The organism is Streptomyces spongiae, from assembly GCF_009377185.1.
Taxonomy (GTDB): domain Bacteria; phylum Actinomycetota; class Actinomycetes; order Streptomycetales; family Streptomycetaceae; genus Streptomyces; species Streptomyces spongiae.
The window spans coordinates 1-44,279 of record NZ_VJZC01000025.1 but is presented as its reverse complement, the minus strand read 5'-3'; the positions used below and the strand labels follow the sequence as shown (position 1 = coordinate 44,279).

Below are 44,279 nucleotides of genomic sequence, written 5' to 3'. Positions count from 1 at the left end.
GCCTCATGCCGGTCCGCGAACCGGTACGCGACGTACAACCCCCGCACCCCGAGCCACCGCAGCGGCTCCGGCTCCCAGGTGCCGGGACGATGCCCGGTCCACGGCAGCCGGGTCAGCCGCGACTCACGGCCCAGCACCAGATCGGTCAAAGTGCGCGCGGCGAGATTCGTCGAGGTCACACCGTGCCCGACGTAACCACCGGCCCAGCCGAGCCCCGTCGCACGGTCCAGCCCCACCGTCGCCGACCAGTCGCGGGGCACCGCGAGCACCCCGCACCAGGCGTGGTCGACACGGGCGCCGGTGGTCTGGGGCAGCACCGTGAACAGGGTCTCGGTGAGCTCGCTGATCGTGCGGTCGGCCACCCGTCCCGCGTCGTCGGTGCGCGAGCCGAAGCGGTACGGGACACCGCGACCGCCGATCGCGATCCGGTCGTCGGAAGTGCGCTGCGCGTACAGGTGCCCGTGGGCGGTGTCGCCGAGGGTCTCCCGGCCCGCCCAGCCGATGTCCTCCCACACCTCCTTCGACAGCGGCTCGGTGACGATCATCGAGCTGTTCATGGGGAGCCAGGTGCGGCGCAACCCCTTGAGCGAGGCCGTGAAGCCCTCCGTGGCGCGCAGGACGACGGGTGCGGTCACGGTGCCGTGAGCGGTGACCGCCCGGCCCGGCTCGATGGCCGTGACCGGGGACTTCTCGTAGAGGGTCACGCCGAGCCGCTCGACCGTGTCGGCGAGTCCACGGACGAGGGCCGCGGGCTGGAGCCGGGCGCAGTGCGGGGTCCAGGACGCCGCCGTCATCCCGTCGACGCGAATGCGGTCCGCGGCCTCCTCGGGCGTGAGCATCACGGCCTCCGTGACGCCCCACTCGTGGTCGGCCTCGGTCTTGTGGCGCAGCCGGGCGGCCTGTGCCGGTGTGCGGGCCACCCGCAGGGTGCCGCCCTTGACGATGCCGGCGTCGATGCCCTCGCGCTCCGCGACGGTGATGATCTCGTCGACGGCCTCGTTCATCGCGCGCTGGTGGTCGAGGACGGCCTCCCGGCCGTACTGCCGGGCGAGCCGGTCGCGGGCGCCGGGGACCAGCCCCGATGCCCAGCCGCCGTTGCGGCCGGAGGCACCGAAACCGGCGAACTCGGCCTCCAGGACGGTGATCCGCAGCGAGGGATCGGCCCGTTTCAGGTAGTACGCGGTCCACAGACCGGTCAGCCCGGCACCCACGACGCACACGTCGGCGTCACGGTCGCCGGGCAACGCCCGGCGGGGGGTGGGCAGTTCGGTGAACCAGTGGGAGATCCGGCCGTTGACCGGGCTGGGCCGGCCGAGCGTGGAGGCGCTCACGGAGAGTGTCCTTTCGCGGCGGTGGGGCGGGGTGCCGACTGCGAAGTGCGACAGAATCCCGGATTCCGTCGCACTGTCCGCGGAGGTGGTCAGACGCCGAGCAGGCCGGGCAGTTCGGAGAGGTCCTTGATCTCGTCGTACGGCTGGAAGGCGGCCGATCCCGGGAAGCCGTACCGGTTCACCCAGATCCGCCGCATGCCCGCGTACCGCTTGGTCGGCATGATGTCGTACTCCCAGCCCTGGGCGGTGTGGATGATGTCCTCCGGGCCGCGGCCGGTCGCCTTCATCAGGTACTCGAAGGCCTGCGGCAGCGGCTTGTACGCTCCGGCCTGCTCGGCGGTCAGCACGTAGTCCCACTCGACGCCGAGTTCGTCGACCGCGTACTGGATGAGGTCGTCCTCGCTGTTGGAGAGGATGGCGATGTCGTACGCGCTCTTCAGACGGCGCAGCGCGTCCGGGACCTCGTGGAACGGCTTGAACTTCTTGATGGCCTCGATCAGCGCCTCGCCGTCCTCGTCCCGGTACTCCAGGCCGTGCAGCAGCATCACGTTGCGCAGGGTGCGGCGGACGATCTCGCGGTAGGGGCGGTACTCGTCGACGACGCCCTGGAAGCGCATGACGTACGCGTCGTGGTGGAACCGGTCGGGGTCGACGCCGACCTCTGCGAGGCGGTCCTTGACGATCTCGTGGGTGGCGGCGCGGGTGTCGAAGTTGATGAGGGTGCGGTAGCAGTCGAAGCTGACGACCTTGCGCATGAAGGGAACTCCTTGAGGGTCCTTGAGGGTCCTTGCGGGGGAAGGGGGTTCAGGAACGGTTGCTGGCCTCGGCCAGGCCCAGGTCCTTGGTCTCGGGGGCGAGGAAGTACGACACGACGAGTCCCACCAGGGTGATCGCGACCGCGACGCCGAGCGTGCCGCGCACACCCAGGTCCTCGGCTGCGATCGGGAGCAGGAACGTGGAGGTGGCGGAGCCGACGCGGCTCATGGCGGTGGCGATGCCGACACCCGTGGCCCGCAGGTCGGTCGGGAACAGCTCGCTCGGGTAGACGAACTGGAGCCCGCTGCCGGCCGCCTCGAAGAACTGGAAGGCGGCGAACAGGGCCACCACCGCGAACGCCCAGTGCAGCGGCAGCACGGCCAGCGCGATCAGCGACACGTTGATGCACACGAAGGTGCTGATGAGCAGCGAGCGGCGGCCGATCCGGTTGACGACCACCAGCCCCAGGGCGATGCCCGCCACCGCGATGGTGGTGATCAGCGCGCTGGCGCCGTACGTGGCCCCCACACCGAAAGCGGACAGCATCTGCGGCTGGAAGGAGCGGACCGCGAAGGCGGGCGCGACCTGACAGATCCAGAAGACGGAACAGAACACGACCGGGACGGTGTAGCCGCGCCGGAAGACCTCGACGAGGTTGCCGAGTCCCGAGCCGCCGCGCTGTTCCTGCCGGGTCTCCGTGAGCAGATCGCCCGTGTCGATGTCCTGGCCGAGGTGCTTGCGTACGACGGCCTTCGCCTCGCCGATCCGACCGCGCGAGGCCAGCCAGCGCGGCGACTCGGGGATGCCCGCCCGGAAGACGAGGAAGACCAGTGCCGGCACTACACCGGAGGCCAGCATCCAGCGCCAGGAGTCCGGGCCGAGACCGGTCAGCGCCCAGCCCACCCAGTAGCTCACGCCGTACCCGACCCACCAGGCCAGCACCAGGGCGGACAGGGCCGGACCGCGCATCCGCCGGGGCACCAGCTCGGTGGTGAGGGCTGAGGCGATGGGGTAGTCGGCGCCGATCGCTATGCCGATCAGCAGCCGCAGCACCATGAGCTGCCAGGCCTCGGTGACGAAGAACTGCAGCGCGGAGAAGACCACGAAGGCGGCCAGGTTGAGGACGTACATCAGATGGCGGCCGACCCGGTCGGTGATCGGGCCGAAGACGGCGCCGCCGACGAAGACGCCGACCAGGACGGAGGCGGCGATGAGGCCGGTCCACAGTGTGTCGAGCGCGAGCGCCGGGGTGATGAGGCTGAGGGCGACACCCATCACGCCGAGCAGATAGCCGTCACAGAACGGGCCGCCCATGGCCACCGCCATGATCCGGCGGTGGAAGGGACTGACGGGCGCGTCGTCGAGGGACGAGGTCCCACCGGTGGTGGACGAGGTCACGGACATGCTTGAGGCTCCTGGGGGACGCGGGGCTGCGGGGGGACGCGCGCCGGCAGGGGGACCGGAGCGGAGGAGGCCGTGCGTCAAGCATTGGCAGGCGTACGGCTCTGTACGCGGACGGACCGACAGTCACCGGGGTGTCCGGAGCGACCGGGTGAGGCGGTCCGGGGTTGGCCATCACCCTGGTTCAGCCCACGGCCACCGTCAATGAACACCGTGTTCGCTTCGAAGGCGGCGGATGGACAGTCTGTTCCGCGGCCGCCGTCCGGTGGACAGACCGTCCACACCGCCCGCTCGGGGCGAACATCCTGGCCGTTGACCCTCCCGCCGTGCCCGCCACAGGGTGGGAGACGTCCCCCGCCCCTCGCACGCCGTGGGAGAGCTGCCGTATGAGCCATCCGTCCGGGGCCGACCGGCTCGTCGTCCTGCACCGCGGCATCCTGCCGCCGAACGCCGAGAGCATCGAACGCCTCGCGGACACCGTGTACGCCACCGAGGAGGAACTGCCGCTCCTCCTGCCCGGCGCGGACGCCGTCTTCTGCTGGCACTCCATCACGTCCGCGGTCGCCCCGGCCTGGCCCGAGGACCCGGCCCTGGCGCCCGGCTGGGTCCACGTGGCCGCCGCCGGAGTGGACCCGTTCCTCTTCCCCGCCCTGGTCGACAGCCCGGACGTGGTGCTGACCAACTCGCGCGGCGTCTACGACCAGGCCATCGCCGAGTACGTCCTCGGCCTGGTCCTCGCCCTCGCCAAGGACTTCCCCGGCAGCTGGGAGCACCAACGGCGTCGCGAGTGGCGGCCGCGCGACAGCGAGCGCATCGGCGGCCGTACGGCGCTGGTGTGGGGAACCGGCCCGATCGGTCGTGCCATCGCGCGCATGCTGCGCGCCGTCGGCATGCGGGTGGCCGGCGCGGGGCGCACCGCGCGCGACGGCGATCCCGACTTCGGCACCGTGCACGAGGGCGCGAGCCTGCGCACGGCCCTGGCCGAGGCGGACTACGTGGTCCTCGCGGCCCCGCTCACCCCGGCCACCCTCCGCATGGTCGACGCCTCCGTCCTCGCCGCCATGAAGCCCGGTGCCCGGCTGGTCAACGTGGGGCGGGGCGGCCTCGTCGACGAGGAGGCGCTGGCGCTGCACCTCGCCGACGGCCGCCTGGCCGGAGCGGCCCTGGACGTCTTCGACCGGGAACCCCTGCCGTCCGCCTCACCGTTGTGGGACATGCCCGGCGTGATCGTCTCCCCGCACACGGCGGGCGAGGTGACCGGCTGGCGCGGCGACCTGGCGGACCTGTTCCTCGACAACCTCAGGCGCTGGAGGGAGGGGCGCCCGCTGCGGAACGTGGTCGACAAGGAGAAGGGGTACGTCAGGGAGAGCGCCGCACTGACCTGACGTACCCCTTGGGGCCACTACGCCTAGCGGCCCAGGGCCTTGAGTACCGTCCCCAGTTGCCGGACCGGCTCGGGGCCGGCCATGCGCAGCACGACCGTGTTCGCCCCTGCCTCCGCCAACTCGTGGACCCGTCCGGCGGCCTCCGCCGCTGAGCCGGAGACGGTGAACACCTGCTCGGCAGGGCGGCCGAGCCAGGCGCTCTGCCCCTCGACCTGAGGCCGCAAAGCACGCGCCACCTGGTCTGCGTCGTCCCCCACGCAACAGAAGGCGAACGCGGTCAGAGCGTGGTCAGCGGCGGCTCCTCCCTTGTCGATCAGTGCCCGAGCGCTCTCCAGGTCGCGCGGCCCGTGCCCCTCGGCGATCAGCGTGCCGTCCGCGACCCGCCCGGACAGCTCCAGCGAGCGGGGCCGCACCACACCCGCGATCACGGGCGGCGGTTCCGCGGGAGGATGCACCAACGTGATGCCGTCCAGGCGCACTTCCCGCCCGTCCAGTTCGACGCGCTCACCGCGCAGCAGCGCGCGCACGGAGCTGATCGTCTCCTCCAGCAGAGCGAGAGGCGACCGCGCCGCGACGCCGACCGACGCCATCCACTCCGGCACCCCGTGCCCGATCCCGGCCACGAGCCGACCCGGGAACACCCGAGCCAGCGTCGCCACCTCCATCGCCAGCAACGCCGGACTCCGCAGTGGCGCGGGCATGATCCCGATGCCCACCCGCAGCCGCTCCGTCGCCCCGAGCGCGACGGACGCGGCCGACAGGCCTCCGGGCCACCCGAGGTCCTCGACCACCCAGAGGTCGTCCGCTCCGAGCGCCTCGACCTCCCGCGCGAACCCGGGCAGGTCCTCCGGAGCCCAGTCGCGGTCGTACATCACACCGATCCGAAACGTCGTCATGCACGGAAACGTATGCCCGCGCCGGTGAGTGATCAATGGGGCGCTCGGGCGGTGGGGGCCGGGGTCAGGTCAGCGCGCAGGCCGAGCCGTTGAGGGTGAAGGCGCCGGGGTTGGGGTTGGCGGTCGAGCGGGTGGCCGTGAAGCCGAGGGTGACCGAGCCCGCCGCGGGGATCGTCGCGGTGTAGGACGCGGAGGCGACGCTGACCTCGGCGCCGCTCTGCGTCGCGGTGCCGCCCCACAGGTTGGTGACGCGCTGGCTGTCGGGGAAGGTCCAGCGGAGCGTCCAGCCGTTGATCGCCGTGCTGCCGGTGTTGCGGATGACGATCTCGCCCTGGAATCCGCCCGGCCACTCGTTCGTCACCCGGTAGCCGACGCCGCAGGCGGCCGACGATCCGCCGGACGAGGTGGTGACCGTCACCGTGCCGGAGCGCGGTGAGCGGTTGCCGGCGGCGTCGCGGGCGTAGACGGCGAAGGTGTACGAGGTGGACGGCGCGAGGCCGGTGACTGTGGCGGAGGGGGTCGCCGTGCTGGTGGCGGCGGTCTCGTTCGCGCCGCTGACGCGGACGACGTCATAGCCCGTGACACCGGTTGTGTCGGTGGCGGCGGCCCACGTCAGCCGGACGGACGAGGAGGTCACCGCGGAGGCGGTCGGCGTTCCGGGGGCGGTCGGGGGAGTGGTGTCGCCTCCTCCGGAGGAGTAGACGGTGGCTTCCTTCGAGGTGGCGGCGATGCCGTTGGCGCCATTGAAGACACGCTGGCCCCATGAGCTGAGCCGTGTGGGGTCGAAGTCGGTCGCCAGGTCGAGGATCGGGTCGGTGTTGCCGCTCCAGGACCAGGCCAGGTAGCCGAGCTTCAGTTGCTGGGCGGCGGCCATCATGGTGTCCTCGTCCGGGTCGCCCCACTGGTCGGGCGGTCCTCCGAACTCACCGATGAGGATGGGCAGTTCGGCGGCGACGAAGGCGTTCAGGTAGTCGGTGATCTCCTGGGCGGTGTCATACACGCTGTACATGTGGATCGAGAAGATCAGGTTGCCGGTGGGGTCGGCGTCGTAGACGGACTGGGCGTTGGCGCGCATGACGCCCTGCCAGTCCTGGCCCCAGTTGGGCGCGTCCACCATGATGGTGTGCGCGAATCCGGCGTCGCGCAGCTTCTTGACGGCCGCGATCGTGGGATCGGTCCAGCCGGCGGGGTTGGTGTTGCCCCAGGGCTCGTTGCCGATGTTGATGATGACGTGGTTCTCCTGGCCGGTCAGGACCTCCTTCAGACCGATCCAGTAGTCGGCCGCGTGGTCGAGGGTCCCGGCCGCGGCCTCCTCGCCGTAACCGGTGGTGTCGTGCACCTCCAGTACGCAGATGAGCCGGTTGGCCTTGCACTGGGTGATGACGCCCGCCACGTCCTGGGCGCTGTTCTTGGTCCAGCGGTGGCCGTCGGAGAGGACGACGCGGACGGTGTTGGCCCCCAACGCCTTGACGTCGGCCAGCGACTGCGTTTCGCCCGGATACCAGGTGTGGGCGTGGTTGACACCACGCATCACGAAGTCGTTCCCGTTCGCCTCCAGCAGCCGGCCGTTCTGGATGCGGAAGCCGGTGGCCGCCGCCTGGGCAGGCGCGGCGAAGGAAAGTAAGGGGACGAGGAGGCCCAGGAGGACGGCCACGACGGCGGCCACTCGTGGGGAGGTGCGGGTGCGGGATCTCATGGCGGCTCCGAAAGATGAGATGGGGTGACGGTGCGTCAGGATGACGCGGCGCGCGCCGTGCAATTGACAGTCGCCGACGGGGTGCCTGCCGTTGCCGGGGTACTGGCGATGAAGCCGAACGTGGTGCTCGCACCGGGGGCGAGGGTGCCGTTCCATGTCGCGTTCGTGACGGTCGCCGTGCCGTCGGCGGCCGTGGTGAGGGTGCCGCCCCAGAGCTGGGTGAGACGGGCGCCGTCGGCCGGTACGACGGTCACGGTCCAGCCCGCGACGGGGGAGGCGGAGGTGTTGGTCACCGTCACCTCGCCCTGGTAGCCGCCCTGCCAGACGGAAGGGGCCCGGAACGACGCGGAGCAGGAGGGCTGACCGCCGCCCGGGTCACCGGGATCGCCGGGATCCCCTGGCGTGCCCCCGTCGAGGAGCGCGGTCAGGGCCGGATACCAGCGAGCAGCGATCTTGTCGTCGCCGGAGGCATTGGGGTGGACGCCGTCGTACGTGTCCGTGGCGGTGCTGAAGCCCGTCCACTGGTCGACCACCGCCACGGGGGAGCGGTCGGTGCTCGTGGCGCCGGCCCAGTCGGGGATCCGCGCGTTGAAGTCGACGACACGCTGGGCGCAGGCCGTGCAGCTGCCCGGGTTCATGGGGATGAGCCGCGCGACCAGGATCTTCATGTCCGGGTTGGAGGCCCGCATCTGCTCCACGAGCCTGGAGTAGGCGGCGAGGATGCGGTCGGGTGCGATGTCGCTCCAGACGTCGTTCGTGCCGAAGTGCATGACAACGATGTCCGGAAGCGTGGCCGCCAGACGTGCCGGCAGCAGGTTCTGGTCCGCCACGTCGGTGACCCGTTCGCCGCCGTGGCCCTCGTTGTCCCCGTCGTGCGCCTGTCCGCAGCCCTGGTGGCTCAGCGTGCCGACAAGGTCGATGTCCGTGTAGCCGGTGCTCTGCAGCCGGTTCCACAGCACGGCCCGCCAGCAGCCCGGCGACCCGGTGATCGAATCGCCCAGCGGCATGATGCGCACGGCCCTCGCGGTGGTGTCCGCGGCGGTGGCGCGGGGGGCGAGCGGCCCTCCGACGGACAGGAGCAGGGCGGCCAGGAGGCCGAGAACCGGAATGGCGCGTAAGGAGGCGTTCCGTGATGGCGCATGGTGGGTGCTGCGCATAGTGGTCCCTTCCCTCGTGAGGTGGGAGCGCTCCCATGACACATCAAGCCAGCATTGACATTTCCACGTCAAGACCTCTGTGGCGGGCCATGAGTCCCCGATCGAGATCGGGTAGGGGTCACGACCGGGGGCGGGGGAAGCTCTCCAGGGCCCGGGCGAGGCCCGTGGCATCGGTGCCGATCTTGCGGTAGACGGAGGACAGCAGCCGTGTCACGCCCTGCTCGGTGAGGCGCAGTTCCTTTGCTACCACCGTGCCCAGGTGCCCCTGGGCCGTCATCTCGGCGGCCTTGCGCTCATGCGCGGTGAGCGTGTCCGTCTGCGCGTACCGCAGGGGCAGAGGCCGCAGCCCGGCCGCCGAAAGCTCCTCCCTGGCCCGGGAGGCCAGGGCCTCGGCACCGCAGTGGACGGCGCCTTCCTGGCCCTGGTAGAGACGGTCCGCGGCCTCCTGCACACGGCCGTTGCGGGCCAGCGCCGCGCCGTAGCCGACCAGTGCACGGGCCAGCTCGTACGAGGCGGGTGACCGCTCGAGATGGTCGACGGCCTCCGCGTACAGGTCGAGCGCCGCCCGGCCGCCGGTCACCTCGGCCTCGGCGTGGAGCGCCTGGCCGATCGCGGAGGCGGCACCGAAGTCCCGGGCGGCCTTGGCGGCGTCCCGGGCGAGACGGACCGCCCGGTCGGGAGCGGTGGGGGCCAGAGCGGAAGCCAGGTCCAGCTGCCAGGAGCACCAGGTCGGGTTGCGCCACGACTTCGTCTCCAGCCAGTCCCCGACCTCGGACAGGAGGTCCTCGGCCTCCTGGTGCTGTCCCTCGGCCAGGAGCAGTTCGGCGTACACCGTGCGGGGATCGGGGTAGATGACGGCGTGCGGGACCACCTCGCCGTAACGGTAGGAGTCGGCGAGCCGGCGTGCCTCGGCGGTCCGCCCACGGGCCAGCAGGGTCTGGACGAGGATGCCGATGGCGAACCACTGGGCGGGCACGGCGCCTTCCACCCGGTCGGCGATGCGCAGGCCCTCGCGTACCAGTTCCTCCGCCTCGGCCAGACAGCCGCGCCGGTAGCGGATGTAGCCGAACAGGGTCTGGCCCAGGGCCAGATGGGAGCCCCGCCAGCCCTTGGCCTGGCACTCGGCCATGCCCTTGGAGAAGAGCTCCTCGGCCCTTCGCGGCTGGTCGCAGTACATGAAGACCAGGGCGACCGAAACGGGCACCTCGAAGCCCCGGTTCTCGTCGGTCCAGCTCAGTCCGCCGTCCAGCGCCTTCTCGGCACAGGCGAGGACGGTCCGCCGCGGCTCTCCGCGCATCATGGCGTCCCAGGCCCGCAGACCCAGGATGTAGCGTTCCTCCAGACCACGGCCGGTCAGACGCTCCGCCAGTCGCGCCAGCCGGCGCGAGCGGCCGGACGGGTCGGGCTCCTCGGTGCGGAACGCGCTCCACACGAAGTGATCGGCCTTCATGCGCAGTCTGATGCGCGGATTGGCCGCCTGCTGTGCCTCGTCGTCGGCGACGGCCGCGGCTTCGTCCACCCGGTCCAGGTGGGCCAGTGCCTGGGTGAGCCGGTAGACGATGGAGGCGCGCAGGTCGGGGTCGACGCCGCGCTCCGCCAGCGCCGCCCGGAGGTGGCTGACGGTGGCCGCGGGTTCGATCAGGAAGGTCGAGCTCGCGAGTTCGTGGAGGAGGGCCGCGCGGTCCCGCGGAAGGGGCGGCTCCTGCAGCGCTCGGATCAGGACGCGCCGAGCGGCCTCCGGAGCCCCGGCACGGAGGTACTCACGGGCGGCCTCCCGCAGGCATGCGACCGCTTCGGGCCTGCCGTCGCAGGGGACCTCCAGCAGATGCCGGGCCGCGGCGGTGGGGCCGAGCCCCGCCGCGCGGACGGCCTCCGCCGCCGTGTTGTGCAGACCGACCCGCAGGGCCGCGGGGATGTCCTGGTAGACCGTGGTGGCGATCGTCGGGTGGACGAACTCCAGGCTGCCGCCCGGCCCGGGGGCGTCCGCCAGGATCCGCGCCGCGCGCAGCTTCTCGGTGGCCCGGGCCGCTTCCTCGCTGCCGACCACCGCGATCGTGGCGGCGAGCTCCGGTGAGATGGACGTGCCCAGGACGGCGGCGGTCCACGCGAAGCGGAGGGTGGCCGTGTCGAGCCGGTGCAGTCGTTCCAACAACCCGGGCCCCTTGATGGCCGAGGCGAGGTCCCGCATCACGGGCAGCTCGTCCGGGGTGCCCGCCAGGCCGCGTTCACCGAGCCGGATGGCCAGTTCCACGGCCTCGAACGGGCTTCCGGCGGTGACCGTCCAGCACTCCTCGCAGAACGCGCCCTCGGCTCCCTCACCCACCTCGCTCCTGACGATCCGGGCGACGCCGTCGGCGGAGAGCGGCGTCAGGACGTGCGGACGGTTCTCGTGGCGTTCCGCGAGTGCGCGGAAGGCGGGCGCCTCGGGCGGGAGTTCGTCGGGCCGGTAGGCGACCACGATCAGCAGCGGAAGGTCCTCGGCCCGTGGTGCGAAGGAGGCGAGCCAGTTGAGGGACTCGACGTCGGCCCAGTGCATGTCGTCCAGCAGCAGGACGACGGGCGCCTTCATCACCGTGAGCCGTGTGACGACCCAGTCGAGGCCGTCGCGCACCCCGGTCGGATCCGGTACCTGGGCGGCACCGGTCGCCTCGAGGCCGAGCGCGGCGGCGACGATGTCGTACCAACTTCCCAGCAGGTCCCGGCGCCCCGTCTCGTCCATCGCCGCCAGGGCGGGCTGCACGAGCTGGCGCACCACGCGGAAGGCCAGCTCCTGCTCCTTCTCGCCGCCCTTACCGGAGAGCACCGTGAATCCGTGTGCCAGGGCCCGGGCACGTGCCTCCGCCATGAGGGTCGTCTTCCCCAGCCCGGCCGCACCGGTGAAGGCGAGCAGTCCGGCGTGCCGCGCTCGCGGCACGCCTCCGACCGCGTCGCTGAGCCCCGCCAACGCGTCGTCGAGCGCGCGGAGTTCCCGCCGGCGCTCGAGCAGCGGACGGTGCTCGGTGATCGGTTGCCGCAGCTCAGGCGCCATTGCCGTACCGCTTCCTGTCGTTGCCCCTCGGAAGACAGCGCAGAGAGTACGCCCCTGTGGAGTGTCGCTGGTCGTATTGAGGAATGAGAGCACAGGGAAGGGCGAATCATTAGCTTGAGCGGTTTGACTGTTGTATGCCCGGGTAAGCTGCGCCAGCTTCACCCTTCGCAGGGCCTCAGGGGGCGGGCACCGCGCCGGCCTCCGCGTAGCGCGGCACCGTGCGGGACCAGTGGTAACACCCGCGGATCCAGCCGGCCATGCCGTCCACGTAGCCGATGCCGGACGGGCTCAACTCCGGCCTGACCCCGTCGTAGAGCTCCTCGAACTCGCGGATCGTGTTGTTGATCCGCCGGATCGCCAGCTTGACGGCCACCGGCAGGGAGCAGCGGTGCGCGCGCTGGTAGGCGAGCGCCAGATTGATCAGTTCGCCCGCCTGCTGCTCCTTCACCGCGGAGTACAGGTCGGGTATCCACACCGCCGCGTCGGCCGACAGCCGCGCCAGCCGCCGTACGACGGGGTGGTGGAGCTCCTCGGGTGCCAGTTCGCACGGCTGCGCGGCCTCGCACAGCGGGTGGAAGGGTTCGACGCCGGCGGTGAGCGAACGTATGGAGCCGCACACCCCGAGCCGTAGCGGGAAGGGCTGTGTCTGGGCGACCGCCTCGTACATCAGGCCGTGCACGTACTCGCGGCTGTTCCAGGCCCACCGCGCGGCCTGTCCGGGGGTGCAGCGTTCCCGGACCTGCCGGTGCAGGTCGGCCAGGGCTGCCCCGAGGGCGCTGTTGGGCGGTTGGTCATCCAGCAGGATGCCGACGCTCTCGCACAGCATGGGCAGGAGCCGGCCCGGCCACCGCCGGCCGACCTCCTCCGCCCGGTCGTCGAAGACGAACTGGTAGGCGATCTGATTGGCCACGATCTGAAGGACGTCACCGTCCATGGCCGGGCTGTTGTAGGACGCGAGTTCGGCGGGGCGGGTGGCGGCGATCATCGCCGCCACCGCCGGATCATCGGTCAGCCCCCACCTGCGCAGCCAGGTGGCGACGCCTGCCGCCGCCTCGGATTCGTGACGGTTGCTCTGGAAGGGGAAGGGCATGTGGAGGTGGGCGTCGATCAGTTCCTTCAAGTCGTCAGCCGTGCATCGGTCCTGCGGGACGACCTCTGTTTCCTCATGTGTCGTCGACACCGTTGTCACCTGCCGATCGGGAGTCCGCTGCTCGGGGTGTCGCAGTTGCCCGTGGGGCGTGGGCACGGGGCGGTGCGCCGGCCGGTTCACTTGCACGCGGTTCGCAGGTCATCACCAGCGACCGCGGTCCCAGCGTCGCCCCGGGGCGCGGTGGTTCGACGGGGCCGGGCGGATGGCGCAGGCGCCAGTGGGCGGCGATGGTGGCGAGGGCCACCGTGGTCTCCGCCATGGCGAACGTGTCGCCGACGCATTTGCGGCTGCCCGCGGCGAACGGGATCATCGCGTCGCGCCGGGCGGGGGAGTCCTGCCTCGGTAGCCAGCGGTCGGGGAGGAACCGGTCGGGGTCGGGGAACGACGTCGGATCGTGGTGCAGGAGATAGGGGCTGTACAGAACGGTGCTTCCGCGAGGAAGGCGGCACCCGGCGAAGTCCGTCTCCCGGGTGGTCACGCGAGTGAAGAGCCAGCCGGGCGGGCGGTGGCGCAGCGTCTCGGTGACGACGCTTCGCGTGTAGACGAGCCGCGGCAGATCGGACGGGACCAGCCGCCGCCGTCCGTCGAGAACGGTGTCGACCTCGGCGTGCAGCCGGCGCTCCGCCTCCGGATGCACGGCCAGGAGACCGAGCGCGGAGGCCAGACACAGGGCGGGGCTCTCGGCTCCGGTCAGCAGGAGCGAGACCAGTTGGTCGTGGACTTCCCGGTCGGTGACCGCCGCTTCACCGTTGTCGCCACGCGCGGCCTCCAGCAGGGTCCCCAGGAGGTCGTCGCGGGGAACTCCCCGGCGCCGCTCGGCGATGGCCGCGTCCACGATCGCGTGCACGCGATCGACCGCGTGCCGGTAACGGCGGTTGGCGGGTGTGGGAACACGGAACAGGGCGTCGACCGGTACGGCCGTGCGGACGAACAGGCCGCGGACCACGGTGGCCAGACAGCTCCTGATCTCCGCGGCCGTCGTCCCGGCGTCGAGCGAGTCGCTGAACAGCACTCGGCTGATCACCCGTGTCGTCAGGCCCAGCATGTCGGCGCTGACGCCGACCCGCTGCCCGGCCCGCCACCCGTGGCACAGCGACTCGGCTTCCTCGGCCATGAGTTCCGTGTGCTCGGCCACGCGGGCGGGGCGGAAAGCCGGCTGGAGCAGCCGGCGCTGCCGCCGGTGCTCCGCGTCGGGACAGGTGACGATGCCGTCGCCCATCAGCGCGCCGAGCCTTTCGTAGAGCGGGCCGCCCTTGTCGAAGGTACGCGTGTCCCTGAGCATCCGCTGGACGAGCTCCGGATGGCAGACCACCCATGCCCGCCGGGGGCCCAGGCGTATCTCCACCAGGTCCCCGTGAGCGGGCAGAGAATTCACAAAATCCAGTGGTTGCCGGAACAACGCGATACCGTGGCCGAGGAATGGGAATATGCCTGGCGCAGTACCCACCGACCAATGACGCTCCGGTGCTTTGGGCACGGTGCCGCTCATCGAATACCACCTGCCTCAGTCGACACACGTAAAACGGTGAACGTTCCACAGGCTTGGTGCTTGAGTCTTGTCCTGCCCAGTCCAACCGCTTTCGGCTCCCGGGATCCGTTATCCGTGGGGGCGCACAGAAGCACAAAGAGGCATTCGACGAATCATCTTCGTTGCGTGTTACATCGATATGTTATTTCCCGTCACCCAGGTGGCCTTTCGGGAATGAGACCTTCAGGTTCCGCAGACGTCCGGTGTTGTCGAACGACCCGAAGCCCACCCTGCCGGAGGCGAGCGTGGTGTCGACGGCGGTCATCAGCGGACGCTTCGAGCCGTCGACGTAGACCGCGATCTCGCCGTTGCTCGCGCAGCGCACCACCCGCACCTTGTGCCAGGCGGTGTCGGTGATGGCCGGCGGCGCGCCCGTCGTGCCGTTCCACTGGTCCTCGATCCGCACCCGGTCGGCGTCGTTGACGACGAAGACGCCGTTGTGCGGGTAGATGGTGTTGTCCGAGGACAGATGGACGTAGGAGAACCTCGTGTCCGACTGGTAGTCGAAGACGATGATCACGTCCCGGTTGGTGATCTCGACCGGGGTGTCGAGCCGGACCTCGGCATCGATCCGCACGTCGCCGTACTCCCGGCCGGCGGTCAGCACCGCGTACTCGAACGGACGGCGCGGGCCCGGGCGCTGGACGCCGGCCTCGGCGAGGACGGCCTCACGGCCCGGGAAGCGCCACTTGGACGGGGTGACGGGGGCCCAGTTCGCACCGTCCATGACGCGGGTGAGCCGGGAGCCGTCGGTGTCGCAGGAGGCGAACTTCCGGGTGCCGGTGACCTTCCAGATCTTCCCGTTGGCCTTGGACAGCAGATACAGCTCGCCGTCGGCGTCCCGCCCGAAGCGCAGGTCCACCCGGGTGTCCCCGGCCAGGTCCGCCATGGTGACGCGCTTGCCGCCCTCGTCGTACAACATGAGGTCGTACAGCTGGGCGAGTTTCCCGCTGCCGCGCCGCATGTCTCTGGTGTCGGAGAAGAGCAGACGGCCGTCGACCAGGTCCCCGAAGACGTACTTGCCGCGCAGCTCGGGCAGGTCACGGCCGCGGTAGACGAAGCCGCCGACGACGGCCCGGCCCACGTCCGAGGTGCAGTTCCAGTCGGCGGGCGGATCGTGGTCGTAGGCGGCGACGGGGTAGGTGTAGCCGTACTTCTCGTCGTCCTCGGGGAGCGGCAGGATCTGGGCGCAGGGGTCCGTGGCCGTCTTGTCGAAGACGAAGGCGGCTTCGCGCTCGCTCCAGCCGAAGTTGTCGCCCGCCCGCACCTCGTACACGGACTCGACGGCGTGCTGGCCGATGTGACCGAGGTACATGCGATGGCTGCCGCCCGGGTCCCAGCTGAAGCGGTGCGGGTCGCGCATGCCGTACGCGTAGATCTCGCCCAGCGCGCCGGGGGTGCCGGTGAACGGGTTGCCGGCCGGGATGCCGTACTTGCCGTTGGCGCTGTCGGTGCCGCGCGGGTCGATGCGCAGGATCTTGCCGTGCGGGAGGGAGAGGCTCTGCGGCTCGCTGTTCCGCACGCCCTGGCCGCCGTCGCCGACGGCCACGTAGAGCAGCCCGCTTTCGCGGCCGTGCGGCTTGGCCGTGGGGTTGAAGTCGATCTGCTGGATGCCGTGGATCACGCCCGAGAAACCGATCCGCAGGATCTCCCGGCGGGTGCCCTGGAAGGTGTCGGCCGAGGGGTCGTCGGCGGTCCACTCGGTGATGACGCCGTGGTAGTTCGTCGTGGCGGCCTGCCGGAAGTCGGGTACGGCGGTGGTGGCGGAGGCCAGTTCGGTGTGGACGGTGTAGAAACGGCCGTTGTGCTTGAAGCCGGGGTCGAAGGTGACGAACCCGAAGCCCTGGCCGAGGCCCCGGCTGGCGAAGAACCGCGGGCCGAAGGTGGCGGCGACGTCGAGGTAGACGTTCGGGGTGCCGTCCTTCACCAGGTACAGCTTGCCGTTGAGGTCGGGGACGGCCATCCGGCCGGACCGGTCGGGCAGTTCGCTGAGGTAGTTGATGCGGGCGTGTCGTCTGAGCCGTGGGTCGGTGACCGGGCCGGGTGGTGCCTCGGTCTTCGGGAAGGCTGCGTACTCCTTGACGGTCAGCCCGATGCCGGAGGCGGCGGGCCGCTCGGGGATGGGGTCGGTGACGGGGTCGGCGGCCGCGTACGCCGCGCCGGGCAGGGCCACGAGGGCCGACAACACCAGGGCGAGGACGACGAGGGGAGTCAGTAGGAGGGCTCTCGGTCTCATACGGGGAGATGCGCGCATGGGTGTCACTCCTTCGTGACGTGGAAGGTCGGTGGGTCGTCAGCGCCTGGTCGCCAGCCGGTACTGGGCCTGTATGCGTTTCCCGTCGAGCACGGTGTTCAGGAACATCAGGCTGTCCATGCGGCAGTCGCAGGGATTGCGCTCCAGGGTGTTCTGCGGGAAGCTGCCGCCGATCTTGATGCCTCGGGGGTCGGTTGGCGAGGACCGGTGCGGGCCCGGTCCCGAGAGGTCCCAGGGATCGCCGGTGACCGTGTAGAAGCCGTCCAGTCGCCGCCCGTCGCGGTACAGGGCCATGGCTCCGGTGTCGAAGTCGAAGGTGGCCGCGAGGAAGACCCACTCGCCGTCCGGCAGCAGGGTCCGCCAGTCCTGGGACGCGGCGAAGGTCTGCGAGGCGGCCCCGTCGACGCGCCGGCCGAGGGCGACCAGCCGCAGCTCGCCGTTCACCTCGATGATCTCCAGCAGGGCCCGTACCGCGTGGCCGTCGGAGTTCCCCGACAGCACCCCGGCCAGGCCGACGGCGCCGAAACGGTCGTCCGGGGCGGCCGTGTTGCTGTTGAGAGCCGGATTCGGGCCGGTCGCCTTGAACCAGCCCATGACGGTGACGCCCTCGACCGCGTTGAAGGCCCTGAGCGTCGGAACGCCGGACGGTCCGAAGACGCCCGCCTTCCAGTCGTCGTTGCCCGCCGTCCCCGGGTTCACCTGGCGCACCTGGAGCGAGGTCCGGCTGCCCTGGTGGGCGCCGTCCCTCGTCCGCATGTCGGCTCCGCCGTTCACGAGGTCGATGTCGGTGCCGGAGAAGCCGCGGTCCTGCTCCTTGGCGGGGTTGGCGTGTGTGGGGTGCTCGAAGTCGTAGTAGGCCGCGAGGTGCTTTCGCAGTGAGGGGTGTACGGGGTCGTGGTGGCTCCGGGCTTCTGCGGGGGCCATCGTCAGGGTGGTCAGGACGGCTGCTGCCAGAGCTGTGGCTGTGTGTCTTCTGGGGCGTGTCAACATGCCACCTCGTCTGCCGGGTTTCTGTTGGTGGTTGGGTGAGGGTTCGTTGTGGCTTGTCGCGCAGTTCCCCGCGCCCCTTTAGGGGCGCGCCCGGCCCCCTAGATACAGCTCGCCCAGCTGGGGGTCCGCCAGCAGTTCTCCTGCCGGGCCGGAGACATGGACGCGGCCGAGGTCCAGGACGCAGCCGGTGTCGGCGGTTTCCAGGGCGCGGCGTGCGTTCTGCTCGACCAGGAGTACGGCGGTTCCCGCGTCCCGCATGCGCACGATCTGTTCGAAGACCACACCGGTCGCCTTGGGGTCGAGGCCCATGGACGGCTCGTCGAGCAGCACCACCCGAGGGCTGACCATCAACGACCGCGCGAACTCCACCTGCTTCTGCTGGCCGCCGGAGAGCAGCCCGGCGAGGTCCGTCCACCGCTCGGCCACGACCGGGAAGAGGTCCCGTACGAACGCGACCCGCTCGGCGACGGTCGCCTTGTCCCGCAGGGAGTAGCCGCCGAGCAGGACGTTCTCGGCGACCGTCATCTCCCGGAAGACGCTGTGGCCCTGGAGGACATGGGCCACTCCGGCGGCCAGCATCCGCTGTGGTCCACGGCCGGTGACGTCCTCGCCGTCGACGAGGATCCGGCCGGAGCGTGGGGTGAGGAGTCCGCTGGCGACTTTCAGGACCGTGGACTTGCCCGCGCCGTTGGGCCCGACCAGGCAGACGATGGCCCCGGCGGGCACCCGGACCGTCAGCCCCCGCAGGACGAGGGCCGCCCGGCCGTATCCGGCGCGGATGTCGTCGAGTTCCAGAAGGACGTCAGCGTAGGAGTGAGAGCGTGTGTCAGAGTCAGACGCCAAGATATGCCCCGAGGACTCGTTCGTCGGACTGGATCACCGAGGGCGGGCCCTGTGCGATCGGCCGGCCGCGGTCGAACACGACGACGTGGTCGCTGAGGCTCATGACCATGTCCATGTTGTGCTCGACGATCAGGAACGTCCGCCCCTCGGCGTTGAGTTCGCGGACAAGGTCGCAGATGCGGTCGATCAGGGCCGGGTTGACGCCGCCCGCCGGTTCGTCCAGCAGGATCAGCTCCGGCTCGCTCATCAGCACACCCGCGAGCTCCAGCAACTTCTGCTGGCCCCATGAGAGTTGGCGGGCCTCGGCCCGCTCCAGGTGCTCGATGCCCATGCGGGTCAGCCAACCGCGGGCCCGCTCGGTCTCCGCCCGCCCGCCCGCGCGGGCGAGCTGTCCGGCGAGAGAACCGGGGCGCACGGCGGCGAGGAGGTTCTCCAGCACGGTCATCCGGGGGAAGACACGGCAGAGCTGGAAGGAGCGGCCGACGCCGGCGCGGGCGATCCGGTGCGGGGGACTGCCGGTGAGGTCGCGCCCGCGGTAGGTGACGCGGCCCGCGTCCGGACGGATCATCCCCGTGACGCAGTTGAAGAAGGTCGTCTTGCCCGAACCGTTGGGGCCGATCAGGGCGTTGACCTTGCCGTGGTGGAAGGCCACGGTGGCGGAGTCGAGCGCGGTGACCCCGCCGAAGGACTTGGTGAGCCCGGCGGTCGCCAGGCTAGGCTCGGGCTCCCGCTCGGGCTCAGGCGCCTCTTGTGGTGCGCTCACTGCCTCTCACCTCCGTTCCGTCGTCCTGCTCGCGCCGCCCCCGCAGTTCGGCGGCGGTCACCTCCCGGATGGACGTCTCGCCGGTCCGCCGGAACCGGGCGAGCAGGGCGCCGGCGGCCGGGATGACCCCGTCCGGCATGAACATCACGACGACGAACAGGAGCAGGCCCGCCACGACCAGGTGCAGCGGAGTGTCCCCGTACTCGACCTTGGCGTACTCCAGCGCGTACCCGACGGCCACGGCCCCGAGCAGCGGCCCGTACAGATGGCGTACGCCTCCGAGCAGGGCCATCAGCACCATGTACGCGCCGCTGAGGATGGAGAACTGGAAGACGGGGTCGAGGTCGCCGAACCAGAGCGCGTACAGCCCGCCGGCCAGCGCGGTGAAGGCGGCGGACACGACGAAGACCACCAGCTTGTACGTGTACGTGGGTGTGCCGAGGGACTGGGCCTTGTCCTCGTCCTCACGGATCGCCTTCAGCCCCATGCCGAACCGCGAACGGTCGATGACCCACCAGGACAGCAGGGCCGTCGCGAGCAGCGCCAGGAAGAGGAAGTAGAAGGTCCGGTGGTGCTCGGCCCGCAGCATGCCCGGGAAGGGCCGTGGGACGACCAGCCCCCGGGAGCCGCCGGTGAGGGAGGCCCAGCTCTGGAACACCAGCAGCATGATGAGGACGAGGGCGATGGACACGATCACGAAGGAGGCTCCGCGCACCCGCAGGGCGGCGTAGCCGACGGGGACGGCGAGCACCGCCACCAGGGCCGCTGCCACGAACAGCGCGACGAACGGCGGGAGTTCGGCCTTGGCGGTCAGCAGCCCCGTCCCGTAGGCGCCGAGACCGGCGAACGCCCCGTGCCCGAGGGAGATGTAGCCGGTGAAGCCGCCGACGAAGTTCCAGGAGGTGGACAGCACCGCGTAGTTGAGGATGGCGATGCCCACGGTGATCTCGTACGGGCTGGGCGCCATGGACGGGAAGGAGAGGGCGACGGCGACGGCGGCCAGCAGGGCGCCGAGGTGCAGTAACCCATGTGTGCGGGACGGGAGTTCAGAACCTCTGCGCAAGCCGCCCCCCGAAGAATCCCTGCGGCCGGACCGCCAGGGTGGCGAAGAGCGCGACGTAGAACACGGTCTGCGCCCATGTGGTGGACAGCTCCAGTTGCAGCAGGCTCTGCAGCATGCCCAGGGTCATGGCGGCGATGGCGGCCCCCGGCACACTGCCTAGGCCCCCGACGACGATGATGGCCATCAGCGGTCCGATCCAGTGCCAGTGCAGTGACGGGTAGATGGTGGTGTCGAGGGACAGTGCCGTGCCGCCGACGGCCGCCGTGGCGAGGCCGAGCCCGAAGCCGTACCCGGCGATCCGGTCGGTGTCGATGCCGAGCAGTTGGGCGGCCTCGCGGTGCTGGATGGTGGCCCGCAGCGCCTGGCCGAACCGGCTGTGCTTCATGAGGACGTAGAGCCCGAGCAGGGCGAGCGCCGCCATGCCGAAGGCGATCAGCTTGACCACCGCGACGCGCGCCCCGAAGAACTCGATGCTCGCCGAGCTGTAGCCGAGGCGGATGCGGCGCTGGGTGCCGCTGAACGCGTACCCGAGCAGCCCCTCGATGACCAGCGCCACCGAGAAGGTGAGCAGCACCGACATCATGGTGAGCGTCGCCGGGCGCAGGCGGGTGAGGAGCAGCCGCTGTATGGCGACCCCGGCGGCGAAGAACAGCGGGACGGTGACGACGAGGGTGAGCAGCGGGTCGATGCCGGTCTCCCGGTGGGCGTACCAGGCGAGGTAGGCGGCGAGGATCAGGAAGGCGGAGTGGGCGATCATCACGACGCGCATGACGCCGAAGTAGAGGGTGAGGCCCGCCGCCAGGAGGGCGTAGAGCCCACCCAACAGCACACCGAGGACGACGCTCTGGAAGACGAGGCTCAAAGAGGGCACGTCAGGCTCACCACTTCGGCTTCGGATAGACCAGATCGGCTTCCTTCTGTGCGTCGGGGAGCACGATCTGTATCTCGCCGTCCACCCACTGCTGGATCATGTGCGCGCTCTGCGGGCGGCCCTTGTCGTCCCACTTCAGGGGGCCGACGACGGTGTCCACCGTGTTGCCGCGCAGCCACTTCACCAACTTGTCCTGGCAGTCCGGGTCCTGGGAGGCGCACTCGGCCGCCTCGACGGCGGCGGCGACGACCTGGCCCGTGGTGTAGGCGTTGGCCTCGTCCTCCTCGGGAGCCTTTCCATACTGCTTGGTGTACTTCTCGACGAACTCCTTGTTGCTCGGGTAGTCCGCCTTCTGCGTGTACCCGGTGGGCGCGAGGATCCCCTCGGTCTTGTTGCCGATGGCCTTGGCGAACTCCGGCTCGGTCGGTGCGGTCGAGAAGGCGGCCATCTTCGGCTGGTAGTCCAGCTGTTGGAGGGCGACGATCAGGTTGACGCCGTCCTGGTACTGGGTGCCGCCCACCACCATGTCGGCCTTGGAGTCGGCGATCTTGGCGGCGATGTTTCCGAAGTCGGTGGTGTTGGGCGGGTAGACCTCGTCGGTGACGGTCCTGATGCCTGCCTTCTGAAGTCTCTCCTTCAGCCCGTACGCGGTTCCCTGGGCGAAGGGGTCGTCCATGGCGGCGTACGCGACGGTCTTGGGGCGCTCGCTCTCCGGCATGGCGAGGATGTACTCGGCCAGGTGGTTGTAGTGGTCGTCGGCGACGGCCGGAGCCGCGTAGAAGAGGTTCTCGAAGCCCTGGGTGAAGACCTCCGGTGCCGCTCCCGCGGGCTCCACGAAGAGCATTCCGTACTCCTCGACGACGCGCGCGGAGGGGACGACCAGCCGGGTGGAGAAGGGGCCGAAGACGAGGTCGACCTCGTCCCTGCCGATCAGTTGCTCGTAGTCGGAGACGACGCGGTCGGCGTTGGACTGGTCGTCGAGGATCTTCAACTCGACCTTGCGGCCGAGGAGTCCGCCCTTGTCGTTGACGATCTTCGCCCAGGCCTTGTAGCCCCGTTCGACGCCCTTGCCGGGTTCGGAGAAGTCACCGGTCAGTGGTAGGGAGACGCCGATCACGATGGGGTCATCGGACGAATCCTGGGAACCGGAGCCCGAGACGCAGGCGCTGGTGGTGAGCATCAGGGATAACGTGCTGAGGGCGATTCTTGCTTGCAGACGGTGCGTTCTGGTCATCGCTGGACACCCCTCGTCGGCTGGACACCCTCATGGGTCGGCCGGCATTACGTGGTGCGGGAAAGCGCATTCCTCGGATGCTTTGCCCAGTATTTAAGCCGCGTCGTGCCGATCCGGACAACCGTTGTGCACGCACCAGTTGTCCTTGATGTGGCGTCTGAGCAGACGGGGGCCGTGTGGGGCACGGCCGGGGCGGGAGGCGTTCAGCGTCCGGGCGCTCCCGCGCGCAGGCCGTCCATGACGAGGTCCAGCAGTCGGGTGGTGCGCGTCTGCCAGTCCAGGTGGGGGTCGATCTGCCAGAGTCCGGCGATGGCGAGGAGGAAGTCGTCCGCCGTCACTCCCGGGCGGATGGTGCCGGCCTCCTCGGCGGCGCGGAGCAGGAGCTCGGCCGCGGAGATCAACTGGGTGTGTCCTGGTTTCCCCGGGCTTCCCGGTGTGCTGGTGGCCTGGCGGATCGCGTCCGCCAGGCCGGCCTTGGTCATGGCGAACCGGGCGAGGTGGTCCATCCACTCGCGCAGCGCCCGGTCGGGCTCCCGGGTCGTCAGCAACTGGGCCGCGCTGTCGGCGACCTGCCGCATCTCGTGACGGTAGATCTCGAGGACGAGCGCCTCGCGATTGGGGAAGTTCCGGTAGAACGTGCCCTGCCCGACGCCCGCCTTCTTGGCGATCGCGCTCAGCGGGGCGTCGGCGCAGAGCGTGAGCTCGCCCAGCGCGACCTCCAGGATGCGCTCGCGATTGCGCTGCGCGTCCGAGCGCAGGGGTGCGTCCTTCTTCTGCCGCACTCGTCCTCCTCACGGGCTCGTGGCCGGATCCCGTCCTTGCTTAACCGGACAGTTGTCCGTTACGTTTCTGTGAGCGGACAGCTGTCCGGTTAGGTCTACCTTACCTGCGAAAGCGGGCGGTGTCGTCAACCGGTGGCCGTTCGCCGCACGCCCTTCCTTATATGCCCTTGCTGATTTGTCTGCCTACCGGATCGTCCCCCGGACGTGCTCCGGATACGCGAAAGAAGGCTGATCATGGCCCCAGCCCCCTCGTCGACGAACAGTGCCGTCACTTTGAACATCAACGGCGAGAAGCACACGCTGACGGTCGACCACCGCACGACCCTGCTCGACGCCCTGCGGGAGCGCCTCGATCTGACCGGCACCAAGAAGGGCTGTGACCAGGGGCAGTGCGGTGCCTGCACGGTCCTGCTGGACGGACGCCGGGCCGTGTCCTGCCTGCAGCTGGCGGTCGCGGCCGAGGGGCGTGAGATCACCACCATCGAGGGCGTGGCCCAGGGTGAGAAGCTGCACCCGGTGCAGCAGGCGTTCCTCGACCTGGACGGTTATCAGTGCGGTTACTGCACGCCCGGCCAGATCTGTTCGGCGATCGCGGTGATCGAGGAGCACGCGGCGGGCTGGCCCAGCGCCGCCACCGACGACGTCCGCCCCGCAGCCGCACCACCGCCCCTGACCCCGGAGGAGATCCGGGAGCGGATGAGCGGCAACCTGTGCCGCTGCGGCGCGTACGTGTCGATCGTCCAGGCCGTCGCCCGGGCGGCCGGCATCGAAACGGAAGCAGCGCAGACCGAGGGCGTCGAGACCGAAGGAGCGGCGGCATGAGGGAGTTCACCTACCAGCGCGCGCTCGATGTCTCCGGAGCCGTCGCTCTGCTCGACGCCGATCCGGACGCCCGCTTCCTCGGCGGCGGCACCAACCTCGTCGACCTGATGAAGACCGGCGTCGAGCGGCCCGCACAGCTCGTCGACGTCCGGGAACTGCCCCTGGACCACATCGAGGTGACCGGCGACGGGGGCCTGCGGATCGGCGCGACGGTCACCAACAGCGACCTCGCCGCGCACCCCGAGGTCCGCGGCCGCTACCCGGCGCTCGCGCAGGCGGTGCTGGCGGGCGCCTCGGGGCAGCTGCGCAACATGGCCACCATCGGCGGGAACCTGCTCCAGCGCACCCGCTGCGGCTACTTCGCCGACGTCACCAAGCCGTGCAACAAGCGTGTCCCGGGCAGCGGTTGCCCCGCCGCCACCGGCGAACACCACAACCACGCGATCCTCGGCGCCTCCGAGCACTGCGTGGCCACCCACCCCTCCGACATGGGTGTGGCACTGGCCGCCTTCGACGCCGTCATCACGTACGAAACCATCGACGGGCCCGGTGAGTTGCCGCTCGCCGAGTTCTACCTGCCCGTGGGCGACACCCCGCACCTGGAGACCGCCCTCCCGCCGGGCGCCCTGATCACCGGCGTGACTCTGCCGCCCGCCCCGGTCGCCGCGCACTCCCGTTACCGGAAGGTGCGTGAGCGTGCCTCGTACGCGTTCGCGATCGGCTCGATAGCAGCCGCGCTCGACGCCCGGGACGGCGTCGTCCGCGATGTGCGCCTGGCCTTCGGGGCCGTCGCCTCCCACCCGTGGCGGGCCCGCACGGCCGAACGCGCACTCGTCGGGGCACCGGCCGACGCCGCTGCCTTCGCCGCCGCCGCGGACGCCGAACTGGCCGCCGCGAAGCCGCTGCCGCACAACGGATACAAGGTCACCCTGATGCGCAACCTCGTGGTGGCCGTGCTGACCGAACTCGCCGAGGAGGCCGCCCGATGACCACCGCAACGACCGGGACCAGGGCGGTCAAGGCTTCCGTCGGCACCGCGCACACCCGTGTGGAAGGCCGCGACAAGGTGACGGGTACGGCCCGGTACGCGGGCGAGATACCCTTCGCCGAACTCGCCCACGGCTGGCTGGTGTTGTCGACCGCCGCCCGTGGTCGTATCCGCTCGATCGAGACCGCACCCGTCCTCGCCATGCCGGGCGTGCTCACCGTGCTCCACAACGAGAACGCCCCGCCCCTCGACACCGACTACATGGGCATGCTCGGCAAACCCGATCCCACCGCGGCCGTCTTCCAGCACGACCGGGTGCCGCACGTGGGCTGGCCGGTGGCGCTGGTCGTCGCCGAGACGTCCGAACAGGCCAGGGAAGCCGCCGAAGTGCTCGCCGTGCACTACGAACAGGAGCCGCACGACATCGCGTTCTCCGCCGACCGCCCGGACGCGTACACGCTGGACGGCTTCAGTCCCGCGGTGACGGAGAAGGGTGACCTGGAGGCCGAACTCGGCGCGTCCGCCACCGTCGTGGACGCCGAGTACACCACTCCGGAAGAGCATCACAACCCGATGGAGCCGCACGCGGCGACGGCACTCTGGGACGGCGGGCGGCTGGAGGTCGTCGACTCGAACCAGGGCACCACGTGGGTCGCGGGCGAGATCGCGAACATGTTCTCCCTCGACCCGGGCTCGGTACGGGTGCGGTCCGAACACGTCGGCGGCGGCTTCGGGAGCAAGGGCCTCCGCGCGCACCAGGTGGCCGCGGTGATGGCCGCGACCGTCCTCCAGCGTCCCGTCCGCGTCGTCATGACGCGCCGTCAGATGTTCTCGCTCGCCGGCTACCGCAGCCCGACCACACAGCGGGTCAGGCTCGGTGCCGACGCCGACGGACGGCTGCGCGCACTGGACCACAGCTCCCTGAGCGCCACCTCGACCGTGCACGAGTTCATCGAGTCCAGCGCCGGGCCGGCCCGGACGATGTACGACGCCGACGCCCACCACACGGCCAACCGGGTCGTACGGCTCGACGTGCCGACGCCGACGTTCATGCGGGCGCCCGGTGAGGCGCCGGGGTCGTTCGCGCTGGAGTCGGCGTTCGACGAACTCGCCGAGAAGGTGGGGATCGACCCGATCGAACTGCGGGTACGCAACGAGCCCGAGCGGGGCCCCGTCTCCGGACTGCCGTTCAGCAGCCGCAACCTGATCGCCTGCTTCCGGGAGGGCGCCCGCCGGTTCGGCTGGGCGGACCGTGACCCGCGCCCCGGTGTTCGCCGCGACGGCCGCTGGCTGCTCGGCACCGGCACGGCGGCAGCCTCCTTCGGCGCGGGAGCCGGGCCCTCCACGGCGGCCGTGACCGCGGAGGCGGACGGCACCTTCACCGTGCGGGTCAACGCTGCGGACATCGGAACAGGAGCCCGCACCGCGCTCACCCTGGTCGCCGCCGACGCCCTGGAGACCACACCGGATCAGGTCCGTGTGCGCATCGGGGACAGTGACCTCGGGCCGGCGATGCTCGCCGGCGGTTCGATGGGCACCCGCTCCTGGGCGTGGGCGGTCACCCTCGCAGCCGACGAGCTGCGGGAGCGGCTCGCGCTGAACACCGGTGTCCCGCCGGAGGGGATCACCGTGCGGTCGGACACCACCGCGGCCATCGGTGCCCTCTCCCAGAAGGAACGGCACTCGTTCGGAGCGCAGTTCGCCGAGGTCGCCGTGGACCCCGCCACCGGCGAGGTGCGGGTGCGACGCATGCTCGGCATGTTCGCGGCGGGCCGTATCGTCAACCCCCTGACCGCCCGCAACCAGTTCGTCGGCGGCATGACCTGGGGCATCTCCATGGCCCTGCACGAGGAGGCGGTCCGGGACCGGGCCACCGGCGGTCACTACGGCGCCGACCTCGCGGGCTACCACGTCGCCGCGCACGCCGACGTTCCGTACATCGAGGCGGACTGGGTGGACGACGTGGACCCGGAGGACCCGGTCGGCATCAAGGGCATCGGCGAGATCGGCATCGTGGGCGCGGCCGCGGCGGTCGCCAACGCGGTGTGGCACGCGACCGGAGTACGCCACCGCAACCTGCCCATCCGGCCGGACCGCGTCCTCACGGCAGGCGGACATGCTTGACATCGCCGCCGAGTTGAACCGCTGGGCCGAGGAGGGCCGGGACTTCGCCGTCGCCACCGTGGTGGGCGTCAGCGGCAGCGCACCGCGCGGCCCCGGCGCCGCCCTCGCCGTCGACAGCGAGGGCACGGCCATCGGCTCGGTCTCCGGCGGCTGTGTGGAAGGCGCGGTGTACGAGCTGTGCCAACAGGCGTTGGCGGACGGCCGGACCGTGCGGGAGCGCTTCGGCTACAGCGACGAGGACGCCTTCGCGGTCGGGCTGACCTGCGGCGGGGTCATCGACATCCTGGTCACACCGGTCGGCGCGCACGCGCCCGTGCGGGACGTGTTCCGTGCGGCGCTGTCGGCCGCGGCCCAGGGCGAGCCGACAGCCCTCGCCCGGGTGGTCCGGGGCCCGGCCGAACTCCTCGGCCAGGCCCTGCTCGTACGCCCGAACGAAGCGAAATGGGGGTTCCCCCGGGCGGAGTCCGGGGGAACGTACGAAGGCGGTCTCGGCGGCCACCCCGACCTGGACCGCACGGCGCTCGCCCAGGCCCGGGCCCTGCTGGACACCGGCACCACCGGAACGGTCCAGCTCTCCGAGGACGGATCCCACTGCCCCGGCGGCATCACCCTGCTCGTCGAGTCGAGCGTGCCACCACCGCGCATGATCGTCTTCGGTGCGATCGACTTCGCGGCGGCGCTGGTGCGCGCGGGCAAGTTCCTCGGCTACCACGTGACCGTGTGCGACGCCCGCCCCGTCTTCGCCACCCGGGCCCGCTTTCCCGAGGCCGACGACATCGTCGTCGACTGGCCGCACCGCTATCTGCGGAGCACGGCGACCGACGCGCGCACGGTGCTGTGCGTGCTCACCCACGACGCCAAGTTCGACGTGCCGCTGCTCAAGGAGGCGCTGCGGATGCCGGTCGCCTTCGTCGGCGCGATGGGCTCACGCCGCACCCACTCCGACCGCGAGAAGCGGCTACGCGAAGTGGGTGTGACCGATGGGGAGTTGGCCCGCCTCAGGTCACCGATCGGCCTCGACCTCGGCGCCCGGACTCCCGAGGAGACCGCCCTGTCCATCGCGGCGGAGATCGTCGCTCTGCGCAGGGGCGGCACGGGCGTCCCGCTGACCGGCTCGGAAACCCCGATCCACCGTGACGGGGGTGAGCGGGGCGCCGTGGCGGCAGCCTGAAGCGGGGTGGGGCGCGGCCTCGCCCTGCCGGGGTGACATTGATCGAGTGGTAACGCCCTTGGTGCGGGCGTACGGTCGAACGGAGGACAACGCAGTGGACGGAGGGCGTCCACTGCTCCCCTCCCGAGGGTTCGCCCCCGAGAGTGCGACTCGTCATGAGCAGCAGCCCGCAGCCGACCTCCGCACCCCAGAGCACCGCCCGGGAACCCGGCGGTGGCGGAAGCGCGATGGCGCTGTTGGTGATCGCGTCCTGCCAGCTGATGGTGGTCCTGGACATCACCATCGTGAACATCGCGCTGCCGGACATCCAGAGATCCCTGGACTTCTCCACCACCAGCCTGTCCTGGGTGGTCAACGCGTACACCCTCACCTTCGGCGGTCTGCTGCTGCTCGGCGGACGGACGGGCGACATCCTCGGCAGACGGCGCGTCTTCATCTTCGGGGTGCTGCTCTTCGCGCTCGCCTCCCTGCTCGGCGGATTCGCGCAGAACTCCGGCCAACTCCTTGCCGCGCGCGCCCTCCAGGGCGTCGGCGGCGCCATCGCGTCCCCGACGTCACTCGCCCTGATCAGTACGACCTTCCGCGAAGGACCGGAACGCAACCGGGCCTTCGGCGTCTTCGCCGGGGTCTCGGCGGGCGGCGGCGCGATCGGACTGCTCATGGGCGGGGTGCTCGTCGAGTGGCTGGACTGGCGCTGGGTGCTGTTCGTCAACGCGCCGATCGGGCTGCTCATCGCCCTCGCGACGCCCCGCTACATCAGGGAGTCGGAGCGTCACCCGGGTCACTTCGACATCACCGGCGCACTGATGTCCACTGCGGGCATGGTGCTGCTGGTGTACGGGTTCATCAGGGCGGCGCAGGAGGGCTGGCGGGACGCGCTCACACTGGCCTCGTTCGCTGCGGCCGTCATCGTCCTCACCGGGTTCGTCCTGGTGGAGAGGCGGTCCAGACAGCCGATCACACCGCTGCACATGTTCGCCGACCGTAACCGCGCGGGCACCTACGGCATGATGCTGTGCCTCGCCGCCGCGATCTTCGGCATGTTCTTCTTCCTGACGCTGTTCACGCAGGACGTGCTGGACTTCAGCCCGCTGGCCACCGGGTTCGCCTTCCTGCCGGTCAGCGCGGTCATCGCGATCGGCGCCGGGCTGGCCTCACGGTACCTGCCCGTGTTCGGTCCCAAGCCCTTCATGGTGGTGGGCGGCATCCTCGCGGCGGCCGGCCTGGCATGGCTGACCCTGACCGATGTCCACTCCACGTACGCGGGCAGCGTTCTCGGCCCGCTTCTCGTGTTCAGCCTGGGCATGGGCATGGAGTTCGTCGCGCTCACCCTGATGGCGCTCTCCAACGTCCGGACCGAGGAGACCGGCGCGGCCTCCGGGCTCCTGAACGCCACCCAGCAGGTCGGCGGCTCACTCGGGCTGTCCATCCTGGTCACGGTGTTCGGCACGGCCAGCACGAACGAGGCGGCGAAACAGATCCCAAGGTTCCTGTCGCAGGCGACGCCCGCCGAGCGCCTGCGCTTCGAACGCACCGGACAGCTTCCGCCGCCCTGGAGCGACGAGATCCTCACCGCCGGGGTCTCGTCCGCCTTCGTCATGGCGGCGATCTTCGCCGTGATCGCCGCGGTGATCGCCCTCGTGGTGATCCAGGTCCGTCCCTCCGACCTGGAACGCCTCAAGGGAGGAACGGGCCCGGGCGGCCCGGCCTGAGCCCGCTTTCGCGGGGCCGTGGTCACCGGGCGTCGGGTGCCGTAGCCGCGCTCAGGCGGGTGCGCACGGCCGCCAGGCGACCGCGCAGGCGCTGCACGGGGGTGGGCGGCAGCGTGCGTGCGTCACCGCGCGCGTAGTACCGCTCGACGTAGTACTGGCCGGCGCTCAGCACGGTGGTGACCGCGATGTACCACAGGGTGGCGACCATGAGCAGCGGGATGACCTGGTACGTCTGGTTGTAGACCAGCTGCACCGAGTACAGCAGGTCGTGCACGGCCAGCACACTGACGATGCTGGTGCCCTTGAGGGTGCCGATCAGCATGTTCCCGGCGGTCGGCACGATGGAGCGCATGGCCTGCGGTACGACGATCCGGCGCAGCGTACGGCGCCTGCTCAGACCGAGCGCCTGGGCCGCCTCGGTCTGGCCCGACTCGACGGAGAGGATGCCGCCGCGTACGACCTCGGCGGCGTAGGCGGCCTCGTGCAGGGTGAGGCCGATGACGGCGGTGAGGGTGGGTCCGAGCAGGTTCACCGTCTTGACGGTGACGAACTGCGGGCCGAACGGGATGCCGAGGCCGAGCGTCGGGTACAGCGCCCCGATGTTGAACCAGAACAGCAGCTGCACCAGCAGAGGGGTGGAGCGGAAGATCCACACGTAGCCCCAACTCAGCGTCCGCAGCACGGGGTTGGCGGACAGCCGCATCACGGCCAGCGGGGTGCCGAGCAGGAAGCCGAGCACCATCACCACGCCGGTCAGCCACAGTGTGAGCAGCAGCCCGTCGAGTACGGCGGCCGTGGTGAAGTACCGGCCCACGACCTCCCATTGGAAGGCGTCGTTGCGGACGACGGAGTTGAGGACCATCACGAAGACGAGCAGTGCCGCGGCTGCGGTGAGCCAGCGGCCGATGTGCCGGCGCGGCACGATCCGGGGCAGGTCCGGGCGAGGGGCGTCCAGAGCCGCCGGCCGCTTCGAGGCAGGGGCGGACGCGGTGTCGGGGGTGGTGACATCGGAAGGCGTGACCATCGGGAGGCTCTCCGGGGGAGTGGGTCGCGGGCGTCGGTGACCACCCGGTGGCACCCGTACGGTGCGGCCGGGGCGACGTCATCACGCTCGCCGCGTCCCTCAACGCGGCGGAGAGCTCCGCCGCCGATCGTATGGTCCCGCTCCACGGATCTGTCAACAGGGCGTGGGGGCGCGGCGGCGGCCGGGCAGGGCTGGTCCGGCATATGAGCCCTGGTTGACGAGGGGCGAGATGTAATGCTCAATTAGTCGCATGAATGCCCACCAGCGCCTTGTCTCGCGCGATCACATCGACTTCGGTCGAGTGTGGTCCGCCGCGTGTTGCGCCTGACGCGGCAGCGGGCCGTCTGACCGGCCCTTCCCTCTCTCGGTGACCCCGTAGCGGGCCGAGTTCTCCCTTCGCGCCACCCGGCGTACGCGGGTACTGATCCGCGTACGAAACGGTTCCGCGAGCCCGGACGCGCGCTGCCGCAGTGCTTGTTCCCCGTGATCTTCCCGACGCCCCGGCGTCGTCACGTTCGCTCCCGCCAGCGCCACCCACTTCTTCCTGATGGCTCGTCAAGTGCGGCCGCACGAAGGGCGGTTACGCCCTTCCCTGGTGCGCCCGTACGGCCGTCCTTCCGAAAGGCCCTTCCCATGCCCGTGGAGTTCCTCGGTATCGCCGCGACGAACAACGGCTCCGAAACCACACCGCGCTCCGGCGCCGCCTTCGACAAGGAGTACACGCTCCGCCTCGCCCGGGCGCACGAGGACCACGACTGGGACAGGGTGCTGTTCGCCTACGGTTCCGGATCGCCGGACCCCGCACCGGCCGCCGCCCACATCGCGAGCAGGCTGGACCGCCTCCAGATCCTGCTCGCCCACCGGCCCAACGTCTCGTACCCGACCTACGCGGCCAAGACCTTCGCGACCCTCGACCAGATCAGTGAGGGCCGGCTGACGGTGCACTTCATCACCGGCGGCAACGACCGCGAGCAGGGCCGTGAGGGCGACACCCTCACGAAGGACGAGCGCTACAGCCGCACCCGTGAGTACATCCGGATCGTCAAGAAGATCTGGACCACCCGCGAGCCCTTCGACCACGAGGGCGAGCACTACCGCTTCCACGACTTCGTCAGCGACGTCTTCCCGGTCCAGCAGCCGCGCCCGAACGTGTCGTTCGGCGGCTCGTCGCCCGCCGCGTACGAGGCAGGGGGTGCCGAGGCGGACATCTACTGCCTGTGGGGCGAGCCCCTCGCGAAGACCGCCGAGCAGATCGAGCAGGTGAAGGCCGCCGCGAAGGCCGCGGGCCGTACCGACGTGCCGCGCATCCAGGTGGCGTTCCGCCCGATCATCGCCCCGACCGAGGAACTGGCCTGGGAGAAGGCTCACCGCACGGTCGGCGCGATCAAGGCCCGCAAGGAGCGGGGCGAGGCGATCACCAAGCGCCACAACGGGCACAACCAGCCGCAGGCTGCAACACCTCAAAACGTTGGCTCGCAGCGGCTGATCGCCATCGCCGAGGCGGGGGAGCGCTACGACCGCGCCCTGTGGACCCCGACAGCCGCCGCCACGGGAGGCGCGGGCAACTCCAACGCCCTGGTCGGCACCCCGGAGACCGTCGCCCAGGCCCTCCTGGACTACTACGACCTCGGTGTCGACATCCTCTCCGCCCGCGGCTATGACCTGCTGGGCGACGCGATCGACTTCGGCCGGCACGTGATCCCGATCGTCCGCGAGGAGGTCGCCAAGCGCGACGCCGAGCGGGCGGCCCGCGGACCACAGACCCTCACGGCGGTGAACGGATGACCTCCGTCGCACAACCGCCCGCCCACAGAAGCGAGCTGACGGTCATCCAGGTGCCCGTGTCCGACCCCCGGGTGGAGCCGCTCCTGCGCGAACTCGGCGACGAGTACTCCGCGCGCTACGGCGGGGACGCCCACGCCGAGATGGCCCGCTACCCCGACGAGGAGTTCACCGCGCCGTACGGCGGCGTCCTGTTGCTGCTTCTCGAACAGGGCGATCCCGTCGCGGGCGGTGCCTTCCGCCGGTACGACGCGACCACGGCCGAACTCAAGCGCATCTGGACGCACTCCGCCCACCGGCGGCGCGGCCTGGCGCGACGCGTCGTCGCCGAGCTGGAGCGCGAGGCGGGCGCCCGCGGCTACCGACGCGTCTACCTGACCACCGGACCGCGCCAACCCGAGGCGCGCGGCCTGTACCTGGTCACCGGCTATCTCCCGCTGTTCGACACGGAGGCCGACCCGGAAACCATCGGCCCGCTGCCGTTCGAGAAGTACCTGCCCGCTCCCGCTCACACCCGAAAGGCCGCCCAGCCGTGAACCGCCGTGGGAACAGAACCCGCCTGCGCATCGCCGCCGCTCTCGTCCTCCTGCCGCTGACCGCGCTGACCGCGCTGACCGCCTGTGGCTCCGGCGACACCGCCGACACCGCTCCGGCGGGCGCCCAGGCGTCCCCCGCCCCGAGCGACGACCCGGTCGCCGCCGTGCGCAAGGTGGACTCCGTCGCCGCCCTGCTGCCGGCCGACGTCCGCAAGGCCGGCACGCTGCGGATCGGCAGCTCGATCGGGTTCCCGCCCGGCGCGTACTACCCGAACGGGCAGGACAAGCCGCCCGCGGGCCAGGACATCGACCTCGCCGACGCCGCGGCCAAGGTCCTCGGCGTGAAGCTGAAGTGGCAGGACGCCTCCTTCGAGACGATCCTGCCGGCCCTCGGCAGCGGCAAGTACGACGTCGGCACCGGCAACTTCGGTGTCACCACCGAACGCCTCAAGACCGTCGACTTCGTCACCTACATCAACGACGGCCAGGGCTTCGCGGTGAAGAAGGGCAGCACCACGCTCAAGAAGAAGGTCACCGACCTGACCCAGTTGTGCGGGCTGACCATCGGCACCGGGGCGGGCACGACGTTCGAGGCGACCCTCGACGCGCAGAAGGGGGTCTGCGCCAAGGCCGGCAAGAAGCCGTACGACGTGAAGGTCTACTCGGAGAACGGCGCCGTCGTCACCGCCCTGCAGCAGGGCCGGATCGACGTCGTCATGTCCACCATCAACGGCCTGCGCTACCAGGCGTCCCAGGCCGCGTCGCAGACCACCTTCCTCGGTGAGTACCACCGCCTCGACGTCGGCTTCGCCTTCAAGAAGGGCTCCCCGCTCACCAAGGCGTTCCAGGCGGCCGTCAACGAACTGATCAAGGACGGCACGTACACCCGGATCCTCAGGAAATGGGGCACCGGTGCCTCAGCGATCGAGACCTCGCGCATCAACCCACCCGAGCATGCCTAACAGTTGAGCAGGAACACCACGATGGGACTCTCCACCGACTCCGCCGCCGCGCCACCCGGCACGGCCGCCCCGGGCACCGACCCCGGGACCCCGCCCGCCAAGAACGACCTCGCCTCGCTGAAGGTCGTCCCCGCCCGCCACTACGCCCGCTGGGTGGCGGCCGTCGCCGTGATCGTGCTGGTCGCCCAGTTCGCGCACGGACTGATCACCAACCCCGTCTGGGAGTGGCAGGTCTTCAGCGACTACGTCCTCTCGGAGACGATCGTCAAAGCGGTGGGAGTGACGCTCCAGCTCACCGCCTACGCGACGGTGCTGGGCTTCCTCCTGGGGACCGTCCTCGCCTTCATGCGGCTGTCGCACAGCCCGGTCCTGCAGACCGTCTCCTGGACCTACATCTGGATCTTCCGGTCGATCCCGATGATCGTCCAGCTGGTGTTCTGGTTCAACCTCAGCGCCCTGTACGACCGGTTGGGCGTCGGCATCCCGTTCGGCCCGGTGTTCTGGTCCGTCGACAGCAACAGCCTGATCGGCACCATGGGGGCGGCGCTCATCGGTCTGTCGCTGCACCAGGCCGCGTATGCCGCCGAGATCGTCCGCGGTGGCGTCATCGCCGTCGACCACGGGCAGTTGGAGGCCGCTGCCGCTCTGGGCATCCCGAAGCTCCGGCAGATCCGCCGGATCGTGCTGCCCCAGGCCATGCGCGCCATCCTGCCCACGGCCGGCAACGAGATCATCGGCCTGCTCAAGGGCACGTCGGTGGTTTACGTGATGGCGATCGGCGAGCTCTTCTACCAGGTGCAGGTCATCTACGGCCGCAACGGCCGGGTGATCCCGCTGCTGATGGTCGCGACCGCCTGGTACGTGGTGCTCACCTCCCTGCTGTCGATCGCGCAGTACTACGTGGAGCGGCGCTACGCCCGGGGCGCCAATCGCACCCCGCCGCCCACACCCGTCCAGCGCGCCCGTCGCTTCGTCCGCGATCTGCGGGCCGCCGCGGCCCAGCGCAACCAGCCCGTCCACCCCCTGAAGTCCCTGGGAGCCGACCGATGAGTGATGTGATGGTGGACGTCCACGGCGTCCACAAGAGCTTCGGCCCGCTGGAGGTACTGCGCGGTGTCGACCTCCGGGTGCGCGCCGGCGAGGTCACCGTGATCCTCGGCCCGTCCGGCTCCGGGAAGTCCACGCTGCTGCGGACCATCAACCACCTGGAGAAGGTCAACCGCGGCTGGATCAGCATCGACGGCGAGCTCATCGGCTACCGCCGCTCCGAAGACAGAAGGGCGGCCCGGAGGGCCTCGGTTGAGGGTGGTGGTGGGCGACGGGCGGGAAAGCTGCACGAACTGAAGGAGAAGGAGGTTCTGAAGCAGCGCACCCACATCGGGTTCGTCTTCCAGAACTTCAACCTCTTCCCGCATCTGACCGTGCTGGAGAACCTCGTCGAGGCGCCGGTCTCCGCACTGCGCCGACCGCGCAAGGACGCGGAGGACACAGCCCGCAGGCTGCTGGAGCGAGTCGGGCTCGCCGACAAGACCGACGCCTACCCCCGGCAGTTGTCCGGAGGCCAGCAGCAGCGTGTGGCCATCGCCCGCGCACTCGCCCTCGAACCCAAGGTGCTGCTCTTCGACGAGCCCACCTCGGCGCTCGACCCGGAACTGGTCGGCGAAGTCCTCGACGTCATCAAGGACCTGGCCAGCACCGGAACCACCATGATCGTCGTGACCCACGAAATCGGCTTCGCCCGCGAGGTCGCCGACACCGTGGTGTTCATGGACGGCGGTGTCGTCGTGGAGCAGGGCTCGCCCGCGGCCGTCCTGGACGCCCCGCGGCACGAGCGAACCCGTGCGTTCCTCTCCAAGGTCCTCTGACCACCCCTCATCCCCTTCCTCTCAACCCATTCCCCTCATCCTCTTTTCCTGTGCAAGGAGTACGACCGTGTCCCTCAACCTCACCCGCCGATCCACCGCACTCGCGCTGGGACTCGTCTCCACCCTCGTCCTGGCCGCCTGCAGCAACCCCTCGGACGGCGGAACCACCGAGGTCGCGGACAAGACCGGCGCGAAGACGAAGATCAACCTGAGCCCGGACCAGAACCGCGTCACCACCGGCAAGGTCGACTCCATCGCCGCCGAGGTCCCGGAGAAGATCCGCAAGAGAGGAACGCTGGAGCTCGTCTCCTCGTCCGGCTCCGCCGCGCCGCTGACCTTCTACGCCACCGACAACAAGACCGTCATCGGCGTCGAGCCCGACCTCGCGTACCTCGTCGCCGATGTGCTCGGTCTCAAGCCGCACATCAACACGGTGTCGTGGGAGAACATCTTCGTCGGCCTCGACAGCGCCAAGTACGACGCCGGATTCAGCAACATCACCGTCACCGAGGAACGCAAGGACAAGTACGACTTCGCCCCCTACCGTGAGGACAACCTGGGCTTCGAGGCGAAGAAGGGCAGCGGACTGAAGGTCACCGGACCGAAGGACGTGGCGGGCAAGACGGTCGCCGTGGGCAGCGGCACCAACCAGGAGAAGCTGCTCGTCGAGTGGAGCAAGGAGGACGAGAAGGCCGGCCTCAAGCCGGTGAACATCAAGTACTACCAGAACGACAGCGACACCTATCTCGCCCTCCAGTCCGGCCGGATCGACCTCTACCTCGGCCCCAACCCGACCGCCGCGTACCATGCGGCCACCACCGGGAAGACGGAGGTCGTCGGCACGTACTCCGGTGCCGGTGCCACCCTGCAGGGCCTCATCGCGGCCACCACGAAGAAGGACAGCGGACTGGTCAAGCCGCTCGCCGACGCGATCAACCACATCATCGAGAACGGCACGTACGCCAAGGTGCTGAAGCGCTGGGGCCTGTCCGCCGAGGCCGTGAAGAAGTCGGAGATCAACCCGCCCGGCCTGCCCAGGACCAACAAGTAGCCCCAGGACCAACAAGCAGTTCCAGGACCAGCAAGTAGCCAAGAGCGCAATCCGGCCAGTTTCCCTAGTTTTCCTATCGGTTTACTAGGGAAACATTGACCTCCGTCGAGGGGGTGACTGAGGATGGCGAACATGTTGCGGATTCGGTATGAGGGGTCGGCCGCGAGCGAGGGTCCGACCGGGGGTGGCGAAGCCGGGTCCGGGCACGACCGCCTGCTGCACATAGCCCGCGAGGTGGCGGACGACCTGGCCACGGACGCGGTCGACCGTGAACAGGCCGGGAAGGTACCGCTCGACGAGGTCTCGCGGCTGCGCGAGGCGGGGTTGCTGACGTTGCTGACACCGGCCGAACACGGCGGGACGGGCGCGGACTGGCGGACGGCCTACGCGGTCGTCCGGACGGTCGCGGCGGCCGACGGCGCCATCGGGCAGCTGCTGGGCTGTCACTACTTCCTTTCCTTCGGCGCGCGCTTCTTCGCTGCTCCCGCTCTCGCCGCACGGGTCGAGCGGGAGTCCGCGGCGGGGCAGTGGTGCTGGGGAGGCGGCTTCGCCGCCCATGAGCCACCGCTGAGGCTGACCCCCACCGGAGACGGTTATCTGCTGGACGGCCGTCAGGACTACGCCTGTGGGGTCGCGGTGGCCGACCGGCTGGCGGTGCGCGCCGCACGGTCCGACACCGGGGAGCCCCTGGCCGTCCTCGTCGACCCCGCCCATCCCGGCGTGACCTGTGTCAGCGACGGGGACGTGTTCGGGCAGCGGCTGGCGGCCGGCGGCGGTGTCGAGTTCGACTCGGTGGCGGTCCCGGCCGGTGACGTGTTCGGCTCGCTCTCCTCTGACGAGGGCGTCCTGCCCCCTTTCGCCGGCCTGGCCGTACCGACCGCGCGTCTGGTCTCGGCCCAGTTCTGCCTCGGCATCGCCGACGGGCTGCTCCTGGAAGCCCGTGAATACAGCAGGGCCACGCACCACTCCCGGCAGCCGTCCGCCCAGGGGTCCTGGCAGTGCGGCCCGCCGCAGGACCCGTACGCGCTGACCGCCTACGGGGAACTCGTCGTCGCCGCACGTGCCGCGTCGGCGCTCGCCGACCAGGCGGTCGAGTCCCTGGCGCAGGGGCTCGCCCGCGGCGATGACGTCGAGGACGACCAGTGCGCGGAGATCACCGTCCTCGCGGGCGCCGCCGAGGCCGCCGCGGCCCGCGCCGCACAGGAGATCACCACACACGCCCTGGATGTCATCGGCAGCTGCGCCACCTCCGCACGCCACGGGTTCGACCGCTTCTGGCGCAACGCCCGCACCCACACCCTCCGCGAGCCCGTGGCCCCCCGGCTGCGCGAGGTCGGGGACTACTGCCTCAACGACGCACACCCGACGTTCGCCCTCCCCGCCTGACGGACCCACGGCCGGTGACAGGGCGAGGCGGCGGTGACGGATAATCGGGGCATGCGGATCTCGGCCAAGGCGGACTATGCGGTGCGGGCGGCGCTCGAGCTGGCCTCGGTGAGTGACGACGCGTCACTCAAGGCCGAGGTGATCGCCGCCGCGCAGGGCATCCCGCACAAGTTTCTGGAGGGCATCCTGGGCGACCTGCGTCGCGGCGGGCTCGTGGTGAGCCAGCGCGGCGGGAAGGGCGGCTACCGGCTGGCGCGGCCCGCGGACACGATCGCCATCGCCGACATCATCCGGGTGGCGGACGGGCCGCTGGTGTCCGTACGCGGTGTGCGCCCGCCCGAGCTCTCCTACGTCGGGCCCGCGGAGTCGCTCCTGCCCCTGTGGATCGCGGTACGCGCCAACGTCCGCAAGATCCTGGGCGAGGTCACCCTGGCCGACGTGGCCACGGCCAAACTGCCGGAAGAGGTCCAGGGGCTCGCCGAGGACCCCGAGGCGTGGACGAACCCCTGACCGGCCGGCAGGACTCCCGATCCGGGTGAGGTCCTCTTGACGGGAGCCCGGCACGGCCTGACACTCCAACTGGGAATCCTAGTGAATTGGTAGGGAAGGCAATGAGGAGCTCGGGGCCGGTCCGTGGCAGTGACACCGCCCGTATGCGTACCGCCGCCCCTCTTAGGCCCCTGCTGACGTCCCGCCGCCACATCGATCTGCTGCGTGTGTGCAGCGCGGCGAGTCTCCCGCCCGTCGGTGGCGCCGCGCCCGCCCGCGCCTGACGCCCCACGCATCCCGCATCCTGCACCCCGCATCCCCGGCCGCGCCGAGGCCGCCGCGTGCCGTCGTCGCTGTACGCCCGTGCCCGAAGACTCCCAGGGAGACGTATGTCCGCCACATCCCCCGCAGCCGTGCCGTCCTTCCGGAGCAGGATCGGCCGTGACGCGCGCAGCGGCTACTACGCCGTGCCGCACCGCTACCGCCTTCATCTCGCGCTGTCCTGTCCGTACGGCCTCGAGATCGCCGTCACCCACAGCCTGCTCGGCCTCGCCGACCTCCTTCCCGTGACGCTGCTGCCCGCCGTGCCCGACGCACCCGACGGCGGGCACCTGGCACTGCGCCCGCTGTACGACGCCAGTGAGCACCAGCACCGCGGCCCCGCCGTGGCGCCGGTGCTCAGCGACCAGTGGACCGGGCGGATCGTCAGCACCCACGCCCCCGGCATCCTGCGGGACCTGGCCCGCCGGTTCGGCGGCGACGGTCCCGTCCTCCACCCGTGCGGCACGGAGGACGCCGTCAGGACCGTCGTCCGGCTCTGTGAACAGGACATCACCGCGTCGGCGCAGCGCGCGGGGCGGGCCGACATCGATCCCGGGGTGCGTGATGCGGCGCTCGCCACCCTGTTGGAGGCCCTGGGCGAGCTGGAGCAGCGGCTCCGGTCGCACGAGTACGTGCTGGGCGACCGGCTGACCGCCGCCGACGTGCGGCTGTGGGTGACGCTGGTCCAGTTGGACACGGTGCACCGGCATCACCTGGACGCCGCCGCGGTGCACCGCATCGCCGACCACCGGCGGTTGTGGGCGTACGCGCGGCGCCTGGCGGAGCACCCCTCGTTCGGTACGTATCTCGACCTCGACGGCATCGCCCGGCGCCATCACGCGCACTGCCGGGGCGAGGAGGCCGCCGGGGCGGCGACCCAGATCGTGGACTGGGCGTCAGCGGATGCCGTGGGTGCGGGCACCCGTCACCAGTGCGGTCACGCTCAACAGGGCCACGGCCAGCAGGTAGTACGCCGGTGACACCTGCGAGCCGGTCGTGGTGACGAGGGCCGCCGCGATCGTCGGGGTGAACCCGCCGAAGACGGCGACCGTCGTGTTGTAGCTGAAGGACAGGCCGGTCGCCCGTGCCCGGGCCGGGAACACGTCCGACATCACCGAGGGGAGCGCCCCGAAGTACGCCGCCTTCAAAAGACCGAGGACGGTCATGCAGAGGGTGAGGGTCAGGAACGACGGTGAGGCCGTGAGCCAGTGGAACAGCGGGATCGCGGCCGCGCCGATCAGCAGCGCGGACGGCAGCATGATGCGCACGCGGCCGTAACGGTCGGCGAGCAGACCCACCACGGGGGTGCCGAACGTCAGGATCGCGCCGGTGACGAACAGCGCCACGTACGACAGGGAGTCGTCCAGACCCAGTTCCTTGATGCCGAAGGTCGGCAGGTACTGGAGGATGAAGTTCAGCGCCGTCGACACGATCAGCACACCGCCCGCCACCAGCAGACCGCCCCAGTGGTCGCGGAACACCGCGAGGACGACGGACCGTGACCGGGGAGCCTCCTCGGCCGCCGCCTGAGCCATCGCCGGGGACTCCTCCACGTACCGGCGGACGAAGTAGCCCACCGGACCGATCAGCAGCCCGAACACGAACGGCACCCGCCAGCCCCACGACGTCATCTGGCTGTCCGACAGCACGGCCGTCAGACCGGCCGCGAAGCCCGCCGCCATCAGCGTCGACAGGCCCTGGCTCGCGAACTGGAAGCTGCCGAGGAACCCCTTGCGCCCGGAGTTCTGCTCCACCAGGAAGGACGTCGCCGCGCCGAACTCACCGCCCGCCGCGAACCCTTGCAGCAGCCTGGCCACGACGATCCCCAGTGGCGCCAGGATGCCGAGGGTCGCGTAGCCCGGCATGAACGCCATCAGCAGCGTGCCGACCACCATCAGCCGGATGGACAGCATCAGCGCCTTCTTGCGGCCGCGCCGGTCGGCGTACGCGCCCAGCATCAGGCCGCCGATCGGGCGGATCAGGTAGGTGATGCCGAACACCGCGTACGTCTGGACCAGTTGGACGCCCGCGTCGTCGGACGGGAAGAAGGTGCGGCCGATGTACGACGCCAGCAGCGCGTACAGCGCGAGGTCGAACCACTCGAGCGCGTTGCCGATGGTGGCCGCAGCGATCGCGCGTTTCGTGGCCGTGGGAGTGGCGGACGTCTCCGGGTCGGCCTGCTGAACGGTCATCGTGGGTCCTTCGCGTGTGCGGGGAGCGGGAGTTCGGGGGAGGGGTCGCCGAGCGCGTGGAAGAGCGCCGTCGCCAGGACCAGGCCCTCGCGGGCGATCGGCGCGAGCATGTGCTCGTCGGGGGCGTGCTGCAGACAGCCGGGATAGGAGTGCGGCAGCCACAGGGCCGGAAGACCGAGGACATCGGTGAAGACCGAGTGGGGGAGGGAGCCGCCGATGTTGGGCAGGACGGTCACCGGCCGCCCGGCCACCCGCTCCAGCGCGGACTTCGCCCAGCCCACCCACGGATCGTCGAGCGGCGTCCGTGCGGCGGCGAACCGTCCGAGGACGGTCACGTCGACCATGGAGTAGCCCTCGCGGGCGAGGTGCTCGCTGAGGACCTCGCCCACGCGGCTCACGTCCGTGCCCGCGACGTAACGGAGCTGGAGGACGGCACGGGCCCGGCCGGGGATCGCGTTGACCGGCCGGTCGATGTCGGCCGCGCCCAGCGCCAGCACCTCCAGGGTGTTCCAGGCGTAGAGGCGTTCGGCGGTGGTCAGCGCGGTGTCGCCCCAGCCGTCGTCCGGCGTCGGGTCGCCGGGGCTGTTGGCGACGGTGACGCCGGTGAGTGACTGCCGTACGACATCGGGGAGTTCGGGCGGCAGGAGTTCCGGTACGCGGATGCGGCCGTGCCCGTCGACCACGCTCGCGACGGCCCCCGCCAGTGTGGTCGCCGGGTTGCGCAGGACGCCGCCCCAGTTGCCCGAGTGGTACGCGTCCGGGCGCAGGTCCGCGTCGAGCTGGATCTGCACGCCACCGCGGGAGCCGAGGAACAGCGTCGGCGTCGCCGCGTCCACGCGGGGCCCGTCCGAGGCGACCACCACGTCGGCCCGCAGCTCCTCGCGGTGCGCGGCCGCGAACTCCGCGAGCCCCGGGAAGCCGATCTCTTCGCCTGTCTCGAACAGGAAGGTGAGGTTGAAGCCGAGCCGCCCCCGCTCGGCGAGGAGCAGACGCAGCGCGGCGAGGTTGACCAGGTGCTGGCCCTTGTTGTCGGCCGCGCCGCGCCCGTACCAGCGTTCCCCGTCGGCGGTCAGCGTCCACGGGTCACGGTCCTCGCTCCACCGGCCCGCCTGCCCCTCCACCACGTCCGCGTGCCCGTAGCAGAGCAGCGTGGGCAGCCCGGGCGACTCGACACGCCTGCCGACGAGGAACGGCCCGCCGCGCGGGTCCTCGTTCTCGTACGTCGTCACGGAACACCCGAGACCCGCCAGAGCAGGGGTGAGGACCTCGTCGAGGTATGCCCTGACGGCAACGCCCGATTCCGGGCGGGCACTCTCGGTCGGATAGGCGACCATGGCGGCCAGTTCGGCGAAGAAGGCGCCCGAGTCGACGAACTCCTCGGCCTTGTACAGCAGTTGCGCAGGGATCACAGCGGTGTTTCTCCAGGGTGTCGCGGTCGATCAGGGGGTGATCGGACACGGCGGGGGGAGGGAGAGGGCCGCCCGGTACGCGGCGGTCCGTGCCGGGGACGGGGTGTTGGCTCAGCAGCGTAGGACGGTTTCCGGCCGACGACCATTGCCGTTTGTGGGGCTGAGTATTCTGATTTCGGCAATGCGACAGGTGGGGGAGAACGGTGGCGCCATGCAGCTCGTGCCGGTGAGCCTCACGTACTTCCTGGAGGTGGCACGGACCGGATCGGTCAGTGAGGCCGCCCTGACGCTGAACGTCGCTCCGTCGGCGATCAGCCGTCAGATCACCAAGCTGGAGGCCGGGCTCGGGGTGCCGCTCTTCGTCCGGCACCCGCGCGGGATGACCGTGACCGACGCGGGCTCCCGGCTGCTGGCGCACGCCCGCCGCAGTGAGGCCGAGTCGGCCGCCCTTCTGGACGAGCTGCGCACGGGGCGGGGAGCCGATGTCCGCAGCGTGACCGTCGCCTGCTCGGAGGGGTTCGCGCGGCGCGTCGTGCCGGCCGCGATGGCCGCCTTCCGCGGCGAGCACCCCGATGTCACGTTCCGCCTCGACATCGTCCCCCGACAGGAGGCGACCCGGCGGGTGGCCGAGGGGATCGCCGATGTCGCCGCCACCTACGCGATGGGCCCGCAGCACGACGTACGGGTGGAGTGCGCCGTCGTCATCCCCGTCGCCGCGATCGTCCCGCTCGGCCACGCGCTGGCCGGGCGTGAGCGGATCACTCTGGAGGAGCTGTGCGCGTACCCGCTGGCGCTCGGATCGTCGGGCACCAGCCAACGTGAACTCTTCGACATCGGCGTCCAGTTGGAGGGTCTTACGGCCCGCCCGGCCCTGGTCTGCGACGCGCTCGCCCCGCAGTACGAGTTCGTGCGCTCCGGCGGCGGTATCGCCCTCGTCGGTGATCTCGGCGACCTGGACGAGGGGGCGTCCACGGACGGCGTCGCGTACGTCCGGGTCGACCACCCGGTGTTCCGGCAGCGCGAGGCACAGATCCAGACGATGCTCGGCCGCCGGCTGCCGTGGGCGGCCACGCAGTTCACGGAGTTGCTGGTGTCGATGCTGCCGGGCCGCTCCTCGCAGCTCTCTGGCGGCGCCAGGCCTCGTAGTGATCCAGGACGGTCTCCTCGACCGGCCGGTAGGTGACGCCCAGTTCGTGCACGCTCCTGCTGTTGTCCACCCGGAAGCGGATGCCGAGGTGCTTGCGAATGTAGTCCTGGGTCAGGCCGAAAGCGGGGCCGAGGACGCGTACGGGCCAGTGGGGGAGAGCGGTGCGGGGG

General features: G+C 70.6%; 36 protein-coding genes and 1 pseudogene. 16 read left to right on the top strand and 21 right to left on the bottom strand.

Annotated elements, in window-relative coordinates; all coding sequences use genetic code 11:
• From FNH08_RS06585 to FNH08_RS06575, 3 genes are all read right to left on the bottom strand, one after another.
• On the bottom strand, positions 1-1,331 hold a 1,331-nt coding region (locus FNH08_RS06585; RefSeq protein ID WP_322723865.1), incomplete at its 3' end, for an NAD(P)/FAD-dependent oxidoreductase.
• Positions 1,332-1,420: 89 nt separating this feature from the next.
• The gene (locus FNH08_RS06580) at positions 1,421-2,086 is read right to left on the bottom strand and encodes an HAD-IA family hydrolase (protein WP_152770290.1); all 666 of its coding nucleotides are present in this window, start codon (positions 2,084-2,086) and stop codon (positions 1,421-1,423) included.
• A 49-nt stretch (positions 2,087-2,135) separates the two neighbouring features.
• Entirely contained in the window at positions 2,136-3,491 is a 1,356-nt protein-coding gene (locus FNH08_RS06575; RefSeq protein WP_152770289.1) for an MFS transporter, read from the bottom strand.
• Positions 3,492-3,874: 383 nt separating this feature from the next.
• On the opposite strand from FNH08_RS06575, the gene FNH08_RS06570 reads away from it, so the two are divergent.
• Positions 3,875-4,873, top strand: a complete 999-nt coding sequence (locus FNH08_RS06570) for a D-2-hydroxyacid dehydrogenase (protein WP_152770288.1) — start codon at positions 3,875-3,877, stop codon at positions 4,871-4,873.
• A gap of 23 nt (positions 4,874-4,896) precedes the next feature.
• Here the strand turns inward: FNH08_RS06570 and FNH08_RS06565 are convergent, their stop codons facing one another.
• The 14 genes from FNH08_RS06565 to FNH08_RS06500 all read right to left on the bottom strand — a co-directional run bounded on the left by FNH08_RS06565 (position 4,897) and on the right by FNH08_RS06500 (position 23,128).
• Positions 4,897-5,769, bottom strand: coding sequence for an LLM class flavin-dependent oxidoreductase (locus FNH08_RS06565; RefSeq protein WP_152770287.1), 873 nt, complete (start codon positions 5,767-5,769; stop codon positions 4,897-4,899).
• 64 nt (positions 5,770-5,833) lie between these two features.
• Positions 5,834-7,465: a cellulase family glycosylhydrolase gene (locus FNH08_RS06560; protein ID WP_152770286.1), complete on the bottom strand. Its 1,632-nt coding sequence runs from the start codon at positions 7,463-7,465 to the stop codon at positions 5,834-5,836.
• 35 nt (positions 7,466-7,500) lie between these two features.
• Positions 7,501-8,622: a GDSL-type esterase/lipase family protein gene (locus FNH08_RS06555; RefSeq protein WP_152770285.1), complete on the bottom strand. Its 1,122-nt coding sequence runs from the start codon at positions 8,620-8,622 to the stop codon at positions 7,501-7,503.
• Positions 8,623-8,740: 118 nt separating this feature from the next.
• Positions 8,741-11,650: an ATP-binding protein gene (locus FNH08_RS06550; RefSeq protein WP_152770284.1), complete on the bottom strand. Its 2,910-nt coding sequence runs from the start codon at positions 11,648-11,650 to the stop codon at positions 8,741-8,743.
• A 175-nt stretch (positions 11,651-11,825) separates the two neighbouring features.
• Positions 11,826-12,830 (bottom strand): (-)-alpha-amorphene synthase, encoded by a 1,005-nt coding sequence (locus FNH08_RS06545; RefSeq protein ID WP_322723862.1) that lies wholly within the window; start codon positions 12,828-12,830, stop codon positions 11,826-11,828.
• Positions 12,814-14,289 (bottom strand): cytochrome P450, encoded by a 1,476-nt coding sequence (locus FNH08_RS06540; RefSeq protein ID WP_152770283.1) that lies wholly within the window; start codon positions 14,287-14,289, stop codon positions 12,814-12,816. Before FNH08_RS06540 ends, FNH08_RS06545 begins: the two co-directional genes overlap by 17 nt.
• A 181-nt stretch (positions 14,290-14,470) precedes the next feature.
• Entirely contained in the window at positions 14,471-16,582 is a 2,112-nt protein-coding gene (locus tag FNH08_RS06535) for a PQQ-dependent sugar dehydrogenase (RefSeq protein WP_152770282.1), read from the bottom strand.
• A gap of 39 nt (positions 16,583-16,621) precedes the next feature.
• Positions 16,622-17,506: a hypothetical protein gene (locus FNH08_RS06530; protein ID WP_228033942.1), complete on the bottom strand. Its 885-nt coding sequence runs from the start codon at positions 17,504-17,506 to the stop codon at positions 16,622-16,624.
• 144 nt (positions 17,507-17,650) lie between these two features.
• The gene (locus FNH08_RS06525; protein WP_152770280.1) at positions 17,651-18,415 is read right to left on the bottom strand and encodes an ABC transporter ATP-binding protein; all 765 of its coding nucleotides are present in this window, start codon (positions 18,413-18,415) and stop codon (positions 17,651-17,653) included.
• Positions 18,405-19,178: an ABC transporter ATP-binding protein gene (locus FNH08_RS06520; protein ID WP_322723860.1), complete on the bottom strand. Its 774-nt coding sequence runs from the start codon at positions 19,176-19,178 to the stop codon at positions 18,405-18,407. The genes FNH08_RS06525 and FNH08_RS06520 overlap by 11 nt, the downstream gene beginning before the upstream one ends.
• The gene (locus FNH08_RS06515) at positions 19,153-20,241 is read right to left on the bottom strand and encodes a branched-chain amino acid ABC transporter permease (protein WP_228033941.1); all 1,089 of its coding nucleotides are present in this window, start codon (positions 20,239-20,241) and stop codon (positions 19,153-19,155) included. Before FNH08_RS06515 ends, FNH08_RS06520 begins: the two co-directional genes overlap by 26 nt.
• Entirely contained in the window at positions 20,225-21,112 is an 888-nt protein-coding gene (locus FNH08_RS06510; protein ID WP_322723858.1) for a branched-chain amino acid ABC transporter permease, read from the bottom strand. Before FNH08_RS06510 ends, FNH08_RS06515 begins: the two co-directional genes overlap by 17 nt.
• A gap of 7 nt (positions 21,113-21,119) precedes the next feature.
• Positions 21,120-22,292 carry an amino acid ABC transporter substrate-binding protein gene (locus FNH08_RS06505; protein ID WP_228033940.1) on the bottom strand — a complete coding sequence of 391 codons (1,173 nt, stop codon included), beginning with the start codon at positions 22,290-22,292 and terminating at the stop codon, positions 21,120-21,122.
• 257 nt (positions 22,293-22,549) lie between these two features.
• A complete protein-coding gene (locus FNH08_RS06500) occupies positions 22,550-23,128 on the bottom strand; it encodes a TetR/AcrR family transcriptional regulator (RefSeq protein ID WP_322723857.1) in 579 nt (192 codons plus the stop codon).
• 234 nt (positions 23,129-23,362) lie between these two features.
• On the opposite strand from FNH08_RS06500, the gene FNH08_RS06495 reads away from it, so the two are divergent.
• From FNH08_RS06495 to FNH08_RS06475, 5 genes are all read left to right on the top strand, one after another.
• A complete protein-coding gene (locus FNH08_RS06495) occupies positions 23,363-23,950 on the top strand; it encodes a (2Fe-2S)-binding protein (protein ID WP_152770278.1) in 588 nt (195 codons plus the stop codon).
• A complete protein-coding gene (locus FNH08_RS06490; RefSeq protein WP_152770277.1) occupies positions 23,947-24,939 on the top strand; it encodes an FAD binding domain-containing protein in 993 nt (330 codons plus the stop codon). Before FNH08_RS06495 ends, FNH08_RS06490 begins: the two co-directional genes overlap by 4 nt.
• On the top strand, positions 24,936-27,062 hold the full coding sequence (locus tag FNH08_RS06485) for a xanthine dehydrogenase family protein molybdopterin-binding subunit (protein ID WP_152770276.1): 2,127 nt from the start codon (positions 24,936-24,938) through the stop codon (positions 27,060-27,062). The genes FNH08_RS06490 and FNH08_RS06485 overlap by 4 nt, the downstream gene beginning before the upstream one ends.
• On the top strand, positions 27,055-28,233 hold the full coding sequence (locus tag FNH08_RS06480; protein ID WP_152770275.1) for an XdhC family protein: 1,179 nt from the start codon (positions 27,055-27,057) through the stop codon (positions 28,231-28,233). The genes FNH08_RS06485 and FNH08_RS06480 overlap by 8 nt, the downstream gene beginning before the upstream one ends.
• A 155-nt stretch (positions 28,234-28,388) precedes the next feature.
• The gene (locus FNH08_RS06475; RefSeq protein WP_194238396.1) at positions 28,389-29,945 is read left to right on the top strand and encodes an MFS transporter; all 1,557 of its coding nucleotides are present in this window, start codon (positions 28,389-28,391) and stop codon (positions 29,943-29,945) included.
• 22 nt (positions 29,946-29,967) lie between these two features.
• Here the strand turns inward: FNH08_RS06475 and FNH08_RS06470 are convergent, their stop codons facing one another.
• Entirely contained in the window at positions 29,968-30,969 is a 1,002-nt protein-coding gene (locus FNH08_RS06470) for an amino acid ABC transporter permease (protein ID WP_152770274.1), read from the bottom strand.
• Between the two features lie 633 nt (positions 30,970-31,602).
• On the opposite strand from FNH08_RS06470, the gene FNH08_RS06465 reads away from it, so the two are divergent.
• The 9 genes from FNH08_RS06465 (at position 31,603) to FNH08_RS06425 (ending at position 40,341) form a co-directional block, all read left to right on the top strand.
• A complete protein-coding gene (locus tag FNH08_RS06465; RefSeq protein WP_152770273.1) occupies positions 31,603-32,754 on the top strand; it encodes an LLM class flavin-dependent oxidoreductase in 1,152 nt (383 codons plus the stop codon).
• On the top strand, positions 32,751-33,287 hold the full coding sequence (locus FNH08_RS06460; RefSeq protein ID WP_152770272.1) for a GNAT family N-acetyltransferase: 537 nt from the start codon (positions 32,751-32,753) through the stop codon (positions 33,285-33,287). Before FNH08_RS06465 ends, FNH08_RS06460 begins: the two co-directional genes overlap by 4 nt.
• The gene (locus FNH08_RS06455) at positions 33,284-34,249 is read left to right on the top strand and encodes an ABC transporter substrate-binding protein (RefSeq protein ID WP_322723854.1); all 966 of its coding nucleotides are present in this window, start codon (positions 33,284-33,286) and stop codon (positions 34,247-34,249) included. Before FNH08_RS06460 ends, FNH08_RS06455 begins: the two co-directional genes overlap by 4 nt.
• 21 nt (positions 34,250-34,270) lie before the next feature.
• Positions 34,271-35,299 (top strand): amino acid ABC transporter permease, encoded by a 1,029-nt coding sequence (locus tag FNH08_RS06450; RefSeq protein WP_152770271.1) that lies wholly within the window; start codon positions 34,271-34,273, stop codon positions 35,297-35,299.
• A complete protein-coding gene (locus FNH08_RS06445) occupies positions 35,296-36,114 on the top strand; it encodes an amino acid ABC transporter ATP-binding protein (protein WP_152770270.1) in 819 nt (272 codons plus the stop codon). Before FNH08_RS06450 ends, FNH08_RS06445 begins: the two co-directional genes overlap by 4 nt.
• Before the next feature lie 67 nt (positions 36,115-36,181).
• Entirely contained in the window at positions 36,182-37,165 is a 984-nt protein-coding gene (locus FNH08_RS06440) for an ABC transporter substrate-binding protein (RefSeq protein ID WP_322723853.1), read from the top strand.
• 132 nt (positions 37,166-37,297) lie between these two features.
• On the top strand, positions 37,298-38,551 hold the full coding sequence (locus FNH08_RS06435; RefSeq protein ID WP_152770269.1) for an acyl-CoA dehydrogenase family protein: 1,254 nt from the start codon (positions 37,298-37,300) through the stop codon (positions 38,549-38,551).
• A gap of 51 nt (positions 38,552-38,602) precedes the next feature.
• On the top strand, positions 38,603-39,061 hold the full coding sequence (locus tag FNH08_RS06430; protein WP_152770268.1) for an RrF2 family transcriptional regulator: 459 nt from the start codon (positions 38,603-38,605) through the stop codon (positions 39,059-39,061).
• 368 nt (positions 39,062-39,429) lie between these two features.
• Positions 39,430-40,341 carry a glutathione S-transferase C-terminal domain-containing protein gene (locus tag FNH08_RS06425; RefSeq protein ID WP_152770267.1) on the top strand — a complete coding sequence of 304 codons (912 nt, stop codon included), beginning with the start codon at positions 39,430-39,432 and terminating at the stop codon, positions 40,339-40,341.
• Here the strand turns inward: FNH08_RS06425 and FNH08_RS06420 are convergent.
• Together FNH08_RS06420 and FNH08_RS06415 are read right to left on the bottom strand one after the other, a co-directional pair.
• Complete coding sequence (locus tag FNH08_RS06420) at positions 40,258-41,553, bottom strand: MFS transporter (RefSeq protein WP_152770266.1); 1,296 nt, start codon at positions 41,551-41,553, stop codon at positions 40,258-40,260. The two genes, FNH08_RS06425 and FNH08_RS06420, sit on opposite strands and share 84 nt — an antisense overlap.
• On the bottom strand, positions 41,550-42,962 hold the full coding sequence (locus tag FNH08_RS06415) for a M20 family metallopeptidase (protein ID WP_322723852.1): 1,413 nt from the start codon (positions 42,960-42,962) through the stop codon (positions 41,550-41,552). Before FNH08_RS06415 ends, FNH08_RS06420 begins: the two co-directional genes overlap by 4 nt.
• Before the next feature lie 181 nt (positions 42,963-43,143).
• Here FNH08_RS06415 and FNH08_RS06410 point away from each other — a divergent pair, with 181 nt between their 5' ends.
• A complete protein-coding gene (locus FNH08_RS06410; protein WP_228033939.1) occupies positions 43,144-44,145 on the top strand; it encodes a LysR family transcriptional regulator in 1,002 nt (333 codons plus the stop codon).
• Here the strand turns inward: FNH08_RS06410 and FNH08_RS51645 are convergent.
• Positions 44,039-44,279, bottom strand: a pseudogene (locus FNH08_RS51645) (hypothetical protein); the annotation flags it as partial. The gene FNH08_RS06410 and the pseudogene FNH08_RS51645 overlap by 107 nt on opposite strands.

What these genes read in the sequence shown, in the direction of transcription:
- FNH08_RS06580 (WP_152770290.1), bottom strand. Translation starts at nt 2,086, where the DNA reads ATGCGCAAGGTCGTCAGCTTCGACTGCTACCGCACCCTCATCAACTTC.
- FNH08_RS06575 (WP_152770289.1), bottom strand. Translation starts at nt 3,491, where the DNA reads ATGTCCGTGACCTCGTCCACCACCGGTGGGACCTCGTCCCTCGACGAC.
- FNH08_RS06570 (WP_152770288.1), top strand. Translation starts at nt 3,875, where the DNA reads ATGAGCCATCCGTCCGGGGCCGACCGGCTCGTCGTCCTGCACCGCGGC.
- FNH08_RS06565 (WP_152770287.1), bottom strand. Translation starts at nt 5,769, where the DNA reads ATGACGACGTTTCGGATCGGTGTGATGTACGACCGCGACTGGGCTCCG.
- FNH08_RS06560 (WP_152770286.1), bottom strand. Translation starts at nt 7,465, where the DNA reads ATGAGATCCCGCACCCGCACCTCCCCACGAGTGGCCGCCGTCGTGGCC.
- FNH08_RS06555 (WP_152770285.1), bottom strand. Translation starts at nt 8,622, where the DNA reads ATGCGCAGCACCCACCATGCGCCATCACGGAACGCCTCCTTACGCGCC.
- FNH08_RS06550 (WP_152770284.1), bottom strand. Translation starts at nt 11,650, where the DNA reads ATGGCGCCTGAGCTGCGGCAACCGATCACCGAGCACCGTCCGCTGCTC.
- FNH08_RS06540 (WP_152770283.1), bottom strand. Translation starts at nt 14,289, where the DNA reads ATGAGCGGCACCGTGCCCAAAGCACCGGAGCGTCATTGGTCGGTGGGT.
- FNH08_RS06535 (WP_152770282.1), bottom strand. Translation starts at nt 16,582, where the DNA reads ATGCGCGCATCTCCCCGTATGAGACCGAGAGCCCTCCTACTGACTCCC.
- FNH08_RS06530 (WP_228033942.1), bottom strand. Translation starts at nt 17,506, where the DNA reads ATGGCCCCCGCAGAAGCCCGGAGCCACCACGACCCCGTACACCCCTCA.
- FNH08_RS06505 (WP_228033940.1), bottom strand. Translation starts at nt 22,292, where the DNA reads ATGCTCACCACCAGCGCCTGCGTCTCGGGCTCCGGTTCCCAGGATTCG.
- FNH08_RS06495 (WP_152770278.1), top strand. Translation starts at nt 23,363, where the DNA reads ATGGCCCCAGCCCCCTCGTCGACGAACAGTGCCGTCACTTTGAACATC.
- FNH08_RS06490 (WP_152770277.1), top strand. Translation starts at nt 23,947, where the DNA reads ATGAGGGAGTTCACCTACCAGCGCGCGCTCGATGTCTCCGGAGCCGTC.
- FNH08_RS06485 (WP_152770276.1), top strand. Translation starts at nt 24,936, where the DNA reads ATGACCACCGCAACGACCGGGACCAGGGCGGTCAAGGCTTCCGTCGGC.
- FNH08_RS06480 (WP_152770275.1), top strand. Translation starts at nt 27,055, where the DNA reads ATGCTTGACATCGCCGCCGAGTTGAACCGCTGGGCCGAGGAGGGCCGG.
- FNH08_RS06475 (WP_194238396.1), top strand. Translation starts at nt 28,389, where the DNA reads ATGAGCAGCAGCCCGCAGCCGACCTCCGCACCCCAGAGCACCGCCCGG.
- FNH08_RS06470 (WP_152770274.1), bottom strand. Translation starts at nt 30,969, where the DNA reads ATGGTCACGCCTTCCGATGTCACCACCCCCGACACCGCGTCCGCCCCT.
- FNH08_RS06465 (WP_152770273.1), top strand. Translation starts at nt 31,603, where the DNA reads ATGCCCGTGGAGTTCCTCGGTATCGCCGCGACGAACAACGGCTCCGAA.
- FNH08_RS06460 (WP_152770272.1), top strand. Translation starts at nt 32,751, where the DNA reads ATGACCTCCGTCGCACAACCGCCCGCCCACAGAAGCGAGCTGACGGTC.
- FNH08_RS06450 (WP_152770271.1), top strand. Translation starts at nt 34,271, where the DNA reads ATGGGACTCTCCACCGACTCCGCCGCCGCGCCACCCGGCACGGCCGCC.
- FNH08_RS06445 (WP_152770270.1), top strand. Translation starts at nt 35,296, where the DNA reads ATGAGTGATGTGATGGTGGACGTCCACGGCGTCCACAAGAGCTTCGGC.
- FNH08_RS06435 (WP_152770269.1), top strand. Translation starts at nt 37,298, where the DNA reads ATGTTGCGGATTCGGTATGAGGGGTCGGCCGCGAGCGAGGGTCCGACC.
- FNH08_RS06430 (WP_152770268.1), top strand. Translation starts at nt 38,603, where the DNA reads ATGCGGATCTCGGCCAAGGCGGACTATGCGGTGCGGGCGGCGCTCGAG.
- FNH08_RS06425 (WP_152770267.1), top strand. Translation starts at nt 39,430, where the DNA reads ATGTCCGCCACATCCCCCGCAGCCGTGCCGTCCTTCCGGAGCAGGATC.
- FNH08_RS06420 (WP_152770266.1), bottom strand. Translation starts at nt 41,553, where the DNA reads ATGACCGTTCAGCAGGCCGACCCGGAGACGTCCGCCACTCCCACGGCC.
- FNH08_RS06410 (WP_228033939.1), top strand. Translation starts at nt 43,144, where the DNA reads ATGCGACAGGTGGGGGAGAACGGTGGCGCCATGCAGCTCGTGCCGGTG.